47 protein-coding genes and 1 tRNA gene (1 of these 48 cut by a window edge) are annotated in these 57,671 nt (G+C 60.1%); 32 read left to right on the forward strand and 16 right to left on the reverse strand.

Annotated features, from left to right (window positions below):
• Positions 1–242 precede the first annotated feature (242 nt).
• The 4 genes from LOY52_RS24470 (at position 243) to LOY52_RS24485 (ending at position 6,393) form a co-directional block, all read left to right on the forward strand.
• Complete coding sequence (locus LOY52_RS24470) at positions 243–2,165, forward strand: PrkA family serine protein kinase (RefSeq protein ID WP_003228848.1); 1,923 nt, start codon at positions 243–245, stop codon at positions 2,163–2,165.
• Positions 2,166–2,274: 109 nt separating this feature from the next.
• Entirely contained in the window at positions 2,275–3,546 is a 1,272-nt protein-coding gene (locus LOY52_RS24475) for a YeaH/YhbH family protein (RefSeq protein WP_003228849.1), read from the forward strand.
• Positions 3,543–5,105: a SpoVR family protein gene (locus tag LOY52_RS24480; RefSeq protein ID WP_258676678.1), complete on the forward strand. Its 1,563-nt coding sequence runs from the start codon at positions 3,543–3,545 to the stop codon at positions 5,103–5,105. Before LOY52_RS24475 ends, LOY52_RS24480 begins: the two co-directional genes overlap by 4 nt.
• A gap of 64 nt (positions 5,106–5,169) precedes the next feature.
• A complete protein-coding gene (locus tag LOY52_RS24485; RefSeq protein ID WP_258676681.1) occupies positions 5,170–6,393 on the forward strand; it encodes a multifunctional CCA addition/repair protein in 1,224 nt (407 codons plus the stop codon).
• A gap of 91 nt (positions 6,394–6,484) precedes the next feature.
• Here LOY52_RS24485 and folK read toward each other — a convergent pair whose 3' ends face one another.
• Together folK and folB are read right to left on the reverse strand one after the other, a co-directional pair.
• Positions 6,485–7,000: a 2-amino-4-hydroxy-6-hydroxymethyldihydropteridine diphosphokinase gene (gene folK / locus LOY52_RS24490; RefSeq protein WP_258676683.1), complete on the reverse strand. Its 516-nt coding sequence runs from the start codon at positions 6,998–7,000 to the stop codon at positions 6,485–6,487.
• Entirely contained in the window at positions 6,991–7,347 is a 357-nt protein-coding gene (folB, locus tag LOY52_RS24495) for a dihydroneopterin aldolase (RefSeq protein ID WP_103521083.1), read from the reverse strand. The genes folK and folB overlap by 10 nt, the downstream gene beginning before the upstream one ends.
• A gap of 74 nt (positions 7,348–7,421) precedes the next feature.
• On the opposite strand from folB, the gene plsY reads away from it, so the two are divergent.
• Positions 7,422–7,991: a glycerol-3-phosphate 1-O-acyltransferase PlsY gene (plsY, locus tag LOY52_RS24500; protein ID WP_258676686.1), complete on the forward strand. Its 570-nt coding sequence runs from the start codon at positions 7,422–7,424 to the stop codon at positions 7,989–7,991.
• A 23-nt stretch (positions 7,992–8,014) separates the two neighbouring features.
• Here the strand turns inward: plsY and tsaD are convergent, their stop codons facing one another.
• Positions 8,015–9,040 carry a tRNA (adenosine(37)-N6)-threonylcarbamoyltransferase complex transferase subunit TsaD gene (tsaD, locus tag LOY52_RS24505; protein WP_047596441.1) on the reverse strand — a complete coding sequence of 342 codons (1,026 nt, stop codon included), beginning with the start codon at positions 9,038–9,040 and terminating at the stop codon, positions 8,015–8,017.
• Between the two features lie 199 nt (positions 9,041–9,239).
• Between tsaD and rpsU the strand changes: the two genes are divergently transcribed.
• The 16 genes from rpsU to LOY52_RS24585 all read left to right on the forward strand — a co-directional run bounded on the left by rpsU (position 9,240) and on the right by LOY52_RS24585 (position 29,747).
• Positions 9,240–9,455 (forward strand): 30S ribosomal protein S21, encoded by a 216-nt coding sequence (gene rpsU / locus LOY52_RS24510; RefSeq protein WP_002551877.1) that lies wholly within the window; start codon positions 9,240–9,242, stop codon positions 9,453–9,455.
• 481 nt (positions 9,456–9,936) lie between these two features.
• Complete coding sequence (gene dnaG / locus LOY52_RS24515; RefSeq protein WP_007966496.1) at positions 9,937–11,901, forward strand: DNA primase; 1,965 nt, start codon at positions 9,937–9,939, stop codon at positions 11,899–11,901.
• A 67-nt stretch (positions 11,902–11,968) separates the two neighbouring features.
• Positions 11,969–13,816, forward strand: coding sequence for an RNA polymerase sigma factor RpoD (gene rpoD, locus LOY52_RS24520; protein WP_258676707.1), 1,848 nt, complete (start codon positions 11,969–11,971; stop codon positions 13,814–13,816).
• A 126-nt stretch (positions 13,817–13,942) separates the two neighbouring features.
• Entirely contained in the window at positions 13,943–17,689 is a 3,747-nt protein-coding gene (locus tag LOY52_RS24525; RefSeq protein ID WP_258676709.1) for a bifunctional diguanylate cyclase/phosphodiesterase, read from the forward strand.
• Between the two features lie 15 nt (positions 17,690–17,704).
• Positions 17,705–17,781 (forward strand) — tRNA-Ile (locus tag LOY52_RS24530).
• A gap of 133 nt (positions 17,782–17,914) precedes the next feature.
• Positions 17,915–18,655, forward strand: a complete 741-nt coding sequence (locus tag LOY52_RS24535) for a hypothetical protein (RefSeq protein ID WP_258676712.1) — start codon at positions 17,915–17,917, stop codon at positions 18,653–18,655.
• Between the two features lie 159 nt (positions 18,656–18,814).
• Positions 18,815–19,276: an Lrp/AsnC family transcriptional regulator gene (locus LOY52_RS24540; protein ID WP_007966501.1), complete on the forward strand. Its 462-nt coding sequence runs from the start codon at positions 18,815–18,817 to the stop codon at positions 19,274–19,276.
• A 207-nt stretch (positions 19,277–19,483) separates the two neighbouring features.
• Positions 19,484–21,166 carry an NAD(P)/FAD-dependent oxidoreductase gene (locus LOY52_RS24545; protein WP_258676715.1) on the forward strand — a complete coding sequence of 561 codons (1,683 nt, stop codon included), beginning with the start codon at positions 19,484–19,486 and terminating at the stop codon, positions 21,164–21,166.
• A gap of 12 nt (positions 21,167–21,178) precedes the next feature.
• The gene (locus LOY52_RS24550; protein ID WP_258676731.1) at positions 21,179–21,973 is read left to right on the forward strand and encodes a carbon-nitrogen hydrolase family protein; all 795 of its coding nucleotides are present in this window, start codon (positions 21,179–21,181) and stop codon (positions 21,971–21,973) included.
• Positions 21,974–22,021: 48 nt separating this feature from the next.
• The gene (gene pqqF / locus LOY52_RS24555) at positions 22,022–24,439 is read left to right on the forward strand and encodes a pyrroloquinoline quinone biosynthesis protein PqqF (RefSeq protein WP_258676734.1); all 2,418 of its coding nucleotides are present in this window, start codon (positions 22,022–22,024) and stop codon (positions 24,437–24,439) included.
• A gap of 158 nt (positions 24,440–24,597) precedes the next feature.
• Positions 24,598–24,672 (forward strand): pyrroloquinoline quinone precursor peptide PqqA, encoded by a 75-nt coding sequence (pqqA, locus tag LOY52_RS24560; protein ID WP_003422658.1) that lies wholly within the window; start codon positions 24,598–24,600, stop codon positions 24,670–24,672.
• An 81-nt stretch (positions 24,673–24,753) separates the two neighbouring features.
• Complete coding sequence (pqqB, locus tag LOY52_RS24565; RefSeq protein ID WP_258676744.1) at positions 24,754–25,665, forward strand: pyrroloquinoline quinone biosynthesis protein PqqB; 912 nt, start codon at positions 24,754–24,756, stop codon at positions 25,663–25,665.
• Positions 25,666–25,801: 136 nt separating this feature from the next.
• Positions 25,802–26,554 carry a pyrroloquinoline-quinone synthase PqqC gene (pqqC, locus tag LOY52_RS24570; protein WP_003228879.1) on the forward strand — a complete coding sequence of 251 codons (753 nt, stop codon included), beginning with the start codon at positions 25,802–25,804 and terminating at the stop codon, positions 26,552–26,554.
• The gene (gene pqqD, locus LOY52_RS24575) at positions 26,551–26,826 is read left to right on the forward strand and encodes a pyrroloquinoline quinone biosynthesis peptide chaperone PqqD (protein WP_041070005.1); all 276 of its coding nucleotides are present in this window, start codon (positions 26,551–26,553) and stop codon (positions 26,824–26,826) included. Before pqqC ends, pqqD begins: the two co-directional genes overlap by 4 nt.
• A complete protein-coding gene (gene pqqE, locus LOY52_RS24580; RefSeq protein ID WP_258676748.1) occupies positions 26,798–27,970 on the forward strand; it encodes a pyrroloquinoline quinone biosynthesis protein PqqE in 1,173 nt (390 codons plus the stop codon). Before pqqD ends, pqqE begins: the two co-directional genes overlap by 29 nt.
• Positions 27,936–29,747 carry a S9 family peptidase gene (locus tag LOY52_RS24585; RefSeq protein WP_258676750.1) on the forward strand — a complete coding sequence of 604 codons (1,812 nt, stop codon included), beginning with the start codon at positions 27,936–27,938 and terminating at the stop codon, positions 29,745–29,747. The genes pqqE and LOY52_RS24585 overlap by 35 nt, the downstream gene beginning before the upstream one ends.
• Before the next feature lie 133 nt (positions 29,748–29,880).
• Here the strand turns inward: LOY52_RS24585 and LOY52_RS24590 are convergent, their stop codons facing one another.
• Together LOY52_RS24590 and LOY52_RS24595 are read right to left on the reverse strand one after the other, a co-directional pair.
• A complete protein-coding gene (locus LOY52_RS24590; protein WP_003228885.1) occupies positions 29,881–30,039 on the reverse strand; it encodes a YqaE/Pmp3 family membrane protein in 159 nt (52 codons plus the stop codon).
• A 196-nt stretch (positions 30,040–30,235) separates the two neighbouring features.
• Entirely contained in the window at positions 30,236–31,519 is a 1,284-nt protein-coding gene (locus LOY52_RS24595) for an aspartate aminotransferase family protein (RefSeq protein ID WP_258676760.1), read from the reverse strand.
• Positions 31,520–31,688: 169 nt separating this feature from the next.
• On the opposite strand from LOY52_RS24595, the gene LOY52_RS24600 reads away from it, so the two are divergent.
• A complete protein-coding gene (locus tag LOY52_RS24600) occupies positions 31,689–32,618 on the forward strand; it encodes a LysR family transcriptional regulator (protein WP_258676771.1) in 930 nt (309 codons plus the stop codon).
• A gap of 226 nt (positions 32,619–32,844) precedes the next feature.
• On the opposite strand, the gene LOY52_RS24605 is transcribed toward LOY52_RS24600, so the two are convergent.
• From LOY52_RS24605 to bioB, 9 genes are all read right to left on the reverse strand, one after another.
• Positions 32,845–34,623, reverse strand: coding sequence for an acyl-CoA dehydrogenase C-terminal domain-containing protein (locus LOY52_RS24605; RefSeq protein WP_247839891.1), 1,779 nt, complete (start codon positions 34,621–34,623; stop codon positions 32,845–32,847).
• A 189-nt stretch (positions 34,624–34,812) separates the two neighbouring features.
• Positions 34,813–36,102 (reverse strand): GGDEF domain-containing protein, encoded by a 1,290-nt coding sequence (locus tag LOY52_RS24610; RefSeq protein ID WP_003228895.1) that lies wholly within the window; start codon positions 36,100–36,102, stop codon positions 34,813–34,815.
• Between the two features lie 194 nt (positions 36,103–36,296).
• Positions 36,297–38,102, reverse strand: a complete 1,806-nt coding sequence (locus LOY52_RS24615) for a phenylacyl-CoA dehydrogenase (RefSeq protein WP_095137437.1) — start codon at positions 38,100–38,102, stop codon at positions 36,297–36,299.
• 277 nt (positions 38,103–38,379) lie between these two features.
• On the reverse strand, positions 38,380–38,676 hold the full coding sequence (locus tag LOY52_RS24620; protein WP_258676776.1) for a pyrroloquinoline quinone biosynthesis protein PqqE: 297 nt from the start codon (positions 38,674–38,676) through the stop codon (positions 38,380–38,382).
• Between the two features lie 109 nt (positions 38,677–38,785).
• Positions 38,786–39,466: a dethiobiotin synthase gene (bioD, locus tag LOY52_RS24625; protein ID WP_258676778.1), complete on the reverse strand. Its 681-nt coding sequence runs from the start codon at positions 39,464–39,466 to the stop codon at positions 38,786–38,788.
• On the reverse strand, positions 39,463–40,275 hold the full coding sequence (gene bioC, locus LOY52_RS24630) for a malonyl-ACP O-methyltransferase BioC (protein WP_258676780.1): 813 nt from the start codon (positions 40,273–40,275) through the stop codon (positions 39,463–39,465). Before bioC ends, bioD begins: the two co-directional genes overlap by 4 nt.
• Positions 40,268–40,999 carry an alpha/beta fold hydrolase gene (locus tag LOY52_RS24635; RefSeq protein WP_258676781.1) on the reverse strand — a complete coding sequence of 244 codons (732 nt, stop codon included), beginning with the start codon at positions 40,997–40,999 and terminating at the stop codon, positions 40,268–40,270. Before LOY52_RS24635 ends, bioC begins: the two co-directional genes overlap by 8 nt.
• A complete protein-coding gene (gene bioF, locus LOY52_RS24640; RefSeq protein WP_258676783.1) occupies positions 40,992–42,170 on the reverse strand; it encodes an 8-amino-7-oxononanoate synthase in 1,179 nt (392 codons plus the stop codon). The genes LOY52_RS24635 and bioF overlap by 8 nt, the downstream gene beginning before the upstream one ends.
• A 129-nt stretch (positions 42,171–42,299) precedes the next feature.
• Positions 42,300–43,355, reverse strand: coding sequence for a biotin synthase BioB (gene bioB / locus LOY52_RS24645; protein WP_258676785.1), 1,056 nt, complete (start codon positions 43,353–43,355; stop codon positions 42,300–42,302).
• An 83-nt stretch (positions 43,356–43,438) separates the two neighbouring features.
• On the opposite strand from bioB, the gene LOY52_RS24650 reads away from it, so the two are divergent.
• From LOY52_RS24650 to rarD, 5 genes are all read left to right on the forward strand, one after another.
• Complete coding sequence (locus LOY52_RS24650; RefSeq protein WP_258676787.1) at positions 43,439–44,173, forward strand: ComF family protein; 735 nt, start codon at positions 43,439–43,441, stop codon at positions 44,171–44,173.
• A 213-nt stretch (positions 44,174–44,386) separates the two neighbouring features.
• Entirely contained in the window at positions 44,387–45,151 is a 765-nt protein-coding gene (locus LOY52_RS24655) for a TOBE domain-containing protein (protein ID WP_258676790.1), read from the forward strand.
• Between the two features lie 70 nt (positions 45,152–45,221).
• Positions 45,222–47,123 carry a PhoX family phosphatase gene (locus tag LOY52_RS24660; protein WP_258676793.1) on the forward strand — a complete coding sequence of 634 codons (1,902 nt, stop codon included), beginning with the start codon at positions 45,222–45,224 and terminating at the stop codon, positions 47,121–47,123.
• A gap of 166 nt (positions 47,124–47,289) precedes the next feature.
• Positions 47,290–48,264, forward strand: a complete 975-nt coding sequence (locus LOY52_RS24665; RefSeq protein ID WP_258676795.1) for a serine/threonine protein kinase — start codon at positions 47,290–47,292, stop codon at positions 48,262–48,264.
• Positions 48,265–48,469: 205 nt separating this feature from the next.
• Complete coding sequence (rarD, locus tag LOY52_RS24670; protein WP_095137447.1) at positions 48,470–49,357, forward strand: EamA family transporter RarD; 888 nt, start codon at positions 48,470–48,472, stop codon at positions 49,355–49,357.
• A 223-nt stretch (positions 49,358–49,580) separates the two neighbouring features.
• Here rarD and LOY52_RS24675 read toward each other — a convergent pair whose 3' ends face one another.
• On the reverse strand, positions 49,581–50,099 hold the full coding sequence (locus LOY52_RS24675; protein ID WP_258676797.1) for a glycine cleavage system protein R: 519 nt from the start codon (positions 50,097–50,099) through the stop codon (positions 49,581–49,583).
• Between the two features lie 636 nt (positions 50,100–50,735).
• Between LOY52_RS24675 and LOY52_RS24680 the strand changes: the two genes are divergently transcribed.
• Positions 50,736–52,913: a malate synthase G gene (locus tag LOY52_RS24680; protein ID WP_258676798.1), complete on the forward strand. Its 2,178-nt coding sequence runs from the start codon at positions 50,736–50,738 to the stop codon at positions 52,911–52,913.
• 154 nt (positions 52,914–53,067) lie between these two features.
• Here the strand turns inward: LOY52_RS24680 and LOY52_RS24685 are convergent, their stop codons facing one another.
• Positions 53,068–53,514 (reverse strand): response regulator, encoded by a 447-nt coding sequence (locus LOY52_RS24685; RefSeq protein WP_258676800.1) that lies wholly within the window; start codon positions 53,512–53,514, stop codon positions 53,068–53,070.
• A gap of 259 nt (positions 53,515–53,773) precedes the next feature.
• Between LOY52_RS24685 and LOY52_RS24690 the strand changes: the two genes are divergently transcribed.
• From LOY52_RS24690 to LOY52_RS24705, 4 genes are all read left to right on the forward strand, one after another.
• Positions 53,774–55,708, forward strand: a complete 1,935-nt coding sequence (locus LOY52_RS24690) for a putative nucleotidyltransferase substrate binding domain-containing protein (RefSeq protein WP_309474953.1) — start codon at positions 53,774–53,776, stop codon at positions 55,706–55,708.
• Positions 55,705–56,412: a PolC-type DNA polymerase III gene (locus LOY52_RS24695; protein WP_258676803.1), complete on the forward strand. Its 708-nt coding sequence runs from the start codon at positions 55,705–55,707 to the stop codon at positions 56,410–56,412. The genes LOY52_RS24690 and LOY52_RS24695 overlap by 4 nt, the downstream gene beginning before the upstream one ends.
• 236 nt (positions 56,413–56,648) lie before the next feature.
• Positions 56,649–57,167 (forward strand): RNA polymerase sigma factor, encoded by a 519-nt coding sequence (locus LOY52_RS24700; protein ID WP_258680039.1) that lies wholly within the window; start codon positions 56,649–56,651, stop codon positions 57,165–57,167.
• Positions 57,164–57,671 carry the 5' portion of a FecR domain-containing protein gene (locus tag LOY52_RS24705; RefSeq protein WP_258676804.1) on the forward strand. It continues 464 nt past the right edge of the window, so the window shows 508 of its 972 coding nt (coding positions 1–508); it begins with the start codon at positions 57,164–57,166; its stop codon lies beyond the right edge, outside the window. The genes LOY52_RS24700 and LOY52_RS24705 overlap by 4 nt, the downstream gene beginning before the upstream one ends.

Below are 57,671 nucleotides of genomic sequence, written 5' to 3' on the forward strand. Positions count from 1 at the left end.
AACGGTCTGCCACAACTAATTACGTATCTCGCCTTTACCTCTCAAATTCCCAACTATCCTTAAGCGCAGGCCATCCAAAACAGGGGAGAGCCGGTACACCGGCGCACGGGTCATCGGGAGTGACTTTCAAGGTTGTCGACCGCGAAAGTGTTCTGGGGGGTAAACAAGCGGCCACCGCGGCTGCTTGCCAGTATCGACTGAGTGATCCGGCGTCGGCTCCACGTATCGAGCGAGGTGACGTCATGAGTATCTTTAGCCACTTCCAACAACGCTTCGAGTCCACACGCCAGGAAGAACTCTCGCTGCAGGAGTACCTGGAGCTGTGCAAAAAGGACCGCAGCGCTTACGTTTCCGCCGCCGAGCGTCTATTGATGGCCATCGGCGAACCCGAGCTGCTCGACACGTCGACCAACTCGCGGCTGTCGCGGATCTTCTCCAACAAGGTGATTCGCCGCTATCCGGCCTTTGAAGACTTCCACGGGATGGAAGAATGCATCGACCAGATCGTCTCGTATTTCCGCCATGCCGCCCAAGGCCTGGAAGAGAAGAAACAGATCCTCTACCTGCTCGGCCCCGTCGGTGGCGGTAAATCGTCCCTGGCCGAGAAGCTGAAACAGCTGATGGAGAAAGTGCCCTTCTACGCGATCAAGGGCTCGCCGGTATTCGAGTCCCCGCTGGGTCTGTTCAACGCCACCGAAGATGGCGCGATCCTCGAGGAAGATTTCGGCATACCACGGCGCTACCTGAACACCATCATGTCGCCGTGGGCGACCAAACGCCTGGCCGAGTTCGGCGGCGACATCAGTCAGTTCCGTGTGGTCAAACTGTACCCGTCGATCCTCAACCAGATCGCCGTGGCCAAGACCGAACCGGGCGATGAAAACAACCAGGACATCTCGGCGCTGGTGGGCAAGGTCGACATCCGCAAACTCGAGGAATACCCACAGAACGACGCCGACGCCTACAGCTACTCCGGTGCGCTGTGCCGGGCCAACCAGGGCCTGATGGAATTCGTCGAAATGTTCAAGGCACCGATCAAGGTGCTGCACCCATTGCTGACCGCCACGCAGGAAGGCAACTACAACAGTACCGAAGGGCTGGGGGCGATACCGTTCACCGGGATCCTGCTCGCGCACTCCAACGAATCGGAATGGCACACCTTCCGCAACAACAAGAACAACGAAGCGTTCATCGACCGGATCTACATCGTCAAAGTACCGTACTGCCTGCGGGTCAGCGACGAAGTGAAGATTTACGACAAGTTGCTGTTCAACAGTTCCCTGGCCAAGGCCCACTGCGCACCCGACACCCTGAAGATGCTGGCGCAGTTCACCGTGCTGTCGCGCCTCAAGGAGCCGGAAAACTCCAACATCTATTCGAAGATGCGCGTCTACGACGGGGAAAACCTAAAAGACACCGATCCGAAGGCCAAGTCGATTCAGGAATACCGCGATTCGGCGGGCGTCGACGAAGGCATGAACGGTCTGTCGACCCGCTTCGCCTTCAAGATCCTGTCCAAGGTGTTCAACTTCGATCCACATGAAATCGCCGCCAACCCGGTGCACCTGTTGTATGTACTGGAACAACAGATCGAGCAGGAACAGTTTCAGGCCGAGACCCGCGAGCGCTACCTGCGCTACCTCAAGGAGTACCTGGCACCCCGTTATATCGAATTCATCGGTAAGGAGATCCAGACCGCGTACCTGGAGTCTTACAGCGAATACGGGCAGAACATCTTCGACCGCTACGTGCTGTATGCGGACTTCTGGATCCAGGATCAGGAATACCGCGATCCGGAAACCGGCGAGATTCTCAACCGCGTCGCCCTGAACGAAGAACTGGAGAAAATCGAGAAACCGGCGGGCATCAGCAATCCGAAGGATTTCCGCAACGAAATCGTCAACTTCGTGTTGCGCGCCCGAGCCAACAACAACGGCAAGAACCCGACCTGGCTCAGCTACGAGAAACTGCGGGTGGTCATCGAGAAGAAAATGTTCTCGAACACCGAAGACCTGCTGCCAGTCATCAGCTTCAATGCCAAGGCCAGCAAAGAGGATCAACAGAAACACAACGACTTCGTCACTCGAATGGTCGAACGCGGTTACACCGACAAACAGGTAAGACTTCTGTCCGAATGGTACCTACGGGTCCGGAAATCGCAGTAAAACAGCTACAAGCTTCAAGCTACGAGCCGCAAGAAAAAAAAGCATGTGAACGCTGTGCTTCTACTTGCGGCTCGCAGCTCACAACTTGAAGCTGCCCGGAGGGCCACGTATGAGCTATGTGATCGACCGACGTCTCAATGGCAAGAACAAGAGCACGGTGAACCGCCAGCGCTTCCTGCGGCGTTACCGTGATCACATCAAGAAGGCTGTCGAAGAGGCGGTCAGCCGCCGTTCCATTACCGACATGGAACACGGCGAACAGATCAGCATTCCCGGTCGCGATATCGACGAACCGGTGCTTCACCACGGTCGCGGCGGCAAGCAGACCGTGGTTCACCCCGGCAACAAGGAATTCACTGCCGGCGAACATATCGCCAGGCCTCCGGGGGGCGGCGGTGGACGCGGTCCCGGCAAGGCTGGCAATTCCGGCGAGGGCATGGACGAATTCGTCTTCCAGATCACTCAGGAAGAATTCCTTGAATTCATGTTCGAGGACCTCGAACTGCCAAACCTGGTGAAACGCAACCTCAGTGGTACCGACACGTTCAAGACCGTGCGCGCCGGGATCAGCAACGAGGGCAACCCATCGCGGATCAACATCATCCGCACCCTGCGTTCGGCCCACGCCCGGCGCATTGCGCTGTCCGGCAGCAGCCGGGCCAAACTGCGCGAAGCCAAAGAGGAACTGGCGCGATTAAAGCGCGAAGAGCCGGACAACTTCGGTGATATTCAGGAACTCGAAGCAGAAATCGAAAAACTCAGCGCGCGCATCCATCGCGTGCCGTTCCTCGATACGTTCGATCTCAAATACAACCTGCTGATCAAGCAACCCAACCCCAGCTCGAAGGCGGTGATGTTCTGCCTGATGGACGTGTCCGGCTCAATGACCCAAGCCACCAAGGACATCGCCAAACGCTTTTTCATCCTGTTGTACCTGTTCCTCAAGCGGAACTACGACAAGATCGATGTGGTGTTCATCCGCCATCACACCAGCGCCCGGGAAGTGGACGAGGAAGAGTTTTTCTATTCACGGGAAACCGGCGGCACCATCGTCTCCAGCGCCCTGAAGCTGATGCAGGAGATCATGGCCGAGCGCTACCCGAGCAACGAATGGAACATCTACGCCGCGCAGGCTTCCGACGGCGACAACTGGAACGATGACTCGCCGATCTGCCGCGACATCCTGATCAATCAGATCATGCCGTTTGTGCAGTACTACACTTATGTGGAGATCACCCCGCGCGAACACCAGGCCCTCTGGTACGAATACGAACGCATCGCCGAAGCCTTTTCCGACACGTTTGCCCAGCAGCAACTGGTCTCGGCCGGGGATATCTATCCGGTCTTCCGTGAACTCTTCCAGCGCAGGTTAGTGACATGACCGCCAAAGAGCAGAAACGCCAACCCATTTCCACCGGCTCCGAATGGACGTTCGAGCTGATCCAGGCCTACGACCGCGAGATCGCGCGGATTGCGGCCGGCTACGCCCTGGACACCTATCCCAACCAGATCGAAGTGATCACCGCCGAGCAAATGATGGATGCCTATGCCTCGGTCGGCATGCCACTGGGCTATCACCACTGGTCCTACGGCAAACACTTCCTCAGCACCGAGAAATCCTACAGCCGCGGCCAGATGGGGCTGGCCTACGAGATCGTGATCAACTCGGATCCGTGCATTGCCTATCTGATGGAGGAAAACACCATCTGCATGCAGGCGCTGGTGGTGGCACACGCGTGCTATGGCCACAACAGTTTCTTCAAGGGCAATTACCTGTTCCGCACCTGGACCGATGCGAGTTCGATCATCGACTACCTGGTGTTCGCCAAGCAGTACATCATGCAATGCGAGGAGCGTCACGGTATCGATGCGGTGGAAGACCTGCTCGACTCCTGCCATGCGCTGATGAACTACGGGGTAGACCGCTACAAGCGTCCGTATCCGATTTCCGCCGAGGAGGAGCGTCGGCGGCAGAAGGATCGCGAAGAGCACATGCAAAAGCAGATCAACGATCTGTGGCGCACCATCCCCAAAGGCGCGGACAAATACAGCGACAAGGACAACGCCCGCTTCCCCGCCGAACCGCAGGAAAACATCCTGTATTTCATCGAGAAGCACGCGCCGTTGCTGGAGCCGTGGCAACGGGAGATCGTGCGTATCGTGCGCAAGATCGCCCAGTATTTTTATCCCCAGCGTCAGACGCAGGTGATGAACGAAGGCTGGGCCACGTTCTGGCACTACACCCTGATGAACGACCTGTACGACGAGGGCCTGGTGACTGACGGGTTCATGATGGAGTTCCTCACCTCGCATACCAGCGTAGTGTTCCAGCCAGGCTTCGACAGCCCTTACTATAACGGGATCAACCCTTACGCACTGGGCTTCGCGATGTATCGCGACATCCGCCGCATGTGCGAAACCCCCACCGAGGAAGACCGGCGCTGGTTCCCGGACATCGCCGGATCCGACTGGCTGTCGAGCATCAAGTTTGCCATGAGCAGCTTCAAGGATGAGAGCTTCATCCTCCAGTACCTGTCACCCAAAGTGATCCGCGACCTGAAGCTGTTCAGCATCCTCGATGACGATCAGAAGGACGATTTGCTGGTCCCGGCGATCCACGACGAAAGCGGTTACCGGATCATCCGCGAAACCCTGGCCGCGCAGTACAACCTCGGCAACCGCGAGCCAAACGTGCAGATCTACAGCATTGACCGGCGCGGCGACCGCTCGCTGACCCTGCGTCATCAACAACACGACCGCAAACCCTTGGGCGATTCCACCGACGAGGTACTGAAACATCTGCACCGCCTGTGGGGCTTCGACATTCACCTGGAAACCCTGCAGGGCGACCAGATCATGAAAACCCACCACGTACCGCCGCGAAGTGAACACAGCGAAGGCGATTACGGGCGGCTCGATCTGGCCGTGATTCATCTTTAGAAGCGGCTCTGACCTCCGAAAGTCCGACGCAAGGGTTATCCTGTCGGGCTAACGGAGGTTTTTTATGCAGATTTTCAAGGTTGGCGGTTCGGTACGCGATCGCTTGCTCGGCTTACCGGTGACCGATATTGATTGGGTAGTGGTCGGCGCTACGGCGGACGAAATGCTCGCCAAGGGTTATCGCCCGGTTGGCGCGGATTTTCCGGTATTCCTTCACCCCAAGACCGGCGAGGAATATGCCCTCGCCCGCACCGAACGCAAAAGCGGTCGTGGTTATGGCGGGTTCACTTTTCACGCCAGCCCTGACGTCACTCTTGAAGAAGACCTGATTCGCCGTGACCTGACCATCAATGCTATGGCCGAGGACGACCAGCAGAACCTCACCGATCCGTATCATGGCCAGCGCGACCTCGAAGCGCGCATCCTGCGCCACGTTTCCCCTGCATTCGCTGAAGATCCGCTCAGAGTTCTACGCGTTGCGCGCTTCGCCGCCCGTTATGCCGGACTTGGCTTCACTGTCGCAACGGAGACTCTGGAACTAATGCGCCAGCTCAGCGAGTCTGGTGAACTGCAGGCGCTGACTGCCGAACGCAGCTGGAAGGAAATCTCCCGCGCACTGATGGAAGATCAGCCGCAAGTGTTCATCCAGGTGCTGCGCGACTGCGGTGCCCTGAAAGAACTGATGCCGGAAGTCGACGCGCTGTTCGGTGTACCGCAACCGGAGGCTCATCACCCGGAAATCGATACCGGGGTCCATACACTCAGCGTGCTGGAGCAATCGGCACTGCACAAACAACCGCTGACGGTGCGCTGGGCCTGCCTGCTGCATGACCTCGGTAAAGGCCTGACGCCGGAAGAAGAGTGGCCACGACATATCGCCCATGAACACACCGGGCTGAAGCTGATCAAAGCGGTCAACGAGCGCTTCAAGGCGCCAAAGGACTGTCAGGAACTGGCGTTGCTGGTGGGTCAGTACCACACCCATGGCCACCGCGCCCTGGAGCTGAAGGCGTCAACTTTGCTGGAGCTATTGCAGAGCTTTGACGTATATCGCCGACCGCAGCGTTTTGAGGAATTCATTGTCGCCTGCGAGATGGATGCCCGTGGGCGCAAGGGCCTCGAGCAGCGCAGTTATCCACAGGCGGATTATCTGCGTGGTGCGGCCAGCGTGGCGCGTGGCGTGGCAGTGCAGCCTTTACTGGAAAAGGGATTCAAAGGCCCGGAGCTGGGCGAGGCGCTCAAGCGTGAGCGGCTCAAGGCGTTGAAGGCGTACAAGGAAAACCGCTAAAGCAAGATCAAAAGATCGCAGCCTTCGGCAGCTCCTACAGAGGGATTTGGATTTCCATGTAGGAGCTGCCGCAGGCTGCGATCTTTTGCTTTTAAAGACTCGGCGGGGTCAGTTGCTCGCCGCGCCATTCAAAGGCCACCGGTGCCAACACCTGATCAATCTGCGCCTCGGCCCACAATGTCGCGAAGCTTTTTCCCACACCCGGATGCACCCGATCCGGCGCAATCAGCGACAGCGGCCACAGCACAAAAGCGTTTTTCAGAATCTCGGCACGCGGCAGAATCAAGCCGTCGAAGTTACCGGTCAGATCGCCGTACAACAGCACGTCGATATCCAGCGGCAAACCCTTGCGATCCGGTGCATAGCGACCGTTATCGGCCTCGATGAATTTCAGGCGCCTATCCAGCTCCATCAATGGCAGATCAGTAAGCGCCGAGACCACGAAATTGAAGAAAGGCCCGCTCTTGATCCCCACCGGCTGACTCTCGAACACCGCCGAACAGCGGATATCCACCAGAAACGTCGCCAAAGCGTCGAGTCCGGCGCGCAAATGGGTTTCGCGCTCGATATTGCTACCGAGCCCGAGGTACACCTGAGTCAGCGACATCCGCGCTCGATCTCCACACCCACGCCACCCTTGGCGGCCGGCACGGCGCCCGGCTTGGTCAGCTTCAGGCGAACCCAGGTGATCTTGAATTCGGCCATCAGCACTTCGACCAGACGCTCGGCAAAGGTCTCGACCAGTTGATATTGCGCTTGCTCGGCAAACGCCTGGATGCGCGTGGAAACACTGGCGTAATCGAGCGCCAGGGTCAGGTCGTCACCGGCCGCAGCCGGGCGATTGTCCCAGGCGAAGCTCAGATCAAGACGCAGGCACTGTCGAATGCCGCGCTCCCAGTCGTAAGCACCGATCACGGTGTCCACTTCCAGGCCCTCGATAAACACTCTGTCCAAGCACTTTTCTCCGCTGCACGACAAGGGCGCAATGCGCCGTTAGAATCAGGGCGTCCTCGCCCGGAATAGTTAGCATGTTTTGGTTACTGGCGATCCTCGCCTACCTGCTCGGCTCTCTGTCCTTCGCCATTTTGCTCAGCCGCCTGACCGGGAATCCGGACCCGCGAATGAGTGGCTCGGGTAATGCCGGTGCCACCAACATGCTGCGCCTGGTCGGTCGCAAACTGGCGATCCTGACCCTGCTGGGTGATCTGTGCAAAGGCCTGGTGCCGGTGCTGATCGCAGCGGCCGCTGGCCTTTCGCTGCAGGATCAGGCCTGGATCGGCGTGTGCGCCGTGATCGGTCACCTGTTCCCGCTGTATTTCCGTTTTCGCGGCGGCAAAGGCGTCGCCACGGCTGCCGGCATGCTGCTGGGCCTGTATCCGCCCGCTGCACTGCTGGCGGTGTGCGCCTGGCTGCTGACGTTCTACCTGACCCGTACCAGCTCGCTGGCGGCGCTGATCGCCACGCCCCTGACCCTGCCCTTGCTCGCCTGGCAGGAACCGGAAGCGCTGCTGCCGATGAGCGCATTGACATTGCTGATCGTCTGGCGCCACCGCGGCAATCTACGCGACCTGTTTGCCGGGCGCGAACGGCATTTTTAAATACCGCTCAGCCACACCGCCAATCACAGTGCCGACAACTGCTCCATCGGCCAGCGCGCCTGCACGCTGATCGCCAGACTTTCCTGCTGACCGGCCTGCAAACGCTGACAACCGGCAAACGCGATCATTGCGCCATTATCGGTGCAGAACTCGGGACGGGCGTAGAACACATCGCCCTGCATGTCGCCGAGCATCTTTTCCAGCGAAGCGCGCAAGGCCTTGTTGGCGCTGACGCCGCCAGCAATCACCAGACGCTTCATGCCCGCGTGTTTCAGGGCGCGCTTGCACTTGATGGTCAAAGTCTCCACCACGGCCTGCTGGAACGCCAGCGCGATGTCGCAACGGGCTTGCTCGCTGTCGTCCCCGGCGCTGACGCATTGCTGCCAGGTGTTGAGAGCAAAGGTCTTCAATCCGCTGAAGCTGAAATCCAGACCCGGGCGATCACACATTGGACGCGGGAAGGTGAAACGTCCTGCAACGCCCTTCTCGGCCAGCTTGGCGATTTCCGGCCCTCCCGGATAATTGAGGCCCATCATTTTTGCGGTTTTGTCGAACGCTTCGCCGGCGGCATCGTCGAGGGTCTCGCCGAGCAGGCTGTATTGCCCAATACCATCGACCTGAACCAGCTGCGTATGCCCACCGGAAACCAACAAAGCGACGAACGGGAATTCCGGCGGTTTTGGCTCCAGCATCGGCGCCAGCAAGTGGCCTTCCATGTGGTGCACACCGAGTGCCGGAATGCCCCAGGCAAACGCCAGCGCCTGAGCGCACGAGGCACCCACCAGCAGCGCGCCGACCAGGCCCGGGCCCGCGGTGTAGGCGATCGCATCGATCTCGGTCGGCACGCAGTCCGCCTCGGCCAACACCTGACGAATCAAGGGCAGCATGCGTTTGACATGGTCACGCGAGGCCAGCTCCGGTACCACGCCGCCATAGACGCGGTGCAGGTCGATCTGGCTGAACAGCGCGTCGGCCAGCAGGCCGCGTTCACTGTCGTATAATGCGACGCCGGTTTCGTCGCAGGAGGTTTCTAATCCCAGTACTAGCATGGGTTTGCGCCTTGTTTAGGCTGAATTCGAAGGCGCGCATAATAGTCGCCATGCGATGCCCCGACTAGCGGTTTTCGATCAGAGGCTTTGCATTCCGAGCGATGAGGGGTTAACATCCGCAACCCTTAAAAACCGACGTCTTCAAGTGCTCTTTTGCCGCGAGGATGTTGACCCCGGTAATGAATGAAGGTAGCTCTGGATGCCAGCCGTCAAAGTTAAAGAGAACGAACCCTTCGACGTAGCTCTGCGTCGTTTCAAGCGCTCCTGCGAAAAAGCCGGTGTACTGGCTGAAGTTCGTAGCCGCGAATTTTACGAGAAGCCAACTTCTGAGCGTAAGCGCAAAGCAGCAGCCGCTGTTAAGCGTCACGCCAAGAAAGTTCAGCGCGAACAGCGCCGCGCCGTTCGTCTGTACTAATACACAGACGATCGTAGCAAGCTTCTTGCCTAAGCCCGGCCCTCAGCCGGGCTAATGGCATTTGCGTAAAACGCTTGATGCTTCACCGTCGAAGCCGCACACGCGACCGAGACAAACCTGCTTCACGCGTCAGACCTGGCTTTTTTGCCAGCGGTGCACGTCTTTTCTGACGAGCCTTTCAAGGCTACTGACGAGCACACCTACTGATTCCTCTTACGACGATCAGCCCAAGGCACCTGCATGCGTGCCCGCTTTATTGAGCTATCCGGGGCCATTTATTGGCCGTCAGCGGATTCAGCGCAACACTTTCAAATAGTCGAAAACTGATGAGTACTAACGTCAGTGGTTTTTCGGCAGATACACTTCCCGACAGCGATCACGCAACCGAACCCGGTCGAGCCGCCCATTTTGTGCGCCTCACTCAAGACCTGCGTCCGGCCGCCCTTCGCATCGGACTCATTACAGCGCAGACGAGAACGCCATGGCCGGGCTGATTCCCCAGAGCTTTATTGACGACCTCCTGAACCGCACCGACATCGTCGATGTGGTCAGCTCGCGCGTGCAACTGAAAAAGGCCGGCAAGAACTACACCGCCTGCTGCCCGTTTCACAAAGAGAAAACCCCGTCGTTCAGCGTCAGCCCGGACAAGCAGTTCTATTACTGCTTCGGCTGCGGCGCCGGCGGCAATGCCCTCGGCTTTCTCATGGACCACGACAACCTGGATTTCCCCCAGGCCGTCGAGGACCTGGCCAAAGCCGCCGGCATGGAAATCCCCCGCGAAGAAAGCGGCCGTCCGCACAAGCCGCGGCAGCCGACAGATTCGCCGTTGTATCCGCTGCTCACCGCCGCCGCCGATTTTTACCGGCAAGCGCTCAAGAGCCATCCGGCGCGCAAGGCTGCGGTGGACTACCTCAAGGGCCGCGGCCTGACCGGCGAGATCGCCCGGGACTTCGGTCTCGGCTTCGCGCCGCCGGGCTGGGACAACCTGTTCAAGCATTTGAGCAGCGACACTTTGCAGCAGAAGGCCATGATCGACGCCGGACTGCTGATCGAGAACGCCGAAACCGGCAAACGCTATGACCGCTTCCGCGATCGCGTGATGTTCCCGATCCGCGATACCCGTGGCCGGATCATCGCTTTCGGTGGCCGGGTACTGGGTGACGACAAGCCGAAATATCTGAACTCGCCGGAAACCCCGGTATTTCATAAAGGCCAGGAACTCTACGGCCTCTATGAAGCACGCAAGAACAACCGCAACCTCGACGAAATCATTGTCGTCGAGGGTTACATGGACGTCATCGCCCTCGCCCAGCAGGGTTTGCGCAATGCCGTCGCGACCTTGGGCACAGCGACCAGCGAAGAGCACCTCAAGCGCCTGTTTCGTGTCGTGCCCAACGTCTTGTTCTGCTTCGACGGAGACCAGGCCGGCCGCAATGCGGCATGGCGCGCACTGGAAGCGACACTGCCGTGCCTGCAGGACGGTCGCCGTGCGCGCTTCCTGTTCCTGCCCGAAGGCGAAGACCCGGACACCCTGGTTCGCGCCGAAGGCACTGATGCCTTCAAGGCCCGAATCAACCAACATGCGCAGCCGCTGGCAGATTATTTCTTCCAGCAACTGACCGAGGAAGCCGATCCACGCTCGCTCGAAGGCAAGGCCCACATGGCCACCCTCGCCGCGCCGCTGATCGACAAAGTGCCCGGCGCCAACCTGCGTATTCTGATGCGCCAGCGCCTGACCGAAATCACCGGCCTGAGCAGCGAAACCGTCAGCCAGCTGGCGCAAAGCGCGCCGCAGGAAGCGCCGCCCGCCTACGATCCGGGCATCGATTACGACGCAATGCCGGACTACAGCGACTACCATCAGCCGCAGGCACAGGACATGTATGTGCCTCAACAGGAGTGGACGCCGAAGAAACCCGGCGCCGGCGGCAAGAAATGGGACAAGAAGCCCTGGGACAAGAATGGCAAGCGTGGCGGTGATCGTGATCAACAGCGCCCGCGCACACCCATTGGCGTCGAATCGCCAACTCTTACCGCACTGCGTACATTGCTGCACCACCCGCAACTGGCAGAGCGCGTCGAAGACGCCGGGCACATTGCGGACGAAAATCAGACCAACGCCCAGTTGCTTGTGGCGCTGCTCGAAGCCGTACAGAAGAATCCCAAGCTAAACTCATTTCAGTTGATCGCGCGATGGCACGGCACTGAACAGGGTCGCTTGTTGAAAGCGCTGGCGGAAAAGGAGTGGCTGATTGACGGAGAAAACCTTGAACAACAGTTTTTCGACACCATTACTAGCTTGTCAGCCCGCCAACGCGAGCGAAATCTGGAACAGTTGCTCAGGAAAGCTCGTCAGAGCGAACTGAGCGCCGAAGAGAAAAATCAACTGCGCGACCTTTTAAGTCGCAATGTTTCCGCATCAAACCCGACCTCAACTGGCGCGTGAGGTCATAGCTCAGGTATAATCCTCGGCTTGTTTTTTGCCCGCCAAGACCTTCAGTGGATAGGGTGTTATGTCCGGAAAAGCGCAACAGCAGTCTCGTATTATTGAGTTGATCAAACTGGGTCGTGAGCAGAAGTATCTGACTTACGCCGAGGTCAACGACCACCTGCCCGAGGATATTTCAGATCCGGAGCAGGTGGAAGACATCATCCGCATGATTAACGACATGGGGATCCCCGTACACGAGAGTGCTCCGGATGCGGACGCCCTTATGTTGGCCGACGCCGATACCGACGAGGCCGCTGCGGAAGAAGCAGCCGCCGCGTTGGCAGCGGTGGAGACCGATATCGGTCGCACCACTGACCCAGTGCGCATGTACATGCGTGAAATGGGGACGGTCGAGCTTCTGACTCGTGAAGGCGAAATCGAAATCGCCAAACGTATCGAAGAAGGCATCCGTGAAGTGATGAGCGCAATCGCGCACTTCCCTGGCACGGTTGACCACATTCTCTCCGAATACACTCGCGTCACCACCGAGGGTGGTCGCCTGTCCGACGTTCTGAGCGGTTACATCGACCCGGACGACGGCATTGCGCCGCCGGCCGCCGAAGTGCCACCGCCGATCGACGCGAAAGCCGCCAAGGCTGACGACGACACCGACGACGATGAAGCCGAAGCTTCGGATGACGAAGAAGAAGCCGAAAGCGGTCCGGATCCGGTCATCGCTGCCCAGCGTTTTGGCGCTGTGTCCGACCAGATGGAAATCACCCGCAAGGCCCTGAAAAAGCACGGTCGTCACAACAAGGCAGCGATTGCCGAGTTGCTGGCCCTGGCCGAGCTGTTCATGCCGATCAAACTGGTGCCGAAGCAATTCGAAGCCCTGGTCGAGCGTGTTCGCAGTGCCCTGGATCGTCTGCGTCAGCAAGAGCGCGCGATCATGCAACTGTGCGTACGTGATGCACGTATGCCACGCGCCGATTTCCTGCGTCAGTTCCCGGGCAATGAAGTCGACGAAAGCTGGTCCGAGGCCCTGGCCAAAGGCAAGAGCAAATACGCCGAAGCCATTGGTCGCGTACAGCCGGACATCATCCGTTGCCAGCAGAAACTGATCGCGCTGGAAACCGAGACCGGCCTGACCATCGCCGAAATCAAGGACATCAACCGTCGCATGTCGATCGGTGAGGCCAAGGCCCGCCGCGCGAAGAAAGAGATGGTTGAAGCCAACTTGCGTCTGGTGATTTCGATCGCCAAGAAGTACACCAACCGCGGTCTGCAATTCCTCGATCTGATCCAGGAAGGCAACATCGGTCTGATGAAAGCGGTGGACAAGTTCGAATACCGTCGTGGTTACAAGTTCTCGACTTATGCCACCTGGTGGATCCGTCAGGCGATCACTCGCTCGATCGCCGACCAGGCCCGCACCATCCGTATTCCGGTGCACATGATCGAGACGATCAACAAGCTCAACCGCATTTCCCGCCAGATGCTGCAGGAAATGGGTCGCGAACCGACCCCGGAAGAGCTGGGCGAACGCATGGAAATGCCTGAGGACAAGATCCGCAAGGTATTGAAGATCGCTAAAGAACCGATCTCCATGGAAACCCCGATCGGTGATGACGAAGACTCTCATCTGGGTGACTTCATCGAAGACTCGACCATGCAGTCGCCAATCGATGTTGCAACCGTTGAAAGCCTGAAAGAAGCGACTCGCGAAGTGCTGTCCGGCCTCACTGCCCGTGAAGCCAAGGTCCTGCGCATGCGCTTCGGTATCGACATGAACACCGACCACACACTCGAAGAAGTGGGCAAACAGTTTGACGTGACGCGTGAGCGGATCCGTCAGATCGAAGCCAAGGCGCTGCGCAAGCTGCGCCACCCGACGCGAAGCGAGCATCTGCGCTCCTTCCTCGACGAGTGACACCAGAACCCCCGGCCCAGGCCGGGGGTTTTGTTTATGCGGCAGATTAAATCCCTCGCATCGCCCCTCCCCGGCATACCCCGTCTACACTCGAAACAATGAATCCCGTGCCATAACGAGACGGTTATGCCCAGACTGGCGCCCGTGCTTTTCTTGCTGTCACTGATGATCTGGACCGCAACGGCTGACGCGCTGACTCTGACCGATGAAGAACGTAGCTGGCTGGCGGCTCACCCGGACTTGCGCCTGGGTGTCGATGCGTCGTGGCCGCCGTTCGAATTCCGCGATGAACAGAATCGCTATCAGGGCCTGGCCGCCGACTACATCGACGTGATCCGCCAGCGCCTGTCGATCAAACTCAATCCGATCGAGCCCTCGAGCTGGACCGAAGTCCTGGCGCAGGTGAAAACCGGCAAGATCGACCTGCTGCCGGGCATCATGTCCACGCCGGAGCGCCAGAACTATCTGTCGTTTACCCGTCCCTACCTCGATTTTCCGATCGTGATTCTCGCCCACATCGGCGGCGCTCAGCCGCGCAAAATCGAGGATCTGTACGGTCTGAAGATCGCCGTGGTGGAAAACTACGCCCCCCACGAACTCCTGCGCACCCACCATCCCGACCTGAATCTGGTGGCCATGCCCAATGTCAGTTCGGCCTTGCAGGCACTGGCCACCGATGAAGTAGACGCCGTGGTCGGCGATCTCGCCTCCAGCGTCTGGAGCCTGCGCCAGCTCAAGCTCGACGGTTTATACGTGAGCGGTGAAACGCCGTATCGCTATCAGTTGGCAATGGGCGTACCCCGCGAAAACAAAATGCTGGTGGGCATTCTGGACAAAGTCCTGGCGGACATGAGCCCCGAGGAAATCAGCAGCATTCAGGAACATTGGGTCGGCAATGTTCTGGACCATCGGACATTCTGGTCAGACCTGCTGATCTACGGTCTGCCGGGCCTGTTACTGCTGGTGATCATCCTGGCGGTGGTCATTCGTATCAATCGCCGTCTGAGTTCGGAAATCGCCCGCCGCGTCGACCTCGAACAGGAATTGCGCAGCAGCGAATACCACTACCGCGGACTGGTGGAGAGCCTTTCGGCCATCGCCTGGGAAGCGCGCATGAGCGACTTCACCTACAGCTATGTGTCGCCGCATGCCGAGGATCTGCTCGGTTATCCACAGGCGCACTGGCTGATTCCGGGCTTCTGGCGCAACATCATCCACCCCGCCGACCTGACTCGCGCCCAAGCCATCTGCGACGACGCAGTGCGCGAAGGACGCGATCATACCCTCGATTATCGGGTGATCACCGCAGACGGGCGCTGCCTGTGGGTACGCGATATTGTCAGCCTGATCGAGCACGGCCATGAGCCGGTGATGCGCGGATTGATGATCGACATCAGCGAAACCAAGCGCACCGAGGAAGCACTGCGCCTGTCAGAGCAAAAATTCGCCTCGGTGTTCCAGCAATGCCCGGACATCTTGGTAATCGCGCGACTGTCCGACGGCTGTCTGCTGGAAGTCAACGAAGCCTTTGAAGAACAGATTGGCCTTAAGGCGGAAGACGTGGTCGGCCAGACCGCCACTGAACTGAATATCTGGGGCATCCCCGGGGTCGGGCCCGGGCTGTTACAGCGCTTGCAGGCCGGCAGCATCCGCAACCTGGAGATGCCCTTTCGCCGCAACAATGGTCAGGTGTTCACCGGTCTGATCTCCGCCGAGCCCTTCGACCTCGACACCACTCCGGCGCTGGTGGTGGTCGTGCGCGACATCACCCAGCTCAAGGAAACCCAGCAGCAACTGCAAACCTCCGAAGAGAAGTTCGCCAAGGCCTTTCACGCCTCGCCGGACGGCTTGCTGCTGTCGCGTCAGAGCGATGGCCTGCTGTTGGAGGTCAACGAGGGTTTCAGTCGCATCACCGGATTCAACAGCGCTATGTCGGTGGATCGCTCGGCGCTGGATCTGGGGATCTGGGTCAACCTCAACGAACGCAAGCAGATGCTCGACCTGTTGCACCGCGATGGTTTCGTGCGCGATTTCACCTGCCATATCCGCCGCAGCGACGGGCAGATTCGGCTGTGCGAAGTGTCCAGCCGTCCGCTGCCGATCGGCGAAGAAGACTGCATGTTAACCATCGCCCGGGACATTACCGAGCGCCATTTGATGCAGGAAAAACTGCAGCAGGCCGCCACCGTTTTCGAAAGCACCGCCGAAGGCGTGTTGATCACCGACACCCAACAGCACATCAGCGCGGTCAACCGTGCCTTCACCGAAATCACCGGCTACAGCGAAAGCGAAGCCCTTGGCCATACCCCGCGTCTGCTCGCCTCGGGACTGCACGACAGCGCGTTTTATGCGGCGATGTGGCACCAATTGACTGCTGAGGGACACTGGCAGGGCGAAATTTCCAACCGGCGCAAGAACGGCGAGTTGTATCCGAGCTGGCTGACCATCAGCGCCGTACGTAATCGCGACAAGTTCATCACCCACTTCGTTGCGGTGTTTGCCGATATCTCCAGCCTCAAACACGCGCAGGCCAAGCTCGATTACCAAGCGCACCACGACCCGCTCACCGGCCTGCCGAATCGCACCCTGTTCGAAAGTCGCCTGCTCACCGCACTGAACAGCCAGCAGGAAAACGGTGGTCAGGGCGCGGTGCTGTTTCTCGATCTCGACCGTTTCAAACACATCAACGACAGCCTCGGCCACCCGGTCGGCGACCTGCTGCTCAAAGGCATTGCCGTGCGCTTGAAAGAACAGCTGCGCGATATCGACACCGTCGCACGACTGGGCGGTGATGAATTCATCATTCTGCTGCCGGGTCTGCAACAAGCCAGCGATGCCGACAACATCGCATTCAAACTGCTCAACTGCTTTGGCGCACCGTTTCAGGCCGGTGAGCACGAGTTTTTCATCAGCGCCAGCATCGGCACCAGCCTCTATCCACGGGACGGCTGCGATGTCGCCACCTTGGTGAAAAACGCCGACGCGGCGATGTACCGCTCCAAGGCCAAGGGCCGCAACCGCGTCGAAAGCTACACCCGCGACCTCACCGCCCAGGCCAGCGAACGTGTAGCGCTGGAGCACGAACTGCGCCGGGCCATCGAGCGCGAAGAGTTGTTCCTCTACTACCAACCGAAAATCAGCCTCGACGACCATCGCCTGGTCGGCGCCGAAGCACTGATCCGCTGGCGTCACCCGACCTTCGGCGAAGTTCCGCCGGAGCACTTTATCCCGCTTGCTGAAGAGAACGGCATGATCCTGCAGATCGGCGATTGGGTGCTGGAGACCGCCTGCCGGCAGATGTTCGAGTGGCACCAGATCTACGACAGTCTTGGCCCGCTTTCGGTCAACCTCGCCGGCGCGCAACTGCGTCAGCCGAATCTGCTCGGGCGCATCGAACAACTGCTCAGGGACAACCGCCTGCAGCCGGATTTACTGCAACTGGAAATTACCGAAAACTTCATCATGAGCCAGGCCGAAGAGGCCTTGGCGGTGTTGCACCAGCTCAAACACCTGGGTGTGCAATTGGCGATCGACGACTTCGGCACTGGTTATTCTTCGCTCAGTTACCTGAAACGCCTGCCGCTGGACATCCTCAAGATTGACCAGTCTTTTGTTCGCGGACTGCCCGATGACCCGCACGACGCGGCGATTGTCCGCGCGATCATCGCTCTGGGCCGGAGCATGCAATTCACCGTGATCGCCGAAGGCGTCGAGACCCAGGCCCAGCAACAATTCCTCGCCGCCGAAGGCTGCGAACAGATTCAGGGCTACATCGTCAGCCTGCCGCTGCCCCCGGAAGAATTCGCCGCAACGTTTCTTCGTGTAACCGTATCGGATTATTCGGATAGCACAGCCGCCAAACCGTCGCTATAATCCGCGGCCTACTGAGGGCCTATAGCTCAGTTGGTTAGAGCAGAGGACTCATAATCCTTTGGTCCACGGTTCAAGTCCGTGTGGGCCCACCAAACAAACAAAGGCTTATGCTTGACGGCATAGGTCTTTTTTTGTGTCTCGTCAGCCAATCAGCCTAACCCGTCCACCAGGATGTGAATGGTGCATGCGGGAAATACGCAAGATCAAATCGCAAGGGAGCACGCAATGAGCGTAATGGAAAAGGAACTTCCAGAAATACACATCGACGACACCATCAAAATTCTTGAACATTTGAGTACATGCAGACCCCTGAAGGCATCTGCAAGGCGTAGCAGACTCGAATTGAATGCGGAGAAATTTGCCAATTGGTGTCTCTTTCTCGGCGGTGCCGGGATGGCCGTCGCTGCCTGCATGGCCTACTGGCATACGTCGCAGACTCCGCTGCCGGAAGGAGCCAAGTATCTGGCTCTCTATCTTGTGCTCTTCTCGACAATATCCACTTTGCTGTCGCTGCTTACACCCATGTTGGCACTGATCTATGCGCTCTTCCGATGGGACACCATCACCTTGAAAAGCATGATTGCCGATTTCAGACACGAAAATGCGTTAGTGGATTCGCTTCAACCTCATCCGGAAGTGGCACTTCTGGATGCCAAGCATTGGCTCGAACTCAGAATCAATCGAGCAGAAGCGCGTGTCGCCCTGTTTTTTGGAGAGAAAGCTGCAGCCCTAGCTCTGCTGGGAACGGCCTACGTCTGCGCTGAAAAATTCGGCGGTTTTCCCTGGATCAGTAAGACCTTGTTGGCCGGGCCTGTAAGCGGGAACTGGGGTAATAGCGCCTTGTTGATGATCATTGCCTTGGTACTCGGTCTTTCCATAGGAGCGGTACTGCTCAAACGTGTAAATCTCCGATATCGCTTCCAGATCGAGCTTATCGATCAAGCCTTACGCAGAATGGTCAGATAACGGTCAATCCAACAGATAAAAATCCGCGCAGTTACGCGGATTTTTCGTTTCCACTCTTCGCGCCCATTGGCCAACAATTCAATTACCGGCCACAAGCGTCACGTCGGTCGAGCCTGTAACATGCTCGCTCCAAGATCCACGCCCTATGGAGCCCAACCCTTGCCCGACACCCGCCCCCCCGCCCTCGACGAAATCGACCGCCAACTGATCGCCGCCCTGCAGATCAACGCCCGCGAAAGCGTGGCCATGCTTGCCCGGCAGTTGGGCATTGCGCGGACCACCGTGACTTCGCGGTTGGCGCGGCTGGAAAAAGCCAAAGTGATCACCGGTTACGGCGTGCGTCTGGGGCAGCGCGTGGTCGATGGCGGGTTGCAGGCGTATGTCGGGATCAAGGTGCAGCCGCGTTCCGGCAAAGAGGTATTGCGCCGGTTGAGCGCGATGGCGCAGGTGCAGCAGTTGTGTGCGGTGAGTGGCGAATTTGATTATGTGGCGTGGTTGCGCACCGACTCGCCGGAGCAACTGGATCAGTTGCTGGACCAGATTGGCAGTGTGGATGGGGTGGAGAAGACCACGACCTCGATCATTTTGAGCAGCAAGATTGATCGGGGGCAGCCGGTTTGAGCGCTGGTGAGCTTGATGGCCTCATCGCGAGCAGGCTCACTCCTACATTTGGTCGGAGTGCAGTCATTAATCGTCATATTGAGCAATTAACTGGCAAAACGACGACACTTTGCGTCTTATTAACGTGATCTACGCTCCCTAGAATGGCTGGCATCTTTTCCTATACTCAGACGCGCATCCTGCGTCGGGTCGCCAGCAAGGTCAGCCATGAACAAGAACAATCGCCATCCTGCAGACGGTAAGAAACCAATCACCATTTTCGGCCCGGACTTTCCGTTCGCCTTCGACGACTGGATCGAACACCCGGCCGGTCTCGGCAGCATTCCTGAACAGCACCATGGCGCTGAAGTGGCGATTGTCGGCGCCGGTATCGCGGGTCTGGTGGCCGCCTACGAACTGATGAAGCTCGGCTTGAAGCCGGTGGTGTACGAGGCCTCGAAACTGGGTGGCCGCCTGCGTTCACAAGCGTTCAACGGCACCGATGGCATCGTCGCGGAACTGGGCGGCATGCGTTTCCCCGTGTCCTCCACCGCGTTCTACCACTACGTCGACAAGCTCGGGCTTGAGACCAAACCGTTCCCGAACCCGCTGACACCGGCCTCCGGCAGCACCGTGATCGATCTCGAAGGCAAAACCCATTACGCACAAAGCCTCAAGGATCTTCCTGCACTGTTCCAGGAAGTGGCTGACGCCTGGGCGGATGCGCTGGAGGCAGGTTCGCAGTTCGCTGATATCCAGCAAGCGATTCGCGAGCGCGACGTGCCACGCCTCAAAGAACTGTGGAACAAATTAGTGCCGCTGTGGGACGACCGCACGTTCTACGACTTCGTGGCTACCTCCAAGGCCTTCGCCAAACTGTCATTCCATCATCGCGAAGTGTTCGGTCAGGTTGGTTTCGGTACCGGCGGCTGGGACTCGGACTTCCCCAACTCGATGCTGGAAATCTTCCGCGTGGTGATGACCAACTGCGACGATCACCAACACCTGGTGGTTGGCGGTGTAGAACAAGTGCCACAAGGCATCTGGCGCCATGTGCCGGAGCGCTGCGTGCACTGGCCAGAAGGCACCAGCCTGAAATCCCTGCACCGTGGTGCGCCGCGTTCCGGCGTGAAGAAAATCGCTCACGCCCCGGATGGTCGCTTTGCCGTCACCGATAACAACGGCGACACCCGCGAATACGCCGCCGTGCTGACCACCTGCCAGAGCTGGCTGCTGACCACCCAGATCGAATGCGACGAAACCCTGTTCTCGCAGAAGATGTGGATGGCGCTGGATCGCACGCGCTACATGCAGTCGTCGAAGACCTTCGTGATGGTCGACCGGCCATTCTGGAAGGACAAGGATCCGGAAACCGGCCGCGACCTGATGAGCATGACCCTCACCGATCGCCTGACCCGCGGCACCTATCTGTTCGACAACGGTGACGATAAGCCGGGGGTGATCTGCCTGTCCTACTCGTGGATGAGCGACGCGCTGAAGATGCTGCCGCATCCGGTGGAAAAACGCGTAGAGCTGGCGTTGAACGCGTTGAAAAAGATCTACCCGAAAGTCGATATCGCCGCGCGGATCATCGGCGATCCGATCACCGTGTCATGGGAAGCCGACCCGTATTTCCTCGGCGCATTCAAAGGCGCCCTGCCCGGCCACTATCGCTACAACCAGCGCATGTACGCGCACTTCATGCAGGACGACATGCCCGCCGAGCAACGCGGGATTTTCATCGCCGGTGACGACGTGTCGTGGACCCCGGCGTGGGTCGAAGGCGCGGTGCAGACTTCGCTCAACGCAGTGTGGGGCATCATGAAACACTTCGGCGGTTCGACACATAAAGAGAACCCGGGCCCGGGTGATGTGTTCAAAGACATCGGCCCTATCGCCCTGCCCGAGTAAGAGGAATCCCCGATGCGTGTAGCCCTTTACCAATGTCCACCGCTGCCCCTGGAACCCGCCGCCAACCTGCATCGCCTGCAGCAACTGGCGATGGAGGCCAAGGGTGCCGACCTGCTGGTGCTGCCGGAGATGTTCCTGACCGGCTACAACATCGGCGCCGAGGCAGTCAGTACGCTGGCCGAGGTCTACAACGGTGAATGGGCGCAACAGATCGGTCGAATCGCCAAAGCCGCCGGGCTGGCGATTGCTTATGGATACCCCGAGCGCACAGCCGACGGGCAGATCTACAACGCCGTGCAGTTGATCGACGCGCACGGCGAGCGCTTGTGCAATTACCGCAAGACCCATCTGTTCGGCGATCTGGATCGGTCAATGTTCAGCCCCGGCGAAGATGATTTTCCCATTGTCGAACTCAACGGCTGGAAGCTCGGTTTCCTGATCTGCTACGACCTGGAGTTTCCGGAAAACACGCGGCGTCTGGCCCTGGCCGGCGCCGAGCTGATTCTGGTGCCCACGGCAAACATGATTCCGTTCGATTTCGTCGCTGACGTCACCGTGCGTTCCCGTGCCTTCGAAAACCAGTGCTACGTGGCGTACGCCAACTATTGCGGGCATGAAGGCGAGATCCACTATTGCGGGCAAAGCAGCATCGCCGCGCCGGACGGCAGCCGTATCGCCCAGGCCGGACTCGATGAAGCGTTGATAGTCGGTGAGCTGGATCGCCAGTTGATGACCGACTCGCGCGCTGCCAATCGCTACCTCAAAGACCGTCGCCCCGAGCTTTACCACGCGTTGAACAAGCGCTGACCCCACGCAATCCGCTAGCATTGGCACTTCACTGTTCTGGAAGTGCCCATGCCTGCGCCGACTCCCCCCCGCCCCCACACTGAAACCCTGGCCAACGGCTTGCGCGTGACCCTGCGTCAGGCGCCCGGCTTGAAGCGCAGCGCCGCTGCGTTACGAGTGGCGGCCGGTAGTCATGATGTGCCGCTTGCGTGGCCGGGGCTGGCGCATTTTCTTGAGCATTTACTGTTTCTCGGCACTGAGCGTTTTCCTGCGAGTCAGGCGCTGATGGCCTACGTGCAAAGTCACGGTGGGCAAGTGAATGCCAGCACCCGTGAACGCACCACCGACTTTTTCCTCGAACTGCCGACCTCGGCCTTCAGTTCCGGGCTTGAGCGTCTGTCAGACATGCTCGCCCAGCCGCGTATGAATCCGGACGATCAGTTGCGCGAACGCGAAGTGCTGGACGCGGAATTTGTCGCGTGGTCGCAAGATCCCACGGCGCAGCAGGAACTGGCATTGTACGAGGGTTTGCCGGCCGCACATCCGCTGCGCGGGTTTCATGCGGGGAATCGCGACAGCCTGAAAGTTGAGTTACCAGCGTTTCAGCAGGCGCTGAAGGATTTCCATCAGCAGTTTTATCGCACCGGGCAAATGACGCTGAGCCTGGTCGGGCCGCAGAGCATCGAGGAATTGCGCGTACTGGCGCAGCAGTTCGCCACCGCGCTGCCGGTTGGGGATAAGGTCGAGCAAGCAGCGCCGCTGCCATTGGCGGTAAATAGCTATCAACAGGTCGGCGAGCGAAGCAGCCATCTGTTGTTCGCTTTTGAAGCACTGCCCGAATCGTCCGCCGAAGCGCTGGCGTTTCTCTGCCATTGGCTGAACAGCGCCAAGCCCGGTGGTTTGCTCTCCCATTTGCAGCAACAACGCCTCGCGGATGGTTTGAAAGCCGTGCCGCTGTATCAGTTCGCCGGGCAAGCGCTGCTGCATCTGCAATTCACCGCCCCCGCCGAATCCCTGAGCGTCATTGGTGAACAACTGCTGGATTGGTTGAGCTTCTTTGCCGCGCAACAGGACTGGGCCGCGTTGCGCGAAGAATACGCCAGGCTGCTTGAGCGTCAGCAGCAAATCAGCGGTGCCCTGCAACTGGCGCGGCTCGACAGTGAACAACGCGAAAACGGTCTGTCAGAAAACGGCGTCGTTGCGCTCAAACAGATCCTGCGCGACATCGGTGTTGTGGATAACTTCAGCGACCATTGGCATCTGCCTGCCGTCAACCCTTTCCTGCGCTCCAACGAACCGCTGGCCAACGCCGGCCTGATTCGCGGCCAGACCAGCGCCCATCGTGGATTGCGGACTTTCGCTCAGGATCGCTCGCGCGGGCGGCGTGAGCGTTCGCCGATGCAATTCAGCCAGGCGTTGCCGGACCAAAGTGATCACGGCGCGATTTACCTGCGCTGGCAAACGGAAGCGGCGGCCGGCACCGATCTGCAAGGCAAGCTGCAGCGCTGTCTGCGGGAAACTCAGGAAGACGCGCGACAGGCCGGCGTCGAGTTGGCGTTCAGTGCCACCGGTACGCAGTGGCTACTGAAACTGACCGGCCTCCAGGAGCCGATGCCCAGTGTCCTCGAACACGCGCTGAAATGCCTGACACGAATTGACGTCGATTCGACCAACGCAGAGCCAGAACCACCGCTGATACCGATCCGCCATTTGCTCAAGGCATTGCCTGAGCATTGCCTGCCATCGGCCCTCGAATCGGACGACGCCAGACAGCTGTGGACAACTTCGCGCTGGGACGGGCTGGCCCTTGGCCTCAACGCACAGACGCAATCGGCCATGGGCCTGGCCCTGAGCCGCATCCCCGGCACACCGGACAATCAATTGCCGACCGCGCCGACGATCAATACGCAACATCTGTGGAGCCACATCGATACCGCGTTCAGCGAGCATGCGTTGCTGCTGTTCTGCCCGAGCGTCAGCCGCGAGATCGTCGATGAAGCCGCCTGGCGCTTGCTCGCGCAGCTGTGCCAGACACCTTTCTATCAGCGCCTGCGGGTCGAATTGCAATTGGGCTACGCAGTGTTCAGCGCCTTGCGACAGATGTATGGCCAGAGTGGATTGCTGTTCGGTGTGCAGTCGCCAGATATTGCGCCAGTTAAGCTGCTCAGCCATATCCAGCAGTTCCTCGAGGGCATTCCTGCGCTGATCGAAAACCTCGATGAAGAGCGTTTCAACGAGCAGCGCAAGTCACTCGCGGATCAGTTCGGTGAGAGACATCTGTCCGACAAGGACGCCTCCGAGTTGCTGTGGCAGGCCAAGCTCGCTGGCCACTCGTCAGATTATCTGGCGCAACTGCACACAGCCATCAATCAACTTGAACGCTCGGCATTGCTCGCGGCAGCGCAGCGGTTGCTCAACGCCGAGGGCGGCTGGCGCTGCCTGGCCAACGAATCGTCACCCGGCGCGCCGTGGCAAGCGACAAAATGATCATTACCAAGGCTGCAAGGAGCTTTCTCAAAGATTCACGGGCAATACCGTTGAAATTTTGAGTAACATAGCAGCCTAACTATTTGGAACATCCCTGCGCTGCCGTGGACTATAACTATGGACAGCGCTATCCCACCCACCCAATGAGGAGTCACTCTATGTCCTGGACAAAACCGGCTTACACCGACCTGCGTATCGGCTTCGAAGTCACCATGTACTTCGCCAGCCGCTGAGTTCTGCCTACGCAGACTTGCAGTGCAACGCCTCGGCTCGCCGGGGCGTTTTATTTTCAGCGTTGAAAGATGGGAGCGTTCATGTTCGTCCAGATTCTGGGTTCGGCCGCCGGTGGCGGATTTCCGCAGTGGAACTGCAACTGCGTCAATTGCGCAGGCTTTCGCGACGGCAGCCTGAACGCCAAGGCCCGCACCCAATCGTCCATCGCAATCTCCGATGATGGCGTGAACTGGGTGCTGTGCAACGCTTCGCCGGACATCCGCGCGCAACTGCAGAGCTTCGCCCCGATGCAACCGGGCCGTGCACTGCGCGACACCGGCATCAGCGCGATCATCCTGATGGACAGCCAGATCGACCACACCACCGGCCTGCTCAGCCTGCGCGAAGGCTGCCCGCATCAGGTCTGGTGCACGGACATGGTTCATGAAGATTTGAGCACCGGTTTCCCGCTGTTCAAGATGCTGACCCACTGGAACGGCGGACTGAACTGGAACCGCATCGAGCTCGACCAGAGCTTCACTGTCGCTGCCTGCCCGAACCTGCGCTTCACCCCGCTGCCTTTGCGCAGCGCCGCGCCACCGTATTCGCCGCACCGTTTCGACCCGCACCCGGGCGACAACATCGGCCTGATCGTCGAAGACCTCAATACTGGCGGCAAACTGTTTTACGCCCCGGGTCTAGGCAAGGTCGACGCGCCGCTGCTGGAAATCATGGCTGGCAGCGACTGCCTGCTGGTGGACGGCACGCTTTGGGAGGACGATGAAATGCAGCGCCGTGGCGTCGGCACCCGCACCGGTCGCGAGATGGGCCATCTGGCGCAGAACGGCCCCGGCGGCATGCTCGAAGTGCTGGAGCAGTTGCCCGAGCAGCGCAAGGTGCTTATCCACATCAACAACACCAACCCGATTCTCGATGAGGATTCGCCGGAGCGCGCGGAGCTCGCGCGGCGTAATGTTGAAGTGGCTTATGACGGCATGAGTATTGTGCTGTAGCGACCGGCCTCTTCGCGAGCAAGCTCGCTCCCACATTGGATCTGTGGCGTTCACAAACCCTGTGGGAGCGAGCTTGCTCGCGAAGGCGTCCAAATAGACACCCAGGATTCCAACGGTTGTTCCCCGGAGAACCGCAATGACCGACACCCCGCTGTCCCCCACCGAATTCGAAGCCGCCCTGCGCGCCAAGGGCGCCTATTACCACATCTACCACCCGTATCACGTGGCGATGTACGAAGGCCGTGCCACCCGCGAGCAGATTCAGGGCTGGGTCGCCAACCGCTTCTACTATCAGGTGAACATTCCCCTGAAAGACGCGGCGATCCTCGCCAACTGCCCGGATCGCGAGATCCGTCGTGAGTGGATTCAACGCCTGCTCGACCACGACGGCGCACCCGGTGAAGACGGCGGCATTGAAGCCTGGCTGCGTCTCGGTCAGGCGGTCGGCCTCGACCCGGATCAGCTGCGCTCCCAGGAACTGGTGCTGCCCGGCGTGCGTTTCGCCGTCGACGCTTACGTCAACTTCGCTCGCCGCGCCAGTTGGCAGGAAGCCGCCAGCAGCTCGTTGACCGAACTGTTCGCGCCGCAGATCCACCAGTCGCGTCTCGACAGCTGGCCGCAGCATTACCCGTGGATCGACCCGGCCGGTTACGAGTATTTCCGCACTCGCCTGGGTCAAGCGCGGCGCGATGTCGAGCACGGTCTGGCGATCACGCTCGAGCACTACAAGACCCGCGAGGGTCAGGAGCGCATGCTGGAAATTCTCCAGTTCAAACTGGACATTCTTTGGAGCATGCTCGATGCCATGAGCATGGCTTATGAACTGAACCGCCCGCCGTATCACAGCGTCACCGAGCAACGGGTCTGGCACAAAGGAATCACCCTATGAGTTTTGATCGCAGCAAGATTCCGACCTGGCGTCCCGGCTACCGTTTCCAGTACGAACCGGCGCAAAAAGGTCACGTGCTGCTCTACCCCGAGGGCATGATCAAACTCAACGACAGTGCCGCGCTGATCGGCGGTTTGATCGACGGTGAACGCGATGTCGCGGCGATCATCGCCAAACTCGACGAGCAGTTCCCCGGCGTGCCCGAGCTCGGTGACGACATCGAGCAATTCATGGAGGTTGCCCGTGCGCAGCACTGGATCGAACTTGCCTGAAGCATCGGTGCAAGTACCGCCAAAACCTGAAGTCGGCCTGCCGCTGTGGCTGCTCGCCGAGCTGACTTACCGCTGCCCGCTGCAATGCCCGTACTGCTCCAATCCGCTGGATTTCGCCGAGCAGGGCAAAGAGCTGAGCACCGAGCAGTGGATCAAGGTCTTCCGCGAAGCGCGGGAGATGGGCGCGGCACAGCTGGGCTTTTCCGGTGGTGAGCCGCTGGTGCGTCAGGACCTCGCGGAGCTGATTCGTGAGGCGCGGCAGCTGGGTTTTTACACCAATCTGATCACTTCCGGCATCGGTCTGACCGAGCAGAAAATCAGCGACTTCAAGAAGGCTGGTCTCGATCACATCCAGATCAGTTTCCAGGCCAGTGACGAGCAAGTGAACAACCTGCTCGCCGGCTCGAAAAAGGCTTTCGCGCAGAAGCTGGAAATGGCTCGCGCGGTGAAGGCCCACGGCTATCCGATGGTGCTGAACTTCGTCACCCACCGGCACAACATCGACAAGATCGACCGCATCATCGAGTTGTGTATTGCGCTCGAAGCGGACTTCGTCGAGCTCGCCACCTGTCAGTTCTACGGCTGGGCGCAGCTCAATCGTGTCGGCCTGTTACCGACCAAGGAACAACTGGTGCGTGCCGAACGCATCACCAACGAATACCGCGCCAGACTGGAAGCCGAAGGGCATCCGTGCAAGCTGATATTCGTCACCCCGGACTACTACGAAGAACGCCCGAAAGCCTGCATGAACGGCTGGGGCAGCATCTTTCTGACGGTAACTCCGGACGGCACTGCCCTGCCCTGTCATGGCGCCCGACAGCTGCCGGTACAATTTCCCAACGTGCGCGACCACAGCATGCAGCACATCTGGTACGACTCATTCGGTTTCAATCGCTTTCGCGGTTACGACTGGATGCCCGAGCCATGCCGCTCCTGCGACGAGAAGGAACAGGATTTCGGCGGCTGCCGCTGTCAGGCGTTCATGCTCACGGGGGACGCGAGCAACGCCGACCCGGTGTGCAGCAAGTCCGACCATCACGGCGTGATTCTCAAGGCCCGCGAAGAAGCCGAGACCGCCACCCAGACCATCGAACAACTGGCCTTCCGTAATGAACGAAACTCACGCCTCATCGCCAAGGGCTGAGCCTTTCAGCGCCGCCCAGGCCGTCGCCGCCGGAATGGACTTCGCCGAACTGCAACTCGGCGCCCACGGTTTGTTCTGGAATGAATATCGCCCGGAAGATGCTGCGTGCCGGATCTGGCACTGGCGCGACGGCGTGGCGAAATGTCTTACGCCGAATGGCTTCAGCGTGCGCAGCCGGGTGTACGAATATGGCGGTGGCGCGTTTTGTCTGACGCCGGACGGGGTGGTTTTCGTCAATGAGGCGGATCAGCAGTTGTATCGGCAGGCGCTGGATGGCGCGCCCGATGTGCTGACTTCTGGCGAGTGTCGTTATGGCGATTTGCATTGTGCTTTCGGCCAGGTGCTGGCGGTTGAGGAACTGCGCGACCAGCATCGGCTGGTAGCGATTGATCTGGCTGATGGCACGCGGCATTTGCTGGCGGAAGGTGCTGACTTTTACGCTGCGCCGACCATCAGCCCGGACGGTTCGCGACTGGCCTGGATCGAGTGGAGTCGGCCGCATCAGCCTTGGACATCCACGCGATTGATGGTCGCCGAGCGTCTGGCTGTGGGTAGCTTTGGTGCACCGCGTTGCGTGGCGGGGGTTGACCTTGAAGAGTCGATCCAGCAACCGCGGTTCGACGCTAAAGGACGCTTGTTGTGCCTGACCGATCGCGGCGGCTTCTGGCAGCCATGGGGCGAAACGTCCGACGGCTTGCAGCGACTGCCCTGCGCCGAAGCCGATCATGCGCCCGCCCCGTGGCAAATGGGTGGCTGTACCTGGTTGCCGGTGGGCGATTCATTCCTGGCGAGCTGGACAGAGGGCGGTTTTGGTCGCCTGGCACTCGACGGCGAAGACTTCACCGGCGACTACAGCCGCTTCCGGCATCTGGCGCTGAATCAACAATTCATCTACTGCATTGCCGCCTCGCCGATCAGCCCTTCGGCGGTGATCGCCATCGATCGCACGACCCACTCGGTGCAAGTGCTGGCAGGTGGTGTTGCACCTCTGCCGGCGGAGCGCATCAGCCGTCCGCAGACCTTGCGCTACCCGAGCGGCAGCGGCGAGGCTCACGGATTCTTCTATCCGGCGATGAACGACGAAGCCCAGCCGCCGCTGGTGGTATTCATCCACGGCGGCCCGACCTCGGCCTGCTACCCGATGCTCGACCCGCGCATTCAGTACTGGACGCAACGCGGCTTCGCCGTCGCCGATCTCAACTATCGCGGCAGTAGCGGTTATGGCCGCGAATACCGTCAGGCGCTGCATCTGAGTTGGGGGGAGGTGGATGTCGAGGACGCCTGCGCGGTGGTGGCGTATCTGGCTGAACAAGGTCTGATCGACGGCGAACGGGCATTTATTCGCGGAGGCAGCGCTGGCGGTTACACCACCTTGTGCGCGTTGGCGTTTCAGCAGGTGTTCCGCGCGGGCGCCAGTTTGTACGGCGTCAGCGACCCGGTGGCGTTGGCCCGGGCGACGCACAAGTTTGAAGGTGATTATCTGGACTGGCTGATCGGTGATCCTGAGCAGGACACCGAGCGCTACGCCGCCCGCACGCCGCTACTGCATGCGAGCAACATCCGGGTGCCGGTGATTTTCTTCCAGGGTGAACTGGATGCGGTGGTGGTGCCGCAACAGACCCGCGACATGGTCGCGGCGCTGGAACGCAATGGCATCCCGGTCGAGGCGCATTACTACGCAGAGGAACGCCATGGCTTTCGCCGGGCGGTGAATCAGGCGCATGCGTTGGAGCAGGAGTGGCGGTTTTATCGGAGGGTGATGGGGTTGGCGGACTGAGCACCGCCCCCATTCAAAATAGCGTCGTCCCATTCGCGAGCAGGCTCGCTCCCACATTGGATCTGTGTTGTTCACAAAATCCCCTGTGGGAGCGAGCCTGCTCGCGAATGCTATCTATCAGGTGCCGCTGAACTCAGCGTTTGGCGATGATGTACACCGCATGCACGATCCCCGGGATATAACCGCACAGCGTAAGCAGAATGTTCAACCAGAACGCCCCGCCGAACCCGACCTGCAGAAACACACCCAGTGGCGGCAACAGAATGGCGATGATGATACGAATGAAGTCCATGGGTCAGCTCCTGAATGGGGGTTGGCTCACATGAGCCATACAAGCTAATCGACCTGCGCCGTTCGTCAGGGTTCAGTGCAAACGCCATTTGATCGCCACCATCGGGCACAAAAAAACGCCCCACGCCAAAAGAATCAGGCGTGAGGCGTGCGTTATACCGCGAGACGGTTCTTGAAATCGGGTAGGAAACTTCAGCTCAGACTGCAATCCCTTTGCGGCATTGCAGTTGCGCGGTGCGCACTCGCGAGAAGGCGCGGGCCAGGCGCAGGAGCATTTCGTCGATGTTGGCCTTGCTGACGCTGAGTGCCGGGGTGAAACGCAGGCAGTTGGTTTGCGGCGCGTTGAGCAGCAGGCCTTCGTGCAAAGCGGCATTGACTACGGCATCAGCGGACTCCTCTGACAGGCTCAGTCCCCAGAACAGCCCTTGCCCGCGCAACTCGCCATGGCCGTAACGGTGCGCCAAGCGAGCGAGTCCCTCTCGCAGGTGCTGGCCGAGGTCTTTGACCTGTTCAAGAAATGCACGATCCTGCACGCTATCGAGGACCACCAGACCGGCCGCTGTCATCAGCGCGTTGCCGTGATGAGTGCCGCCCAGTTCACCGGCGTCAAAACAGCACGCCTTGCCACGGGCCAACAACGCCGCCAGCGGAACGCCGCCACCGAGGCTCTTGCCGAGCACAACGATATCGGCGCGCACGCCGTAGGACTGTTCCGCGAGCAAAGTGCCGCAGCGACCGATACCGGTCTGCACTTCGTCGAGGATCAGCAGAATGCCCAGCTCGCGGCACAGACGCTCGACGCCCTTGAGGTAATGCTCGCTGGCCGGAATCACCCCGGCATCGCTCTGGATCGGTTCGAGCATGATTGCCACGGTTTGCGCATCGACGGCGGCATGTAACGCTGGCAAGTCATTGAACGGCACCGGATCGAAACCCGGCAGCAACGGTGCGAAGCGGTTGTGCAGGTTGCAACTGTCCGACGCGGAAATCGTTGCCAGGCTGCGGCCATGACAACCTTGCTTCGCAACAATGATCCGCGAGGCGCCGCCACGATGCAGTTGGCCCCATTTGCGCGCCAGTTTGATCGCCGCCTCACAGGCCTCGCTGCCGCTGTTGAGCAGGTAAGCCTGATCGCTGGAGGTGCTGGCGCACAGGCGTTCGGCAAGGCTGAGCATGCCGCGGTTGTGCAGATTGAAACCGGGATTGATCAACGCCTGGGCCTGACTGGCGATGGCTTTGACCAGCGCCGAAGGGCTGTGGCCGAGGCTGTTGGCGCCGCCGGCCTGGGAGAAGTCGAGATAAGCGCGGTCGTTGCTGTCCCATAACCAGGAGCCCTGGCCGCGCACGAACACCTGCTGCGGCCGTTCGACACTGGGCATCAGTCGCTCGGCATTCAGGCTATCGCCTGCCTGGGGTGGACCGGCCTCGAAAGCGAGGTCATCGAGACTCGGCGCCTGACGCCGCAGACTGAACAGATTCATTGCAAAAAACCTCGCTTGAGGTTTTTTGCACCGCCTATGCAAACACTGTCGAAGCAAACGCTATTCATCGCGCTCTCTGGCCCTGTAAGCCTTGTGATTGCGGTTAGACTAGGCTCACTGACGGCTTCGGGCCATTTCGATTTACCAGCATTTTCGATAAGCATTACTTATGGATTTCAAACAACTGCGTTATTTCGTCGCGGTCTACGAAGAGGGCCATGTCGGCCGCGCTGCCGAACGCCTGTCAATCTCGCAACCGGCGCTGTCGCAGCAGATTCGCCAGCTCGAACAGAACCTCGACGTCACGCTGTTCGAGCGCAGCAGCAAGCGCCTGCTGCCAACCCTTGCCGCGCACACGCTGTACAACCACGCCCTGCCGCTGCTCGACGGTTTGCAGCGGGCGCGGGAAGCGCTGGGCAACTTCAAGGGGCAGGCCTTGCGTACGCTGGCGATCGGCGTACTGCAAACCGTGCACACCAGCCTCGTGCCGCAAATGCTCGAACGGGTGCGCAAGGCGCAGCCGCATCTTGTGGTGCAGATCTATGAACTGACTGGCCTGGAGATCGAGCGCCGTTTGCTCAACGGCTCGCTGGACATCGGCATCAGCTACCTGCCGCCGCGCCAACCGGGGCTGCATGGCGTGATGTTGTATGAAGATGAACTGACGCTGGTTATCCCGGCGGATCACCCGCTACGTGAATTCAAGAAGGTCTCGATGCGGCAGGCAGCGGAATTGCCGATGTTGCTGCTGGGCGAAGAGTTTCAGATCCGGCAGATCTGGCAGGCTCAGTTGACCAGCCTGGGTAGGCGCCCGCAAGTGCAGGCCGAGCTGAACAATATGCTGGGGATTCTCGACAGTCTGCCGCACACCAGACTGGCGACGGTGCTGCCCGGGCGCTCACAGAGGGAATACGACGAGCAGGATCTGCTGTGGAAGCCGTTGAGCGAACCACGGGTGCCGCTGAAGGTTGGGCTGGTATGCCGCGACGTGCAACGCCAGCAGGCGTCTTTGGCGTTGCTGCGCACATTGCTGGAAGAAGTGATTCAGCGTGAGGACAAACCGCTTAAAGTCGCGCCGCCACTGGATCCGCTGGCCTGATACTTTTCTGCAGGCAAAAGAAAACCCCGCCGAAGCGGGGCTTTGCAGACTGTTTCCCTGACATCCATTTCACTCCGCCACCCTGGCAGAATCCTACGTGTCCGTGTTGTTGCTTTGCGCTTCCTGCGCGACGTCCTTGAGTTGTAGATTAGCTGTGGATCCAATCTACGCCTATGGGAGAACAGCAGCACGTCATGTAAGAGAATGCTTACATGACGTTACATCATCAGAACTGCTCGGCATTCAGCAGGAACAGCGACTCGCTGCCGGCCTTTACCGATGCGCTCAGCGAGTGAATACGCGGCAGCAGACGGGCGAAATAGAAGCGTGCGGTGCCCAGCTTGCTGGCGTAGAAATCGTCCTGGGCTTCTTTGCCCAGCGCGGCTTTCGCCATCAGTGCCCACATGTAGGCATAAGCGGTGTAGCCAAACGCTTGCAAATATTCGACCGAGGCCGCGCCGATTTCGTTCGGATTGGTTTTCGCCCGATCCAGCAGCCACGCCGTCAGCTCGTCGAGGGTGCTGACGGCATCGTTCAGCGGCTTGGTGAATTCGCCGAGGTCAGTGCTGGCGGTCGCGGTGAAGTGGCGAATCTCGTCTGCGAACAGCTTGTAGAACGCACCACCGCTGCCGACGATCTTGCGCCCGACCAGGTCCAGCGCCTGAATGCCGTTGGTGCCTTCGTAGATCTGGGTGATGCGCACGTCACGCACCAGCTGCTCCTGGCCCCACTCGCGGATGTAGCCGTGGCCGCCGAAAATCTGCTGGCCGTGGACGGTGGTTTCCAGACCCAGGTCGGTGAGGAATGCCTTGGCCACCGGGGTCAGCAGCGCGACCAGGTCTTCTGCGCGCTTGCGGGTGGTCGCGTCTTCGCTGAACTTGGCGGTGTCGAGTTGCATCGCCACGTAAGTGGAGAAGGCGCGACCGCCCTCGTTCGAGGCTTTCATGGTCAGCAGCATGCGACGCACGTCCGGGTGAACGATGATCGGGTCGGCAACCTTGTCCTTGTTCTGCGCGCCGGTCGGCGAACGGCTTTGCAGACGATCACGAGCGTATTCAACGGCGTTCTGATACGAACGCTCGCCGCTGGCCAGGCCTTGAATACCGACGCCCAGACGCTCGTAGTTCATCATGGTGAACATTGCGGCCAGGCCCTTGTTCGGCTCGCCGACCAGGTAACCCACGGCTTCGTCGAAGTTCATCACGCAGGTCGCGGACGCCTGGATGCCCATCTTGTGCTCGATCGAGCCGCAGTTCGCCGGGTTGCGTGCGCCCAGACTGCCATCGGCATTGACCATGAACTTCGGCACCAGAAACAGCGAAATGCCTTTCGGGCCGGCCGGTGCGTCGGGCAGTTTCGCCAGCACCAGGTGGATGATGTTCTCGGTCAGGTCGTGCTCACCGCCGGTGATGAAGATCTTGGTGCCGCTGACCTTGTAGGAACCGTCGGCCTGCGGTTCGGCCTTGGTGCGGATGATGCCCAGGTCGGTGCCGGCGTGCGGCTCGGTCAGGCACATGGAACCGGCCCAGATGCCGGCGTACATGTTCGGCAGGTAGGCGGCCTTCAGCTCTTCGCTGGCGTGGGCGTTGATCGACAGGCAGGCACCGGCGGTCAGCATCGGGTACAGACCGAACGACAGACTGGCGGAGTTGACCATTTCTTCGACCTGCGCCGAAACGGCCTTGGGCATGCCCATGCCGCCGTAGGCCGGATCGCCACCGACGCCGACCCAGCCGCCTTCAGCGTAAGTCTGATAGGCCTGTGGGAAACCGGCCGGGGTGCTGACGGCGCCGTCCTTCCAGTGGCAGCCTTCTTCGTCGGCTGCGCGGCTCAGTGGTGCGATACTTTTACTGGTGACCTTGCCGGCTTCTTCGAGAATGGCTTCTACGGTTTCTGCATCGACAGTCTCGGCCAAGGCCGGCAGTTCAGCCCAGAGTTTGGCGACTTCGAATACTTCATTGAGGACGAAGCGCATATCGCGCAGCGGCGCTTTGTAGTCAGCCATGGCAAACCTCGCAAGATCTAAACAGGTGATTCGTGGAAGAGTGTTTTCGTTGAGGCCGAGTGTACCTCAACAACTTTTGCGACACATAGGGTCAACCGGTGACTGATTTGTTATTTTTGGTCACCAGCATTCGGAGATAAAACAAAGCCCGCAATCAGCGGGCTTTTGAGTGATGACGTGTGGCTTGAGTCAGCCAGCGGCGCTGTCCATCCGCACCGCACCGCGACGGTTCTGTCCGAACGCCATGACGCAGTTACGCCCGGCGCCCTTGGCGCTGTACAACGCCTGGTCGGCGGACTTGAGGACTTCTTCCGGGGTGCGTTGCTCGACGCGTTCGGCGACGCCGATACTGACCGTCACCGAGACACTGGAAGCACCGCTGCCGCTACGACGCTGGCGACCTTGCTGATCGTCCTGCGGGCGGTTCTCCTGATTGCGCAACTGGATGTTGTAGGAGGCAATCGACTCGCGAATCACCTCCAGGTGCGGCATGCACTCCTCGAGGGTTTTGCCCGCAAACACCAAGGCGAATTCCTCACCACCATAGCGATACGCCCTACCACCACCGCTGATTTTCGACAGTTTGCTGGCGACCAGCCGCAGCACTTGATCACCGACATCATGACCGTGGGTGTCGTTGAATTTCTTGAAGTGATCGACGTCGCTCATCGCCAGCACATAGTTGCGCCCCAGGCGCTGCATGCGTTCATTGAGCGCACGACGCCCCGGCAGACCGGTGAGTTCATCGCGGAAAGCCATTTGGTAGGCCTCATGCGCCACGGCAGCAGCAACCATCAGCATCACCTGACTGCACATGATGTTCAGGGTGAACGGCAAGATGAAGGTTTTCGGCAGCATCCAGAACAAACCGAGCAAGCCGACCAGTTGCGCCGCATGCAGCGGGCGCGGATTGCGCCAGTATTGCCAGGCCAGCAGCAGGAACGCCGAGAGGAATACCGGGTAGGACATCTGGATCAGGCTCATCCAGGCGCCGTGCAGCGCCGGCCAGCGGATTTCCGAGAGCCACATCAGCAGCGCCTGGGGATAACTCTGCTCAAGGCCGAGGGCGACGCTGCCGAAGGCCAACAACACGGCGAACCGCGCGACCATGTCCTGGAACAGATGGGTGCGTTCCTGCCACGCGGCGAACAGCCCGAACAGCAACGGCAACAGCAGACAGACCAGGTGAAACACCACGGCGGCGTCTTCGCGCACCTTGCCATTGTCGCGGTAATAGTCGGTCTGGGTGTCGAGCAAAAAGTAGGCTATGTACACCGTGAGCATCAGAAACAGCTCGCGCTGACGTCGGTAAACCGCACAGTAAGCGCCGCCCAACAGCAGAACCAGAGTGGGCAACACGTTGAACAGCGAAGTGAAGAATACATTGAGGTCTTTGACGTACGCAGCCGCCAACCCCGCGAGCAACAACAGCAGTGAAGGTAGGAAATGGCTGAAACGTACAGCAGAAGAACGCGGCAAGGGTAAAGCTCCGACCCGTCATATCAAAGAGATGGCATTGTGCCTGCAATGTGGCCAGTTAAGCACACACAATGTGATCCAGATCACACGCAGTCTCTTTAACGGCAGAAAACCCGGGTTTCTGAGCGATTCAGCAACAAAAAAAACCGCTGCCCCCCGAAGGAGCAGCGGTTTTCGTCAGACCGCGTTGAGGCTTAGTAGCCCAGTGCGAAGTCTTCTTCTTTCATGTCCATCAGGTTGTTGGCACCCGACAGCATGGTGGCCACGTGGGTACGGGTACGTGGCAGGATGCGCTGGAAGTAGAAGCGCGCGGTTTGCAGCTTGGCGGTGTAGAACGCGGCGTCGCCGGTGCCTTCTGCCAGCTTCTCGGCGGCCAGACGTGCCATGTCGGCCCAGAAGTAGGCCAGGCAGGCGTAACCGGAGTACATCAGGTAGTCCACGGAGGCCGCGCCGACTTCTTCGCGATCTTTCATGGCAGCCATACCGACCTTCATGGTCAGCTCGCCCCATTCCTTGTTCAGTGCAGCCAGCGGTGCAACGAACTCTTTGACGGCTTCGTTGCCTTCGTTGTTCTGGCAGAACTTGTGGACGATCTTGGTGAAGCCTTTCAGGGCCTCTCCTTGAGTCATCAGCACTTTACGGCCCAGCAGGTCGAGTGCCTGGATGCCAGTGGTGCCCTCGTACAGCATCGAAATGCGGCTGTCGCGAACGTTCTGCTCCATGCCCCACTCGGCGATGAAGCCGTGGCCGCCGTAGATCTGCACGCCGTGGTTGGCGGCTTCGAAACCGACTTCGGTCATGAACGCCTTGGCGATCGGCGTCATGAACGCCAGCAGTGCGTCGGCTTTCTTTTTCTCTTCTTCGTCGACGCCATATTTGACGATGTCGACCTGCTTGGCGGTGAAGTACACCATCGCGCGGTTGCCTTCGGCGAAGGCCTTCATGGTCAACAGCATGCGACGTACGTCAGGGTGCACGATGATCGGGTCAGCAGCCTTGTCCGGCGCTTTCGGGCCAGTCAGGGAACGCATTTGCAGACGATCGCGAGCATATTTCAGGCCACCCTGGAAGCCGATCTCGGCGTGGGCCAGACCTTGCAGCGCGGTACCCAGACGTGCGGTGTTCATGAAGGTGAACATGCAGTTCAGGCCTTTGTTCGCCGGGCCGATCAGGAAACCGGTGGCACCGTCGAAGTTCATCACGCAAGTGGCGTTGCCGTGGATGCCCATCTTGTGTTCCAGCGAACCGCAGCTCACTGCGTTGCGCGCACCGATGGTGCCATCGGCGTTCGGCAGGAATTTTGGAACGATGAACAGGGAAATGCCTTTGGTGCCGGCCGGTGCGTCCGGCAGGCGGGCCAGTACGATGTGGACGATGTTGTCGGCCATGTCGTGTTCACCGGCCGAGATGAAGATCTTTGTCCCGGAAACCTTGTAGGAGCCATCCGCCTGAGGCTCGGCCTTGGTGCGCAGCATGCCCAGGTCGGTGCCGCAGTGCGGTTCGGTCAGGCACATGGTGCCGGTCCATTCGCCGGAAACCAGTTTGGTCAAATAGGCTTCTTGCTGCTCAGGGGTACCGTGCTCGGAGATGGTGTTCATCGCGCCGTGCGACAAGCCTGGGTACATGCCCCACGACCAGTTGGCTTCACCGACCATTTCGCTCACAGCCAGACCCAGCGACTCCGGCAGGCCTTGACCGCCGTGCTCGACGTCGTGCGCCAGGCTTGGCCAGCCGCCTTCGACGAATTGCTTGTAGGCCTCTTTAAAGCCAGTCGGGGTTTTCACACCGGACTCGCTCCAGGTGCAGCCTTCGAGGTCGCCCACGCGGTTCAGCGGTGCCAGTACCTGCTCACAAAACTTGGCGCCTTCTTCGAGAATGGCGTCAACCATGTCCGGCGTTGCTTCGGAGCAAGCTGGAAGGCTCTGATAGTGCGCTTCGTAGCCGAGCAGTTCGTCACGAACGAAGCGAATATCACGCAAGGGGGCCTTGTAGTCAGGCATAGCGATAAACCTCTGCTGATGTAACCGGGAATGAACGACCGCGTTGATTTGTTATGACGGTCAAACAGTTGTTTGAAACATACGTTTACGCCGAAATCTTGTCAAGCGCCGATCTTTTGCCGTTCGTCATCACTTTTATCAAACGCCGGACACAGCAAACCGCCCTGGATTGCAAAGCGCCACGGGCAATGAAAAAAGATTAGTTGAGGGAGAAGGACTTACAACGAAAAACGCCGCGACGAGGCGCGGCGTTCAGCAGGCAGGAGACACTTAAAAATCAGGCAAACGTATCGATGATCGTCCCGAGCATTTCATCGGAAGCCTTGGCGACCTTGGTGCCCAGCTCTACCTGAAACTTGCCCTGGGCCATTTCGGCCATGGCGCTGCCCGGATCCATTTGCTGACTGCGGTCGATACCGCGCAGACGATCGACCTGCGCCTCGGAAGACTGGCTGGTGACCGAACGCTCGATGGTGTTGCTGGCGATCTGGCTGGCCGCCTGATCGACACGGTTCTGACCGGTCTGAATCGTGCTCAAACCCGCATAAAAAGCTGTGTTACCGGAGATTTCCATGGGAGTTCTCATCCTTGGCAAGGATCAATGGTTGCCATTGAAGCAGAGGCGCCAGAAAAACACCCGTCAAAAATACTGATGGCACAGTGCCTTGTCATAGCCAAAAACATTAATCCAGCAGATCGAGTTGCAGATGATCAGCCACCGCCTCGGCGCTAAGCGACTTCAGTTTCGGTACCCGCCCCAGACAAGGCGCGGGAATCCGCTCGGCCAGCGTCGCCAGATTCTCTTCCAGACGCGATGTTTTCGGATCAATGATATTCGCCACCCAACCGGCCAGTTGCAGGCCATCGCGGGCAATCGCCTCGGCGGTCAGCAAGGCATGACTGATGCAGCCCAGGCGCACGCCCACCACCAGAATCACCGGCAGCTTCAACGCGATAGCCAGATCCGACAGATTGTCCTGATCGGCCAACGGCACCCGCCAGCCACCCGCCCCTTCGATCAACGTGAAATCGGCATTCAGCGCCAGGATTTCGCGCATCGGCCCCAGCAACGATTGCACAGTCAGCGCGACACCGGCCTCACGCGCTGCCAGATGCGGCGCGATGGCAGGCTCGAATGCCACTGGATTGACCTGTTGATAAGTCAGCGGCACCGAACATTCCGCCAGCAGCGCCAGCGCATCGGCATTCCGTAAACCCTTGGGTGTTACCTCGCAACCGGAAGCGACCGGTTTCCCCGCCGCCGTACTCAGCCCTGCCGAACGCGCAGCATGCAGCAAACCGGCAGCCACGGTGGTCTTGCCGACATCAGTGTCAGTCCCGGTGATGAAATAGGCTGCGCTCATAATGGTTTCTCCAACACGGCGTAGACCACCTGGTAAGTCGCCGGCAATCCCTGTGCCTGACGGAACTGCTCGTAAGCCTCGACCAACCCAAGAATCCGCTCGCGTCCGGTCAAGCCACCTGGCCGACCGGGGTTGAGATTGTGCGCGCCGAGCGCCTTGAGTTCGTGAGTCAGGCTGCGCACATCCGGGTAGTGCAGCACATGCGCCTGATTCTGCAGACTCACGGCCCGCAAGCCGCTGGCGGCACACAACTGCTCATACCGGGCGAATTCGCGGAAGCGGTTGACGTGCACCAGACCATCGACCTGCCGCCAACTGTCGCGCAACTCGTACAAGGTCCCTACACAAAGACTAGCAAACGCGAAAATCCCGCCGGGTCTCAGCACGCGAAAGGCTTCGCTGAGCACCGACTCGAAGTCCGCACACCACTGCACGGCGAGGCTGGAGAAGATCAGCTCGCAGGTGGAATCCTGCAACGGCAGACGCTCCGCATCACCCGCGATGAAATGCTGCGCACCGCCCAATGGCCGTGCGTGGTTGAGCATGCCCTCGGCGATATCCAGTGCCAGACCCTGACCCTCGACAAATCGCTCGGCCAATGCGCGAGTGAAGTAACCGGTGCCGCAGCCCAGATCCAGCCAGGTTGACGGCAAAAAACTCGCCGGCAAACGCTGCAGCAACTGTGAACCGACGTCGCGCTGCAACTCGGCAACGCTGTCGTAGCTGGCCGCCGCACGAGAAAAAGACGCCGCGACCTGGCGCTTGTCAGGCAAGCCGCCAGGCAGCGCAACAAGAGACAAATCAGTCATCACCGCACTCGTGTAGAAAAGCCTGGATCGCACCCGCCACGCCATGGGGGTCTTCCAGAAGAAATGCATGACTGGCCTGTTCGATCAGACCAATTTCGATATCCGGCAACAGGGCGAACAACGCCCCCGCCGCTTCCGCAGGCACCAGGCCGTCCTGCCCGGCGAACAGGTGCAATTGCGGGCCGCGAAACGCCTGCAACGCTTCCCGGGTATCCAGCTGTGCGAGCAATTCCAGCCCGGCCATCAAGATCTCGGACGCCGCATTCGGCGCACCGCCGAGCATCAGCCGCGACATGCCGCGCGGGTCTTGCGCGCCTTGGGCACACAACAACGAGAACCGTTTGAGGGTCATCCGCGGGTCGGTCTGGCAGCTGGCGAGAAATGCATCGAACGTCTCGCCCGGCATCGCACTCGGCCATTGCTCATGGGCGACAAACGAAGGATTGCTCGCCAGTGTCAGCAGCCCGCAACAACGCTCGCCGCGCCGTGCTGCCAATTCAGAGGCAAGCATGCCGCCCATCGACCAACCGCCCAGCCACACGTCCTGAGGAATACGTTCATCGAGTTCGTCGAGCCAGTCCTGCAAGTCGCTGGAATCGAGTTCCGGCAACGGCTCGATCTCGACATGCAGATGCTCGTCAAGCCCTTGCAAAGCGGCGGCCAGAGGCTCCAGCGGCGAAATACCGAGGCCCCAGCCGGGCAGCAGAATCAGGCGATCACGCATGGCTTGGCTCCGGCGGCAGTTGGGCAAAGCAATCGGCCAGTCCTACTAACAATAGCTGCACCTGCGCCTCGCTGTGAGCGGCGGTCAGGGTCACGCGCAGGCGTGCACTTCCTGCCGGGACGGTAGGCGGACGGATTGCCGTGACCATCAAGCCGCGTTCGCGCAGCATCTGCGACAGGCGCACGGCGCGACCGGCATCGCCGATCAGGATCGGCTGGATCGGGGTGAAGCTGTCCATCAGCTGCAGACCGATCTGCTCGGCCCCTCGACGAAATTCGCGGATCAGCAGGTTAAGGTGCTCTCGTCGCCAATGCTCGCTGCGCAGTAATTCCACACTTTTCAGCGTCGCACAGGCCAACGCCGGTGGCTGGCTGGTGGTGTAGATGTAGGGCCGGGCGAACTGGATCAGGCTTTCGATCAGTTCTTCACTGCCGGCGACAAAAGCACCCGCCGTGCCGAACGCCTTGCCGAGGGTGCCGACCAGCACCGGCACATCGTCCTGACTCAAGCCGAAATGCTCGACGATCCCGCCGCCATTGGCGCCGAGCGGGCCGAAGCCATGGGCATCATCAACCATCAGCCACGCGCCTTTGGCCTTGGTTTCCCGGGCCAGCGCTGGCAGATCGGCGAGGTCGCCATCCATGCTGAACACACCATCGGTGACCACCAGCGTATTGCCGGTAGCCTTCTCCAGACGCTTGGCCAGGCTGTCGGCGTCGTTGTGCAGATAACGATTGAAACGCGCGCCGGACAACAGGCCCGCATCGAGCAACGACGCATGATTGAGCCGGTCTTCCAGCACCGTATCGCCCTGCCCGACCAGCGCCGTGACCGCGCCGAGGTTGGCCATATAGCCGGTAGTGAACAGCAACGCACGCGGCCGGCCGGTGAGATCGGCGAGAGCTTCTTCCAGCGCGTGATGTGGGCCGCTATGACCGATCACCAGATGCGACGCTCCGCCGCCCACGCCCCAGCGCTCGGCACCGGCGCGCCAGGCTTCGATCACCTGCGGGTGATTGGCCAGTCCGAGATAGTCGTTGTTGCAGAACGCCAGCAACGGCTGGCCGTCGACCACCACTTCAGGCCCCTGCGGGGACTCGAGCAACGGACGCTGGCGATAGAGATTTTCGGCACGGCGGGCAGCAAGGCGTGCGGCGAGATCGAAAGACATGCAGGCCTCACATCTGAAAAATGACTGTGTAGGAGCTGCCGAAGGCTGCGATCTTTTGATGTTGTTTTTTAAAGACAAGATCAAAAGATCGCAGCCTTCGGCAGCTCCTACATGGAATCCGTAGGGTGATCAGAGCGCAGCGTTATAGAACTGCTCGCTGCTCTTCTGCTCCACCAGCGCCTGCTCGATTGCAGCCTGATGCACTTCATCGGAATGCTCTTCGCGTGCTTCCGGCTGAATGCCAAGGCGCGCGAACAGTTGCATGTCCTTGTCGGCCTGCGGGTTGGCAGTGGTCAGCAGTTTGTCACCGTAGAAAATCGAGTTGGCACCGGCGAAAAACGCCAGGGCCTGCATCTGCTCGTTCATCGCTTCGCGGCCGGCGGACAGGCGCACATGGGATTGCGGCATGAGGATGCGCGCGACAGCGAGCATGCGGATGAAGTCGAACGGGTCGATGTCTTCGGCGTTTTCCAGCGGCGTGCCAGCGACTTTCACCAGCATGTTGATCGGCACCGACTCCGGATGCTCCGGCAGGTTGGCCAACTGGATCAACAGATTGGCGCGATCGTCCAGCGACTCGCCCATGCCGAGGATGCCGCCGGAGCAGATCTTCATCCCCGACTCACGCACGTAGGCCAGGGTTTGCAAACGCTCGCTGTAAGTGCGGGTGGTGATGATGCTGCCGTAGAACTCGGGCGAGGTGTCGAGGTTGTGGTTGTAGTAATCGAGGCCAGCCTTGGCCAGCGCTTCGGTCTGCTCCTGATCGAGACGACCGAGGGTCATGCAGGTTTCCAGGCCCATGGCTTTCACGCCTTCGACCATTTTCAGCACATACGGCATGTCTTTGGCCGACGGGTGCTTCCACGCCGCCCCCATGCAGAAACGGGTCGAGCCGATGGCTTTGGCGCGGGCAGCCTCTTCGAGGACTTTCTGCACTTCCATCAGCTTTTCTTTTTCCAGGCCGGTGTTGTAGTGACCGGACTGCGGGCAGTACTTGCAGTCTTCCGGGCAGGCGCCGGTCTTGATCGACAGCAGCGTGGAAACCTGCACGCGGTTGGCGTTGAAATGTGCGCGGTGCACCGTCTGCGCCTGGAACAGCAAATCGTTGAATGGCTGTACGAAGAGCGCTTTGACTTCGGCTAAAGACCAGTCGTGACGCAGGGTGGCAGAGGTGCTGGCGCTCATGGGCAGTTCCTTGGTTATGCTTGGCTGGCGGCTGCGGGAACGGAATACCCACAGGCGCGACACGGCATATTTAAGGAAGAGTCATGCGCTGTCAACCACGACACGAACAACAGGTTTACATCTGTTTAAAAAACGTACAAACCTGCTTGCTGTGCGATGAACCCGCAGAAGCAGAAGTGCCAATCTGCGTCGCCTGCGAAACCGATCTGCCCTGGCTCGGCGACCACTGTCAGACCTGCGCCTTGCCGCTGACCGGCGCTGGACTGACTTGCGGCGGGTGCCTGCTAGAGCCGCCGGCGTTCGAACAGGTGGTCGTGCCGTGGCGCTATGACTTCCCTGTGGACAGTCTGATTACACGCTTTAAACACAACGCGAAATGGCCGTTTGGTCACCTGCTCGCCAACGTAGCCGGACAATACCTGCAACATCGCTTCGATGAAGGTTTGCCGCGCCCCGACGCGTTGTTGCCGGTGCCACTGGCCAGCAAACGTCTGCGTCAACGTGGGTTCAATCAAGCGGCGATGCTCGGGCGATGGTTGAGCCAACAGCTGGATCTGCCTTTTGAGGAACATGCTCTACGGCGGGTCCACGACACCAGCGCCCAGCAGGATCTCGACGCCAAGGCGCGCAAGCGCAATTTGCGTCACGCCTTCGCTCTGGCCCCTGACGCCGAGGTGAAAGGTCGGCACTTCGCATTGATCGATGACGTGCTGACCACCGGCGCGACCGCCCAGGCTCTCGCTCGATTGCTGAGGGGTGCGGGCGCGGCAAGAGTCGACGTGTATTGCTTGGCGCGCACTCCAAAACCAGGAAATTGAAGTCTGTAGGAGCTGTCGAGTGAAACGAGGCTGCGATCTTTTGAGCTTGATCTTTGAAATCAAAATCAAAAGATCGCAGCGTGCCGCAGCTCCTACATGGATATCGCTCAGTGAACAGGTCGTTGTTCCCACAGGGTTCTGTGTTTGGCTTGACTCATGCGTCGCAAGGCGCCAACTTCACTCCCCACCGCCACAGCAAAAAAGCACCCATCCATGTCCCTGCCCAGCCTGCTCTCCCAGCACATCGTCCGCCGTCCGCAGCGCATCGCCCTGCTGCAACACATTGCCGAACAGGGCTCGATCACCCGCGCCGCAAAAAGCGCCGGCCTGAGTTACAAAGCGGCGTGGGATGCGATCGATGAGCTGAACAACCTGGCGCAGAAACCGCTGGTGGAGCGCGCGGTCGGCGGCAAGGGCGGCGGTGGCGCCAGGTTGTCCAGCGAGGGCGAACGGGTGTTGCGTCTGTATCAAAAGCTGCAGGCCTTGCAGGCACAAGTGCTGGAGGCCGCTGAAGATGCCAGCGATCTGGATCTGCTCGGGCGATTGATGCTCAGAACCAGCGCGCGCAACCAGCTGCACGGCAAAGTCGTGGCTATCGAAGGTCAGGGTCGCAATGACCTGATCCGCCTCGAACTGGCCGAGGGCCTGTGGATCAACGCGCAGATCACCCACGACAGCACCGTGCACCTGGAGCTGCAACCGGGCACCGAAGTGGTGGCACTGATCAAGGCTGGCTGGCTTGAACTGCTGGCCCCGGAGCAAGTTGCAACATCTGGACACAATCTTCTGAGCGGCACCATCGAAGCCATTCTCGATGCCGAGGACGGCCCCAGCGAAGTGCGCATCGCCCTGCCCAACGGCCAGACGCTCTGCGCTCTGGCGGAGCCGCTGCAACTTCGCACCCGCGGGCTGAGTGTCGAGCAACCGGTGCAGGTGCAGTTCTCGCCGTCCAATGTGCTGATCGGCACACCGCTGTAATCAGGCGCTGCAACGAAAGCGTAATCGACGCTCATTAAGGTGGCTGCCAAAACCAAGCAGGGAGCCTGATGTGAGCCTATTAGAAGAAAACCAATCGACTGATCTGGAAAAGATGGTCGGCCTCAGCCGTCGCGGTTTCATCAGCGCCGGTGCACTGTGCGGCGCTGCCATGTTTCTCGGTGGTAACCTGCTCAGCCGCAGCGCGCTGGCCACCGGCATCAGCGCCGGCAACAGCCGCCTGCTCGGTTTCGAGAGCATTCCCGCCGCGACCACCGATGTCATCAGTCTGCCCAAGGGCTACAAGTCCTCGGTGCTGATCAGTTGGGGTCAGCCATTGTACAAGAACGGCCCGGCGTTCGACCCGAGCGGCAATGGCACCGCCGCCGCTCAGGAGGTGCAGTTCGGCGACAACAACGACGGCATGAGCCTGTTCGAATTCCCCGACGACCGAAACCGTGCGTTGATGGCGATCAACAACGAATACACCAACTACCGCTACCTCTACCCGCACGGCGGCATGCCGCAGTCGGCTGAAGACGTGCGCAAGGCGCTGGCCTGCGAAGGTGTGTCAGTGATTGAAGTGCAGCGCAGGAACGGCCAATGGCAGTTCGTCCAGGGCTCGCGTTACAACCGCCGCATCCACGGCAACTCGCCGCTGCGCATCAGTGGTCCGGCGGCTGGTCATGAGCTGATGAAGACGGCCGCCGACAAGCACGGCAAGAAAGTCCTCGGCACCTTCCAGAACTGCGCCAACGGTAAAACCCCGTGGGGCACCTATCTGACCTGCGAAGAAAACTTTACCGACTGCTTCGGCAGCAGCAACGCTCAGCAGCAGTTCGACCCGGCGCAAAAGCGCTACGGCGTGTCGGTCGCCAGCCGCGAGATCAACTGGCACCCGTTCGACCCGCGTTTCGACATGGCCAAGAACCCCAACGAACTCAACCGTCACGGCTGGGTGGTCGAGATCGATCCGTTCGATCCGCAATCGACCCCGGTCAAGCGCACCGCCCTCGGTCGCTTCAAGCATGAAAACGCCGCGCTGGCCGAGACCGATGACGGTCGCGCCGTGGTGTACATGGGCGACGACGAGCGTGGCGAGTTCATCTACAAATTTGTCAGTCGCGACCGCATCAAACATCGCAATGCGAAAGCCAACCGCGACATCCTCGACCACGGCACGCTGTATGTGGCCAAGTTCGACGCCGGTGACGGCAACCCTGATCACCCGAAAGGCCAAGGCCAGTGGATCGAACTGACCCACGGCAAGAACGGCATCGACGCCAGCAGCGGTTTCGCCGATCAGGCCGAAGTGCTGATCCACGCCCGCCTCGCCGCCAGTGTGGTCGGCGCCACGCGCATGGACCGCCCGGAATGGATCGTGGTCAGCCCGAAGGACGGCCAGGTTTATTGCACCCTGACCAACAACGCCAAGCGCGGCGAAGACGGGCAGCCGGTGGGCGGGCCGAACCCGCGCGAGAAGAACGTCTACGGTCAGATCCTGCGCTGGCGCACCGACCGCGATGATCACGCCTCGAAGACTTTCGCCTGGGACCTGTTTGTGGTCGCCGGCAACCCAGGTGTACACGCCGGTACGCCGAAGGGCGGCTCGTCGAACATCACCCCGCAGAACATGTTCAATAGCCCGGACGGGCTGGGCTTCGACAAGGCCGGGCGCTTGTGGATTCTCACCGATGGCGATTCGAGCAACGCCGGTGATTTCGCCGGGATGGGCAACAACCAGATGCTTTGTGCCGATCCCAAGACCGGCGAGATTCGCCGGTTCATGGTCGGGCCGATTGGTTGCGAAGTCACCGGAATCAGCTTCTCGCCGGATCAGAAAACCCTGTTTGTCGGGATTCAGCATCCGGGCGAGAACGGCGGTTCGACCTTCCCCGAGCATCTGCCGAATGGCAAGCCGCGGTCTTCGGTGATGGCGATTACCCGTGAGGATGGCGGGATCGTCGGCGCCTGATAAATCGCTTTCGCGAGCAGGCTCGCTCCCACAGAGGATTGCATTCCAAATGTGGGAGCGAGCCTGCTCGCGAAGAAGTCCAACCAGACACCAACCACCTCCCCCGCTGCCATCTGCGCTACCATGCTGGGCCGGACGCGGCAGCCTGCTGCGCGCAGGAGTCAGCATGGCCCACCCGTTTGAAACCCTCACACCCGATCTCGTACTCGATGCCGTCGAAAGCATCGGGTTTCTCAGTGATGCACGCATTCTCGCGCTCAACAGCTATGAGAACCGCGTCTATCAGGTCGGTATCGAAGACTCCGAACCGCTGATCGCCAAGTTCTACCGTCCGCAGCGCTGGACCAACGCAGCCATCCTCGAAGAACACCAGTTCACCTTCGAACTGGCCGACGTCGAAATCCCGGTGGTGGCGCCGCTGATCCACAACGGCCAGACCCTGCACGAACACGCCGGTTTCCGTTTCACCCTGTTTCCGCGTCGCGGCGGGCGTGCGCCGGAACCGGGCAATCTCGATCAGTTGTATCGCCTCGGCCAGTTGCTCGGGCGGATTCATGCGGTCGGCGCGACCAAGCCGTTCGAACACCGTGAAGCACTCGCCGTGCAGAACTTCGGCCACGCCTCGCTGGCGACGTTGCTTGAAGGCAACTTCATCCCCAAGAGCCTGCTGCCGGCCTACGAGTCAGTGGCCCGCGACCTGCTCAAGCGGGTCGAAGACGTCTACGCCGCCACGCCGCACCAGAACATCCGCATGCACGGTGACTGCCACCCCGGCAACATGATGTGCCGCGATGAAATGTTCCACATCGTCGACCTCGACGACTGCCGCATGGGTCCGGCCGTGCAGGACATCTGGATGATGCTGGCGGGCGACCGTCAGGAATGCCTCGGGCAACTGTCGGAACTGATGGACGGCTACAACGAATTCCACGACTTCGATCCCCGTGAACTGGCGCTGATCGAACCGCTGCGCGCCCTGCGCCTGATGCACTACAGCGCCTGGCTGGCGCGGCGCTGGGACGACCCGGCGTTCCCGCACAGCTTTCCGTGGTTTGGTACGGAACGGTATTGGGGTGATCAGGTGCTGGCGCTGCGTGAACAGCTATCGGCACTCAACGAAGAACCTTTGAAGTTGTTCTGATTCACCAAAATCCTTGTGGGAGCGAGCCTGCTCGCGAATACGGACAGACATTCAACACTGATGTCGACTGAAACGACGCCTTCGCGAGCAGGCTCGCTCCCACAATTATCCGCCGTTCACAATTTCCCGACCATTGCGCTACGGCATTCGTCGACAAATCTCCTTACAATCCCTGCTTTGTCAGCTGCCTAAGCAAGGATTCTGCATGCAAGCCGCCAACCCGCGTCGCGGGTACATTCTGGGCCTGAGCGCCTACATCATCTGGGGCCTGTTCCCGATCTACTTCAAGGCCATCGCCGAAGTCCCCGCAGTCGAGATCATCATTCACCGCGTGTTGTGGTCGGCACTGTTCGGTGCGCTGTTGCTGATGGTGTGGAAGCATCCGGGCTGGTTACGCGAGTTGCTCGACAACCCGAAACGCCTGGCGATCCTGGCCCTGAGCGGCACCCTGATCGCGGCCAACTGGCTGACCTACGTATGGTCGGTGAACAATGGGCGCATGCTCGAAGCCAGCCTCGGTTACTACATCAACCCACTGGTCAACGTGCTGCTGGGGATGCTGATTCTCGGCGAACGCCTGCGGCGCATGCAGTGGATCGCGGTGGGGCTGGCGGCCGTTGGCGTGGCGCAGCAGGTGTGGCAGGTCGGCAGTCTGCCGTGGGTCTCGCTGGTGCTGGCGCTGACCTTCGGCTTTTACGGCTTGATCCGCAAACAGGCGCCGGTCAAGGCCTTGCCGGGGCTGGTGGTGGAAACCTGGATGCTGGTGCCAATTGCCGTGGCCTGGTTGTTGTTCAACCAGACCGCGACCAGCGCGCAACCCGAGTTCTGGACCACCTCGCAAGCCTGGTGGCTGGTCGCGGCGGGGCCGGTGACGCTCATCCCGCTGGTGTGTTTCAACGCTGCCACCCGTCATTTGCCCTACACCACCATCGGTTTCCTCCAGTACACCGCGCCAACCCTGGTACTGCTGCAGGCGGTGCTGCTGTTTGGTGAGCACTTGTCGTCGAGCACGCTGATCGCGTTCATCTTCATTTGGGCCGGTCTGGCCGTTTACAGCGTCGATGCCGTGATCAGTTTGCGTCGGCGCAGCTGATCAAAAAACGCACAAAGCTTTGCAGGCCACGGTTCTCGTGGCCTGCAACGTTCCTTCCCAAGGTTATCCACAGCGTGATCCCCGCCGTTTGTGCGCAAGTCACTGAATGCTGGCGGTTTTTTGATCAGTTTGCTGCAAGCCACGGCCAGCGTGGCGTTGCGCCCGGTCTCTACAGGTTATCCACAGGCAGGTGCATGTAAAAACTGGATAACCCGGGTGGTGCTTAAACGTCTGTGCGTAACACCAGTTCGACCATCAGGTCATCGGCCAGGGTTTCCAGGCGCGATTGCAGCACATCCAGCGACAGGGTCAGCGGCACTGCCAGAATCGCTTCGGCGTGGAACAACGGCTCGCTGCTCATCGGCGCCGGCCGCACTTCGGTCAACAGGCGTTCGAGGTTCACCCCCTGCTCGCTGAGCAAACGGGTGATGTCGCGCACGATGCCGGGGCGGTCATTACCCACCAACTCCATGGCGATCGGTTTCCAGGTGCAGGACTGCTCGATACCACTCTCCGCGATCAGCACGCGAATGCCATGTGCCGACAGCGCTTGTAGGGATTCGACTAATTCGTCGTAAGCCTCCGCCGGTACGCCCACTCGCAGAATCCCGGCGAACTGCCCGGCCATCCGTGACATGCGGCTTTCCAGCCAGTTGCCGCCATGTTCGGCGATGCATTGGGCGATGCGCTCGACCTGCCCGGGCTTGTCCGGGGCAAACACAGTGAGTACGAGATGGTCCATGGCGCCGCCCTCTTGTCATGACTTTTGTTATAGAAAGGCAAGTATAGGCAAGGGTTTGATTCAGCCCAGGCAGCAGACCTGTGTCTTGGTTTTGGATGCAACCTGTGGCGAGGGGATTTATCCCCGATCGGTTGCGCAGCAGCCGTAAACCCTGTCAGCTCGGTCTACCTGTCAGCGCGCAGGGGGCGGCTTCGCCACCCATCGGGGATAAATCCCCTCGCCACAGAGTGTGCACCGCAGGGGGATGCCATAGCAGGCAGAAAGCATTTATGTGTACAACTTTTTATATTTAGCTGGAACAATCCGATGGTTTTTTGAGAACATCCCGTTCCGCGACGTGACCGCAATGCGTCATGAGGTCGCAGAACGACGTTATTAGTCTGATTTTCACAAGCGCAACGCATCATGTAGTATGCCTCGGCGCGCACTACATAACGCTGAATCGATGTCTGCCCAAGGCATGTTCGCAACCCTGAAAGCCCCGTCAGCAAGGCCCCCAAGCCGTTGATTGGTCCCAGCCCAGCCGCCAGCAATGGCATGTACTGGTCGGAAGGTTTGTGGTTTAAATGGCCAGAGGCTTCATTGTCAAAATTGAAGAGCTGAAAAGCGAAATAGCTGAGCAGAGTGAGGCAAGCAATGACTGAACACGTTCAAGTCGGTGGCCTGCAGGTCGCCAAAGTCCTGTTCGACTTCGTGAACAACGAAGCCATTCCCGGTACCGGCCTCACCGCCGAAAAATTCTGGGAAGGTGCCGACAAGGTCATTCATGACCTGGCGCCGAAGAACAAAGCCCTACTCGCCAAACGCGATGACTTCCAGGCTCGTCTTGATGCCTGGCATCAGGAGCGTGCTGGTCAGGCGCACGACGCCGTGGCCTACAAAGCCTTCCTGCAAGAAATCGGTTATCTGCTGCCAGAAGCGGCTGATTTCCAGGCAACGACGCAAAACGTCGATGATGAAATCGCCCGCACCGCCGGCCCGCAACTCGTAGTGCCGGTGATGAACGCCCGCTTCGCCCTCAACGCCTCGAACGCCCGCTGGGGTTCGCTGTACGACGCCCTCTACGGCACCGACGCCATCAGCGAAGACGGTGGCGCGGAAAAAGGCAAAGGCTACAACAAGGTGCGTGGCGACAAAGTCATCGCCTTCGCCCGTGCGTTCCTCGACGAAGCGGCGCCATTGGCTGCCGGCTCCCACGTCGATTCCACCGGTTACAAGATCGCTGACGGCAAACTGCTGGTCACCCTCAAGGGCGGCAGCAACACCGGCCTGCGTGACGATGCTCAACTGATCGGCTTCCAGGGTTCGGCAGAAGCGCCGATCGCGATACTGCTGAAGAACCACGGCCTGCATTTCGAAATCCAGATCGACGCCAGCACCCCGGTCGGCCAGACCGATGCCGCCGGCGTCAAAGACATCCTGATGGAAGCGGCACTGACCACCATCATGGACTGCGAAGACTCCGTGGCTGCCGTCGATGCCGACGACAAAGTGGTGATCTACCGCAACTGGCTCGGCCTGATGAAGGGCGACCTGTCCGAAGAAGTCGCCAAGGGCGGCCAGACCTTCACCCGCACCATGAATCCGGATCGCACCTACACCAAGGTCGATGGCAGTGAACTGACCCTGCACGGTCGCTCGCTGTTGTTCGTGCGTAACGTCGGTCACCTGATGACCATCGACGCGATCCTGGACAAGGACGGCAACGAAGTGCCGGAAGGCATCCTCGACGGTTTGGTGACCTGTCTGGCGGCGATGCACAACCTCAACGGCAACACCTCGCGCAAGAACACCCGCACCGGCTCGGTCTACATCGTCAAACCGAAGATGCACGGCCCGGAAGAAGCGGCGTTCACCAACGAGTTGTTCGGTCGCATCGAAGATGTGCTGGGCCTCAAGCGCAACACCCTGAAAGTCGGGATCATGGACGAGGAGCGCCGCACCACGGTCAACCTCAAAGCCTGCATCAAGGCTGCCAGCGAGCGCGTAGTGTTCATCAACACCGGCTTCCTCGACCGTACCGGCGATGAAATCCACACCTCCATGGAAGCTGGCCCGATGGTGCGCAAGGCCGACATGAAGGCCGAGAAGTGGATCGGCGCCTACGAGAACTGGAACGTCGATATCGGTCTGAGCACCGGCCTGCAAGGTCGCGCACAAATCGGTAAAGGCATGTGGGCGATGCCTGACCTGATGGCAGCGATGCTCGAACAGAAAATCGCGCACCCGCTGGCCGGCGCCAACACCGCCTGGGTACCGTCGCCGACCGCTGCTGCGCTGCACGCGCTGCACTACCACAAGGTTGACGTGTTCGCCCGTCAGGCCGAACTGGCCAAGCGTGCCCGTGCTTCGGTGGACGACATCCTGACCATCCCGCTGGCGGTCAACCCGAGCTGGACCCCGGAGCAGATCAAGAACGAACTGGACAACAACGCCCAGGGCATTCTCGGTTACGTGGTGCGCTGGATCGACCAGGGCGTGGGTTGTTCGAAAGTGCCGGACATCAATGACGTCGGCCTGATGGAAGACCGTGCGACGCTGCGCATCTCCAGCCAGCACATCGCCAACTGGCTGCGCCACGGTATCGTCACCGAAGCGCAAGTGATGGAAAGCCTCAAGCGCATGGCGCCGGTGGTCGACCGTCAGAACGCGAACGACCCGCTGTACCGTCCGCTGGCACCGAACTTCGACAGCAACATCGCCTTCCAGGCGGCGGTCGAACTGGTGATCGAAGGCACTAAACAGCCGAACGGCTACACCGAGCCGGTACTGCACCGTCGTCGTCGCGAGTTCAAGAAGGCCAACGGCCTGTAACCTGCGCTGACTGCCGGACATGAAAAAGCCCTGATCTTGCGATCAGGGCTTTTTCTTTGGAAAGCAGAATCAAAAGATCGCAGCCTTCGGCAGCTCCTACAGGTGACCTCATGTAGGAGCTGCCGAAGGCTGCGATCTCTTGATCTGCAAAAAGTCAGGGCTCGATGCCCAATTCGTGTTTGACCAGCCCCAGCAGCTTCACCGTATCAATCGGCTTGAGCAGAAAGTCCACCACGCTCAGGTGCATCGCGGCGATGGCGTCTTTCACATCGGCATCGCCGGAAACAATGATGATCGGCAACGCCGCCCGCTCCGACTCACGCACCTGCCGAATCAAATCCAGCCCACCGACATTGCCCATACGCAAATCAGTGATCACCAGCCCGATCGAAGGTTTTTCGTCGAGCATCTTCAGCGCGGTTTCACCGCTGGCCGCGGTCATGCAACGAATGCCATCCAACCCGAGTATCTCCGACAATAGCTCCCGCGCGTCCTTGTCGTCATCGACGATCAGTACACGCTGCGGCGGCAAGTCGGGTTCGAGCATTACTGCGCTGAGCGCTTCACGCTCGGCGTCGCTCAAAATATCGTGGTCGGACATGGCATTCTCTACGTTTTCAATTCAGTCACCTGGCACAGTCGTCAGACATCGCTAAGCAGAGCTTCAATGTGCACTTCGTCGGATTTTTTTCCAAGAGGCTGGCGGGGGAATTTCCGACTGTTTTTGTAGGGCACTTCCCAAATGTGCCCAACGGCAGCTCAAACCTAGACTTACGTCCAATGGGCACCCCGCGCGCAGGGGCCGACCATGGCTGCAACGATCCGACAACAACAATTCAAAAAAGACTGCGGTAATGGTTATGAGTAAAGCGGACGCCTTCACCCAGGCAGGGAAAACCGCGGTGTTGCAGAACATTCAGGGCACCCTGCAATTCCTCCAGCGCTTCCCGCCCTTCAATCAGATGGAACACGCCCACCTGGCTTTTCTGGTGGAACAATGTCAACTGCGCTTCTATGGCCAAGGCGAAAGCATCATCAAGCCCGCCGACGGGCCGGTCGAATTTTTCTACATCGTTAAACAGGGCCGAGTGGTCGGCGAACGCCAGCACATCACCCGGCCTGGCACCGAAACCACCTTCGAGATCACCACCGGCGAATGCTTCCCGCTGGCCGCGCTGATTGGCGAACGGGCGACCCGTACCGAACATCTGGCCAGCGAAGACACCTTCTGCCTGCAACTGAACAAACCGGCGTTCATCAAGCTGTTCGCCCTGTCCAACAGCTTCCGCGATTTCGCTTTGCGCGGAGTCAGCAGCCTGCTCGATCAGGTCAACCAGCAAGTCCAGCAGAAAGCCGTGGAAACCCTCGGCACCCAGTATTCGCTCAACACCCGCCTCGGTGAATTGGCGATGCGCCATCCGGTGACGTGCAGCCCGGACACGCCGTTGCGCGAAGCGGTGAAGCTGATGCACGAGCAACAGGTCGGCAGCATCGTCGCGGTGGATGAGCACAAGGCGCCGCTGGGGATTTTCACCCTGCGTGATCTGCGCGAAGTGGTCGCCAATGGCAGCGGTGATTTCAGCGAAACCATCGAGCGCCACATGACCTGTTCGCCGTTCTTCCTGTCACCGGATCACAGCGCTTTCGACGCGGCGATTGCCATGACCGAACGGCACATCGCCCACGTGTGTCTGGTCAAGGATCAGCGCCTGTGTGGCGTGGTTTCCGAGCGTGATCTGTTCTCGCTGCAACGGGTCGATCTGGTGCACCTGGCCCGGACCATCCGCAGTGCCCAGCGCATCGAACAACTGGTGAGCCTGCGCGGCGAGATCGGCCAACTGGTCGAACGCATGCTCGCTCACGGTGCGTCTTCGACGCAGATCACCCACATCATCACCCTGCTCAACGACCACACCGTGTGCCGGGTGATCGAACTGACCCTCGCCGAAAAAGGCGACCCCGGCGTGCCGTTCAGTTGGTTGTGCTTCGGCAGCGAGGGCCGGCGCGAACAGACGCTGCACACCGATCAGGACAACGGCATTCTGTTCGAAGCGCGGGACGCGGCACACGCGGCGGAGATTCGCGGCAAGCTGCTGCCGATCGCCCAGCAGATCAACCAGAGCCTGGCGCAGTGCGGCTTCAGCCTGTGCAAGGGCAACATCATGGCCGGCAACCCCGAACTGTGTCTGTCCCGGGCGGAATGGGCACGGCGCTTTGCGGCGTTTATCCGCGAGGCAACGCCGGAGAACCTGCTCGGTTCGAGCATTTATTTCGACCTGCGAGTGGTCTGGGGCGACGAGAAAGGCTGCGCGCAACTGCGCCGGGGGATTCTCGATCAGGTCGGCGACAACCGTTTGTTCCAGCGCATGCTTGCCGAGAACGCTCTACGCAATCGCCCGCCCGTGGGGCGTTTCCGCGAGTTTGTGCTGGCGCGCAAAAACGGCGAGAAAGCTACCCTCGACCTCAAGGTTCAGGGCCTGACGCCCTTCGTCGACGGCGCACGCCTGTTGGCACTGGCGCATGGCATCGAAACCAACAACACTCTGGAGCGCCTGCGCCAACTGGTCGAGAAAGAGGTCATCGAACGGCTCGACGGCGCGGCGTATGAGGAGGCTTACCACTTCATCCAGCAGACGCGCATGCAGCAACACCAGATCCAGACCCGTGAGAATCTACCTTGGTCGAACCGGGTCGATCCCGACAACCTCAATCATCTGGATCGGCGCATCCTGCGTGAATCCCTGCGCCAGGCCCAGCGCCTGCAAAGCAGCCTGGCCTTGCGGTATCAGCTATGAGCCTGTTCTCGTGGCTGCGGCCGGCCAGCCCTCTGCTGTCGGCAGACCTGCAACAACGTCTGGCGAAGTTGCCGGCGATCAGCGAACTGAAAGAATGCAGCCTGCGTGAACAGCGCTGGGTGGTGCTCGATCTGGAAACCACCGGGCTGAACCTGAACAAGGATCGCGTGCTGTCGATCGGCGCGGTGGTGATCGAAGACGGCGCAATCGACTTCAGCCAGCAGTTCGAGCGTACCCTGCAATGTCGGGAGCTGAAACTCAGCCCGAGCGTGTTGATTCATGGCCTGGGGCCGAATGCGATCGCCGCCGGCAGCGACCCGGCCGAGGCGTTGCTGGAATTGATGGAATACATCGGCGACAGCCCGGTGCTGGCGTTTCATGCGCCCTTCGATCAGCACATGCTCGGGCGTGCGCTGAAGGAACACCTGGGCTACAAGCTGCAGAACGTGTTTCTGGATGTCGCGGACATGGCGCCGCTGTTGTGCCCGCAGGCGAATATCCGCGAGGCCGGGCTGGATGAGTGGATCAACTGGTTCAGGCTTGAGGTGTTCGAGCGGCACAACGCGAGTGCCGATGCGCTGGCCACAGCGGAACTGGCGTTGATCCTGTTCAGCCGGGCGCGGCAGCAGCAGATTCATAGTCCGCTGAATCTGCAGCAGCGCTTGAGTCAGTGGAAACGCCGACAGCAGGCGCCGTCCTTCTAGATTTTCGGCGCCTGAATTGGCATTTTTTGCGCCAAATCACATCCCATGTAGGAGCTGCCGAAGGCTGCGATCTTTTGATTTTATAAACAGCAAGATCAAAAGATCGCAGCCTGCGGCAGCTCCTACAGGGCGCTCCATTAAGTTCACCCGACCAGTGGCCAATTGCTAACCATTCCCACCTCTGCGAGAATCGCGAACAATTCTCGTTGGTTAACATTTCCCAATCGGTGCGTCTGGTGTCGTCAGTCCCAAGCCCTCACAGTGAACTCGTCGGTGCGTTGTATCGCGACCATCGCGGTTGGCTGCTGAACTGGTTGCGGCGCAACGTGGCGTGCCCGCAGCGGGCCGAAGACCTCAGTCAGGACACCTTCGTGCGCCTGCTCGGTCGCGAGCAACTGCTGACGCCGCGCGAACCGCGGGCGTTTCTGGTGGCGATCGCCAAGGGCCTGTTGTTCGATTACTTCCGCCGCGCCGCGCTGGAGCAGGCCTATCTCACCGAATTGATGCTGATCCCCGAAGGCGAACAACCTTCGGTGGAAGAACAGCAACTGATCCTCGAAGACCTCAAGGCCATCGACCGCTTGCTCGGCAAACTGTCGACCAAGGCCCGCGCCGCATTCCTGTATAACCGCCTCGACGGCCTCGGCCATGCGGAAATCGCCGAGAAGCTCGGGGTCTCGGTGCCCCGCGTGCGGCAGTACCTCGCGCAAGGCATTCGCCAATGTTACATCGCCCTGTACGGTGAGCCGACATGAACCCGGCGAGTTCCAGACCGGTTTCGGCTCAGGTGCTGGACGCGGCGATTGCCTGGCAGTTGTCGCTGGAGTCCGGCAGTCCACTGGAACGCGAGGAGTTTGCCAAGTGGCATGCGGCCCATGAAGAACACGCCCGCGCGTGGCGCCAGCTGGGCATGCTCGATCAGCGCTTCAGCGTCGCCAACGGTCCTGCCCGCGCTGCGTTGCTGCAATCGCGCGAAGGCATTCGACGCCGAGTGCGCAAGCTTGGCAGCGGATTGGCCAGCGTGCTGGCGATGGTCGGTCTGGCGCTGTTTGCCGGTGATCGCTACCTGCCGCTGGATTACTGGCTGGCCGATCAACGCACCGCCACCGGCGAGCAGCGCACGGTGCGGCTGGCGGATGGCACCGTGCTCAATCTCAACACCCACAGCGCGGTGGATGTGCGCTTCGATGCCAGGCAGCGGCTGATCGTGTTGCAGGCCGGCGAGATCATGGTCGAGACCGGTCACGGTGATGCGCGGC

The sequence above is a fragment of the Pseudomonas sp. B21-051 genome (genome assembly GCF_024748795.1).
Taxonomy (GTDB): Bacteria; Pseudomonadota; Gammaproteobacteria; order Pseudomonadales; family Pseudomonadaceae; genus Aquipseudomonas; species Aquipseudomonas putida_A.

Bases quoted from the DNA above. Each gene is read 5' to 3' on its own strand.
- LOY52_RS24475 (WP_003228849.1), top strand. From the start codon at position 2,275: ATGAGCTATGTGATCGACCGACGTCTCAATGGCAAGAACAAGAGCACG.
- pqqC (WP_003228879.1), top strand. From the start codon at position 25,802: ATGACCGACACCCCGCTGTCCCCCACCGAATTCGAAGCCGCCCTGCGC.
- LOY52_RS24485 (WP_258676681.1), top strand. From the start codon at position 5,170: ATGCAGATTTTCAAGGTTGGCGGTTCGGTACGCGATCGCTTGCTCGGC.
- LOY52_RS24685 (WP_258676800.1), bottom strand. From the start codon at position 53,514: ATGTCCGACCACGATATTTTGAGCGACGCCGAGCGTGAAGCGCTCAGC.
- LOY52_RS24525 (WP_258676709.1), top strand. From the start codon at position 13,943: ATGCCCAGACTGGCGCCCGTGCTTTTCTTGCTGTCACTGATGATCTGG.
- rarD (WP_095137447.1), top strand. From the start codon at position 48,470: ATGCAAGCCGCCAACCCGCGTCGCGGGTACATTCTGGGCCTGAGCGCC.
- tsaD (WP_047596441.1), bottom strand. From the start codon at position 9,040: ATGCTAGTACTGGGATTAGAAACCTCCTGCGACGAAACCGGCGTCGCA.
- LOY52_RS24675 (WP_258676797.1), bottom strand. From the start codon at position 50,099: ATGGACCATCTCGTACTCACTGTGTTTGCCCCGGACAAGCCCGGGCAG.
- LOY52_RS24655 (WP_258676790.1), top strand. From the start codon at position 44,387: ATGTCCCTGCCCAGCCTGCTCTCCCAGCACATCGTCCGCCGTCCGCAG.
- bioC (WP_258676780.1), bottom strand. From the start codon at position 40,275: ATGACTGATTTGTCTCTTGTTGCGCTGCCTGGCGGCTTGCCTGACAAG.
- rpoD (WP_258676707.1), top strand. From the start codon at position 11,969: ATGTCCGGAAAAGCGCAACAGCAGTCTCGTATTATTGAGTTGATCAAA.
- LOY52_RS24470 (WP_003228848.1), top strand. From the start codon at position 243: ATGAGTATCTTTAGCCACTTCCAACAACGCTTCGAGTCCACACGCCAG.
- LOY52_RS24635 (WP_258676781.1), bottom strand. From the start codon at position 40,999: ATGCGTGATCGCCTGATTCTGCTGCCCGGCTGGGGCCTCGGTATTTCG.
- bioB (WP_258676785.1), bottom strand. From the start codon at position 43,355: ATGAGCGCCAGCACCTCTGCCACCCTGCGTCACGACTGGTCTTTAGCC.
- LOY52_RS24665 (WP_258676795.1), top strand. From the start codon at position 47,290: ATGGCCCACCCGTTTGAAACCCTCACACCCGATCTCGTACTCGATGCC.
- pqqB (WP_258676744.1), top strand. From the start codon at position 24,754: ATGTTCGTCCAGATTCTGGGTTCGGCCGCCGGTGGCGGATTTCCGCAG.
- LOY52_RS24545 (WP_258676715.1), top strand. From the start codon at position 19,484: ATGAACAAGAACAATCGCCATCCTGCAGACGGTAAGAAACCAATCACC.
- LOY52_RS24550 (WP_258676731.1), top strand. From the start codon at position 21,179: ATGCGTGTAGCCCTTTACCAATGTCCACCGCTGCCCCTGGAACCCGCC.
- LOY52_RS24680 (WP_258676798.1), top strand. From the start codon at position 50,736: ATGACTGAACACGTTCAAGTCGGTGGCCTGCAGGTCGCCAAAGTCCTG.
- LOY52_RS24615 (WP_095137437.1), bottom strand. From the start codon at position 38,102: ATGCCTGACTACAAGGCCCCCTTGCGTGATATTCGCTTCGTTCGTGAC.
- pqqD (WP_041070005.1), top strand. From the start codon at position 26,551: ATGAGTTTTGATCGCAGCAAGATTCCGACCTGGCGTCCCGGCTACCGT.
- LOY52_RS24590 (WP_003228885.1), bottom strand. From the start codon at position 30,039: ATGGACTTCATTCGTATCATCATCGCCATTCTGTTGCCGCCACTGGGT.
- LOY52_RS24480 (WP_258676678.1), top strand. From the start codon at position 3,543: ATGACCGCCAAAGAGCAGAAACGCCAACCCATTTCCACCGGCTCCGAA.
- LOY52_RS24605 (WP_247839891.1), bottom strand. From the start codon at position 34,623: ATGGCTGACTACAAAGCGCCGCTGCGCGATATGCGCTTCGTCCTCAAT.
- dnaG (WP_007966496.1), top strand. From the start codon at position 9,937: ATGGCCGGGCTGATTCCCCAGAGCTTTATTGACGACCTCCTGAACCGC.
- bioD (WP_258676778.1), bottom strand. From the start codon at position 39,466: ATGAGCGCAGCCTATTTCATCACCGGGACTGACACTGATGTCGGCAAG.
- bioF (WP_258676783.1), bottom strand. From the start codon at position 42,170: ATGTCTTTCGATCTCGCCGCACGCCTTGCTGCCCGCCGTGCCGAAAAT.
- LOY52_RS24535 (WP_258676712.1), top strand. From the start codon at position 17,915: ATGAGCGTAATGGAAAAGGAACTTCCAGAAATACACATCGACGACACC.
- rpsU (WP_002551877.1), top strand. From the start codon at position 9,240: ATGCCAGCCGTCAAAGTTAAAGAGAACGAACCCTTCGACGTAGCTCTG.
- LOY52_RS24600 (WP_258676771.1), top strand. From the start codon at position 31,689: ATGGATTTCAAACAACTGCGTTATTTCGTCGCGGTCTACGAAGAGGGC.
- pqqF (WP_258676734.1), top strand. From the start codon at position 22,022: ATGCCTGCGCCGACTCCCCCCCGCCCCCACACTGAAACCCTGGCCAAC.
- LOY52_RS24695 (WP_258676803.1), top strand. From the start codon at position 55,705: ATGAGCCTGTTCTCGTGGCTGCGGCCGGCCAGCCCTCTGCTGTCGGCA.
- LOY52_RS24690 (WP_309474953.1), top strand. From the start codon at position 53,774: ATGAGTAAAGCGGACGCCTTCACCCAGGCAGGGAAAACCGCGGTGTTG.
- plsY (WP_258676686.1), top strand. From the start codon at position 7,422: ATGTTTTGGTTACTGGCGATCCTCGCCTACCTGCTCGGCTCTCTGTCC.
- LOY52_RS24585 (WP_258676750.1), top strand. From the start codon at position 27,936: ATGAACGAAACTCACGCCTCATCGCCAAGGGCTGAGCCTTTCAGCGCC.
- LOY52_RS24620 (WP_258676776.1), bottom strand. From the start codon at position 38,676: ATGGAAATCTCCGGTAACACAGCTTTTTATGCGGGTTTGAGCACGATT.
- LOY52_RS24650 (WP_258676787.1), top strand. From the start codon at position 43,439: ATGCGCTGTCAACCACGACACGAACAACAGGTTTACATCTGTTTAAAA.
- folK (WP_258676683.1), bottom strand. From the start codon at position 7,000: ATGTCGCTGACTCAGGTGTACCTCGGGCTCGGTAGCAATATCGAGCGC.
- LOY52_RS24595 (WP_258676760.1), bottom strand. From the start codon at position 31,519: ATGAATCTGTTCAGTCTGCGGCGTCAGGCGCCGAGTCTCGATGACCTC.